The 57,671-nt window shown below is 33.6% G+C and carries 60 protein-coding genes, 3 tRNA genes and 6 pseudogenes (1 of these 69 running past the window's edge); 58 read left to right on the forward strand and 11 right to left on the reverse strand.

Annotated features, from left to right (window positions below; translation table 11 throughout):
• Positions 1–1,499, forward strand: a pseudogene (locus K8P03_RS00005) (DUF4368 domain-containing protein); the annotation flags it as partial.
• A gap of 48 nt (positions 1,500–1,547) precedes the next feature.
• Here K8P03_RS00005 and K8P03_RS00010 read toward each other — a convergent pair.
• Both K8P03_RS00010 and K8P03_RS00015 read right to left on the reverse strand, forming a co-directional pair.
• Positions 1,548–1,835 (reverse strand): helix-turn-helix transcriptional regulator, encoded by a 288-nt coding sequence (locus tag K8P03_RS00010; protein ID WP_223417455.1) that lies wholly within the window; start codon positions 1,833–1,835, stop codon positions 1,548–1,550.
• A 37-nt stretch (positions 1,836–1,872) separates the two neighbouring features.
• The gene (locus tag K8P03_RS00015; RefSeq protein WP_223417456.1) at positions 1,873–2,520 is read right to left on the reverse strand and encodes a hypothetical protein; all 648 of its coding nucleotides are present in this window, start codon (positions 2,518–2,520) and stop codon (positions 1,873–1,875) included.
• Between the two features lie 216 nt (positions 2,521–2,736).
• Between K8P03_RS00015 and K8P03_RS00020 the strand changes: the two genes are divergently transcribed.
• The 23 genes and pseudogenes from K8P03_RS00020 to K8P03_RS00125 all read left to right on the forward strand — a co-directional run bounded on the left by K8P03_RS00020 (position 2,737) and on the right by K8P03_RS00125 (position 19,270).
• Complete coding sequence (locus tag K8P03_RS00020) at positions 2,737–4,503, forward strand: ABC transporter ATP-binding protein (protein ID WP_002841661.1); 1,767 nt, start codon at positions 2,737–2,739, stop codon at positions 4,501–4,503.
• A complete protein-coding gene (locus tag K8P03_RS00025) occupies positions 4,496–6,244 on the forward strand; it encodes an ABC transporter ATP-binding protein (RefSeq protein WP_002416392.1) in 1,749 nt (582 codons plus the stop codon). Before K8P03_RS00020 ends, K8P03_RS00025 begins: the two co-directional genes overlap by 8 nt.
• Positions 6,231–6,455 (forward strand): FeoA family protein, encoded by a 225-nt coding sequence (locus K8P03_RS00030; RefSeq protein WP_002416391.1) that lies wholly within the window; start codon positions 6,231–6,233, stop codon positions 6,453–6,455. Before K8P03_RS00025 ends, K8P03_RS00030 begins: the two co-directional genes overlap by 14 nt.
• Before the next feature lie 3 nt (positions 6,456–6,458).
• Positions 6,459–8,480: a ferrous iron transport protein B gene (gene feoB / locus K8P03_RS00035; RefSeq protein WP_019117881.1), complete on the forward strand. Its 2,022-nt coding sequence runs from the start codon at positions 6,459–6,461 to the stop codon at positions 8,478–8,480.
• A 12-nt stretch (positions 8,481–8,492) separates the two neighbouring features.
• Positions 8,493–8,726, forward strand: a complete 234-nt coding sequence (locus K8P03_RS00040) for a hypothetical protein (protein ID WP_002416388.1) — start codon at positions 8,493–8,495, stop codon at positions 8,724–8,726.
• A gap of 286 nt (positions 8,727–9,012) precedes the next feature.
• Positions 9,013–9,429: a sigma-70 RNA polymerase sigma factor region 4 domain-containing protein gene (locus K8P03_RS00045; RefSeq protein WP_002416386.1), complete on the forward strand. Its 417-nt coding sequence runs from the start codon at positions 9,013–9,015 to the stop codon at positions 9,427–9,429.
• 86 nt (positions 9,430–9,515) lie between these two features.
• Entirely contained in the window at positions 9,516–9,890 is a 375-nt protein-coding gene (locus K8P03_RS00050) for a hypothetical protein (protein WP_002416385.1), read from the forward strand.
• 314 nt (positions 9,891–10,204) lie between these two features.
• On the forward strand, positions 10,205–11,845 hold the full coding sequence (gene mobQ, locus K8P03_RS00055; RefSeq protein ID WP_223417457.1) for a MobQ family relaxase: 1,641 nt from the start codon (positions 10,205–10,207) through the stop codon (positions 11,843–11,845).
• Between the two features lie 73 nt (positions 11,846–11,918).
• Positions 11,919–12,092 carry a hypothetical protein gene (locus K8P03_RS00060; RefSeq protein WP_002416383.1) on the forward strand — a complete coding sequence of 58 codons (174 nt, stop codon included), beginning with the start codon at positions 11,919–11,921 and terminating at the stop codon, positions 12,090–12,092.
• A 182-nt stretch (positions 12,093–12,274) separates the two neighbouring features.
• A complete protein-coding gene (locus K8P03_RS00065) occupies positions 12,275–12,802 on the forward strand; it encodes a PcfB family protein (protein WP_223417459.1) in 528 nt (175 codons plus the stop codon).
• A gap of 102 nt (positions 12,803–12,904) precedes the next feature.
• On the forward strand, positions 12,905–13,633 hold the full coding sequence (locus tag K8P03_RS00070) for a phage replisome organizer N-terminal domain-containing protein (protein WP_223417461.1): 729 nt from the start codon (positions 12,905–12,907) through the stop codon (positions 13,631–13,633).
• A gap of 158 nt (positions 13,634–13,791) precedes the next feature.
• Positions 13,792–13,977 carry a transposon-encoded TnpW family protein gene (locus tag K8P03_RS00075; RefSeq protein ID WP_002416380.1) on the forward strand — a complete coding sequence of 62 codons (186 nt, stop codon included), beginning with the start codon at positions 13,792–13,794 and terminating at the stop codon, positions 13,975–13,977.
• 11 nt (positions 13,978–13,988) lie between these two features.
• Positions 13,989–14,804: pseudogene (locus tag K8P03_RS00080) on the forward strand (VirD4-like conjugal transfer protein, CD1115 family); the annotation flags it as partial.
• Positions 14,805–14,822: 18 nt separating this feature from the next.
• Entirely contained in the window at positions 14,823–15,098 is a 276-nt protein-coding gene (locus tag K8P03_RS00085) for a hypothetical protein (protein ID WP_223417463.1), read from the forward strand.
• A 110-nt stretch (positions 15,099–15,208) separates the two neighbouring features.
• Entirely contained in the window at positions 15,209–15,826 is a 618-nt protein-coding gene (locus K8P03_RS00090; RefSeq protein ID WP_071152514.1) for an SAP domain-containing protein, read from the forward strand.
• A gap of 100 nt (positions 15,827–15,926) precedes the next feature.
• Positions 15,927–16,247: pseudogene (locus K8P03_RS00095) on the forward strand (VirD4-like conjugal transfer protein, CD1115 family); the annotation flags it as partial.
• A 142-nt stretch (positions 16,248–16,389) separates the two neighbouring features.
• The gene (locus K8P03_RS00100; protein ID WP_036739488.1) at positions 16,390–16,710 is read left to right on the forward strand and encodes a hypothetical protein; all 321 of its coding nucleotides are present in this window, start codon (positions 16,390–16,392) and stop codon (positions 16,708–16,710) included.
• A gap of 236 nt (positions 16,711–16,946) precedes the next feature.
• Positions 16,947–17,258: a hypothetical protein gene (locus K8P03_RS00105; RefSeq protein WP_004827261.1), complete on the forward strand. Its 312-nt coding sequence runs from the start codon at positions 16,947–16,949 to the stop codon at positions 17,256–17,258.
• A gap of 1 nt (position 17,259) precedes the next feature.
• Positions 17,260–17,418 carry a Maff2 family mobile element protein gene (locus tag K8P03_RS00110; RefSeq protein ID WP_004825242.1) on the forward strand — a complete coding sequence of 53 codons (159 nt, stop codon included), beginning with the start codon at positions 17,260–17,262 and terminating at the stop codon, positions 17,416–17,418.
• Between the two features lie 741 nt (positions 17,419–18,159).
• Positions 18,160–18,308, forward strand: a pseudogene (locus tag K8P03_RS11320) (DUF3847 domain-containing protein); the annotation flags it as partial.
• Positions 18,292–18,485 (forward strand): annotated as a pseudogene (locus K8P03_RS00115) (lysine--tRNA ligase); the annotation flags it as partial. The pseudogenes K8P03_RS11320 and K8P03_RS00115, both read left to right, overlap by 17 nt.
• 293 nt (positions 18,486–18,778) lie before the next feature.
• A complete protein-coding gene (locus K8P03_RS00120) occupies positions 18,779–18,997 on the forward strand; it encodes a helix-turn-helix domain-containing protein (protein ID WP_223417465.1) in 219 nt (72 codons plus the stop codon).
• 3 nt (positions 18,998–19,000) lie between these two features.
• On the forward strand, positions 19,001–19,270 hold the full coding sequence (locus K8P03_RS00125) for a hypothetical protein (RefSeq protein WP_223417466.1): 270 nt from the start codon (positions 19,001–19,003) through the stop codon (positions 19,268–19,270).
• A 274-nt stretch (positions 19,271–19,544) separates the two neighbouring features.
• Here the strand turns inward: K8P03_RS00125 and K8P03_RS00130 are convergent, their stop codons facing one another.
• On the reverse strand, positions 19,545–20,078 hold the full coding sequence (locus K8P03_RS00130; RefSeq protein ID WP_223417467.1) for a hypothetical protein: 534 nt from the start codon (positions 20,076–20,078) through the stop codon (positions 19,545–19,547).
• 293 nt (positions 20,079–20,371) lie between these two features.
• Here K8P03_RS00130 and K8P03_RS00135 point away from each other — a divergent pair, with 293 nt between their 5' ends.
• From K8P03_RS00135 to K8P03_RS00165, 7 genes and pseudogenes are all read left to right on the forward strand, one after another.
• Entirely contained in the window at positions 20,372–20,695 is a 324-nt protein-coding gene (locus K8P03_RS00135; protein ID WP_223417468.1) for a restriction endonuclease, read from the forward strand.
• Between the two features lie 59 nt (positions 20,696–20,754).
• Positions 20,755–21,027: pseudogene (locus K8P03_RS00140) on the forward strand (DUF3847 domain-containing protein).
• Between the two features lie 232 nt (positions 21,028–21,259).
• Positions 21,260–21,376: a hypothetical protein gene (locus tag K8P03_RS00145; protein ID WP_317847210.1), complete on the forward strand. Its 117-nt coding sequence runs from the start codon at positions 21,260–21,262 to the stop codon at positions 21,374–21,376.
• A gap of 42 nt (positions 21,377–21,418) precedes the next feature.
• Complete coding sequence (locus tag K8P03_RS00150) at positions 21,419–21,619, forward strand: hypothetical protein (RefSeq protein WP_223417469.1); 201 nt, start codon at positions 21,419–21,421, stop codon at positions 21,617–21,619.
• A gap of 319 nt (positions 21,620–21,938) precedes the next feature.
• Positions 21,939–23,555 carry an alpha-amylase family glycosyl hydrolase gene (locus K8P03_RS00155; RefSeq protein WP_223417471.1) on the forward strand — a complete coding sequence of 539 codons (1,617 nt, stop codon included), beginning with the start codon at positions 21,939–21,941 and terminating at the stop codon, positions 23,553–23,555.
• Between the two features lie 170 nt (positions 23,556–23,725).
• Positions 23,726–26,905, forward strand: a complete 3,180-nt coding sequence (locus K8P03_RS00160; protein ID WP_223417472.1) for a right-handed parallel beta-helix repeat-containing protein — start codon at positions 23,726–23,728, stop codon at positions 26,903–26,905.
• A 236-nt stretch (positions 26,906–27,141) separates the two neighbouring features.
• Positions 27,142–27,981, forward strand: a complete 840-nt coding sequence (locus K8P03_RS00165; protein WP_223417473.1) for a DegV family protein — start codon at positions 27,142–27,144, stop codon at positions 27,979–27,981.
• A 63-nt stretch (positions 27,982–28,044) separates the two neighbouring features.
• Here the strand turns inward: K8P03_RS00165 and K8P03_RS00170 are convergent, their stop codons facing one another.
• Both K8P03_RS00170 and K8P03_RS00175 read right to left on the reverse strand, forming a co-directional pair.
• A complete protein-coding gene (locus tag K8P03_RS00170) occupies positions 28,045–28,947 on the reverse strand; it encodes a diacylglycerol/lipid kinase family protein (protein ID WP_223417474.1) in 903 nt (300 codons plus the stop codon).
• Between the two features lie 48 nt (positions 28,948–28,995).
• On the reverse strand, positions 28,996–29,415 hold the full coding sequence (locus K8P03_RS00175) for a PaaI family thioesterase (protein ID WP_223417476.1): 420 nt from the start codon (positions 29,413–29,415) through the stop codon (positions 28,996–28,998).
• Positions 29,416–29,530: 115 nt separating this feature from the next.
• On the opposite strand from K8P03_RS00175, the gene K8P03_RS00180 reads away from it, so the two are divergent.
• The 25 genes from K8P03_RS00180 to K8P03_RS00300 all read left to right on the forward strand — a co-directional run bounded on the left by K8P03_RS00180 (position 29,531) and on the right by K8P03_RS00300 (position 52,988).
• The gene (locus tag K8P03_RS00180; RefSeq protein WP_223417478.1) at positions 29,531–30,859 is read left to right on the forward strand and encodes a CapA family protein; all 1,329 of its coding nucleotides are present in this window, start codon (positions 29,531–29,533) and stop codon (positions 30,857–30,859) included.
• Positions 30,859–31,416: a phosphatase PAP2 family protein gene (locus K8P03_RS00185; RefSeq protein WP_223417480.1), complete on the forward strand. Its 558-nt coding sequence runs from the start codon at positions 30,859–30,861 to the stop codon at positions 31,414–31,416. The genes K8P03_RS00180 and K8P03_RS00185 overlap by 1 nt, the downstream gene beginning before the upstream one ends.
• Positions 31,417–31,448: 32 nt before the next feature.
• Positions 31,449–31,535: transfer RNA gene (locus K8P03_RS00190), tRNA-Leu, on the forward strand.
• Between the two features lie 294 nt (positions 31,536–31,829).
• On the forward strand, positions 31,830–32,621 hold the full coding sequence (locus K8P03_RS00195; RefSeq protein ID WP_223417481.1) for a hypothetical protein: 792 nt from the start codon (positions 31,830–31,832) through the stop codon (positions 32,619–32,621).
• Positions 32,605–33,414 carry a hypothetical protein gene (locus K8P03_RS00200; protein ID WP_223417482.1) on the forward strand — a complete coding sequence of 270 codons (810 nt, stop codon included), beginning with the start codon at positions 32,605–32,607 and terminating at the stop codon, positions 33,412–33,414. The genes K8P03_RS00195 and K8P03_RS00200 overlap by 17 nt, the downstream gene beginning before the upstream one ends.
• 12 nt (positions 33,415–33,426) lie before the next feature.
• Positions 33,427–34,095: an ABC transporter ATP-binding protein gene (locus K8P03_RS00205; protein WP_223417483.1), complete on the forward strand. Its 669-nt coding sequence runs from the start codon at positions 33,427–33,429 to the stop codon at positions 34,093–34,095.
• Between the two features lie 688 nt (positions 34,096–34,783).
• On the forward strand, positions 34,784–35,002 hold the full coding sequence (locus K8P03_RS00210) for a hypothetical protein (protein WP_223417484.1): 219 nt from the start codon (positions 34,784–34,786) through the stop codon (positions 35,000–35,002).
• A 120-nt stretch (positions 35,003–35,122) separates the two neighbouring features.
• On the forward strand, positions 35,123–37,756 hold the full coding sequence (gene polA, locus K8P03_RS00215) for a DNA polymerase I (protein WP_223417485.1): 2,634 nt from the start codon (positions 35,123–35,125) through the stop codon (positions 37,754–37,756).
• The gene (gene coaE / locus K8P03_RS00220; RefSeq protein WP_223417487.1) at positions 37,743–38,345 is read left to right on the forward strand and encodes a dephospho-CoA kinase; all 603 of its coding nucleotides are present in this window, start codon (positions 37,743–37,745) and stop codon (positions 38,343–38,345) included. Before polA ends, coaE begins: the two co-directional genes overlap by 14 nt.
• Positions 38,332–38,988 (forward strand): lytic transglycosylase domain-containing protein, encoded by a 657-nt coding sequence (locus K8P03_RS00225; protein WP_223417489.1) that lies wholly within the window; start codon positions 38,332–38,334, stop codon positions 38,986–38,988. The genes coaE and K8P03_RS00225 overlap by 14 nt, the downstream gene beginning before the upstream one ends.
• A gap of 73 nt (positions 38,989–39,061) precedes the next feature.
• On the forward strand, positions 39,062–40,390 hold the full coding sequence (gene rsxC, locus K8P03_RS00230; RefSeq protein WP_223417490.1) for an electron transport complex subunit RsxC: 1,329 nt from the start codon (positions 39,062–39,064) through the stop codon (positions 40,388–40,390).
• A gap of 8 nt (positions 40,391–40,398) precedes the next feature.
• Positions 40,399–41,379, forward strand: coding sequence for an RnfABCDGE type electron transport complex subunit D (locus K8P03_RS00235; RefSeq protein WP_223417491.1), 981 nt, complete (start codon positions 40,399–40,401; stop codon positions 41,377–41,379).
• Entirely contained in the window at positions 41,372–41,914 is a 543-nt protein-coding gene (locus tag K8P03_RS00240; RefSeq protein WP_223417492.1) for an FMN-binding protein, read from the forward strand. Before K8P03_RS00235 ends, K8P03_RS00240 begins: the two co-directional genes overlap by 8 nt.
• Before the next feature lie 8 nt (positions 41,915–41,922).
• On the forward strand, positions 41,923–42,552 hold the full coding sequence (gene rsxE / locus K8P03_RS00245) for an electron transport complex subunit RsxE (protein WP_223417493.1): 630 nt from the start codon (positions 41,923–41,925) through the stop codon (positions 42,550–42,552).
• Between the two features lie 8 nt (positions 42,553–42,560).
• Positions 42,561–43,136 (forward strand): electron transport complex protein RnfA, encoded by a 576-nt coding sequence (locus K8P03_RS00250; protein WP_223417494.1) that lies wholly within the window; start codon positions 42,561–42,563, stop codon positions 43,134–43,136.
• 9 nt (positions 43,137–43,145) lie between these two features.
• Complete coding sequence (locus tag K8P03_RS00255) at positions 43,146–43,946, forward strand: RnfABCDGE type electron transport complex subunit B (RefSeq protein ID WP_223417495.1); 801 nt, start codon at positions 43,146–43,148, stop codon at positions 43,944–43,946.
• Between the two features lie 101 nt (positions 43,947–44,047).
• The gene (locus K8P03_RS00260) at positions 44,048–44,437 is read left to right on the forward strand and encodes a NusG domain II-containing protein (RefSeq protein WP_223417496.1); all 390 of its coding nucleotides are present in this window, start codon (positions 44,048–44,050) and stop codon (positions 44,435–44,437) included.
• The gene (locus tag K8P03_RS00265) at positions 44,437–44,955 is read left to right on the forward strand and encodes a Gx transporter family protein (protein WP_223417498.1); all 519 of its coding nucleotides are present in this window, start codon (positions 44,437–44,439) and stop codon (positions 44,953–44,955) included. The genes K8P03_RS00260 and K8P03_RS00265 overlap by 1 nt, the downstream gene beginning before the upstream one ends.
• Positions 44,956–45,636 (forward strand): RadC family protein, encoded by a 681-nt coding sequence (gene radC, locus K8P03_RS00270; protein WP_223417500.1) that lies wholly within the window; start codon positions 44,956–44,958, stop codon positions 45,634–45,636.
• Between the two features lie 9 nt (positions 45,637–45,645).
• The gene (gene mreB / locus K8P03_RS00275) at positions 45,646–46,656 is read left to right on the forward strand and encodes a rod shape-determining protein (protein WP_223417502.1); all 1,011 of its coding nucleotides are present in this window, start codon (positions 45,646–45,648) and stop codon (positions 46,654–46,656) included.
• Between the two features lie 6 nt (positions 46,657–46,662).
• Entirely contained in the window at positions 46,663–47,565 is a 903-nt protein-coding gene (mreC, locus tag K8P03_RS00280) for a rod shape-determining protein MreC (protein WP_223417504.1), read from the forward strand.
• On the forward strand, positions 47,558–48,049 hold the full coding sequence (mreD, locus tag K8P03_RS00285) for a rod shape-determining protein MreD (RefSeq protein WP_223417506.1): 492 nt from the start codon (positions 47,558–47,560) through the stop codon (positions 48,047–48,049). Before mreC ends, mreD begins: the two co-directional genes overlap by 8 nt.
• 8 nt (positions 48,050–48,057) lie before the next feature.
• On the forward strand, positions 48,058–51,429 hold the full coding sequence (locus tag K8P03_RS00290) for a penicillin-binding transpeptidase domain-containing protein (protein WP_223417508.1): 3,372 nt from the start codon (positions 48,058–48,060) through the stop codon (positions 51,427–51,429).
• A gap of 12 nt (positions 51,430–51,441) precedes the next feature.
• Entirely contained in the window at positions 51,442–52,065 is a 624-nt protein-coding gene (locus K8P03_RS00295; protein WP_223417510.1) for a P-loop NTPase family protein, read from the forward strand.
• On the forward strand, positions 52,062–52,988 hold the full coding sequence (locus K8P03_RS00300; RefSeq protein ID WP_223417512.1) for a ribonuclease E/G: 927 nt from the start codon (positions 52,062–52,064) through the stop codon (positions 52,986–52,988). Before K8P03_RS00295 ends, K8P03_RS00300 begins: the two co-directional genes overlap by 4 nt.
• Here K8P03_RS00300 and K8P03_RS00305 read toward each other — a convergent pair.
• Complete coding sequence (locus K8P03_RS00305) at positions 52,977–53,231, reverse strand: GIY-YIG nuclease family protein (RefSeq protein WP_223417514.1); 255 nt, start codon at positions 53,229–53,231, stop codon at positions 52,977–52,979. The two genes, K8P03_RS00300 and K8P03_RS00305, sit on opposite strands and share 12 nt — an antisense overlap.
• Complete coding sequence (locus tag K8P03_RS00310; RefSeq protein WP_223417516.1) at positions 53,231–53,836, reverse strand: regulatory protein RecX; 606 nt, start codon at positions 53,834–53,836, stop codon at positions 53,231–53,233. The genes K8P03_RS00305 and K8P03_RS00310 overlap by 1 nt, the downstream gene beginning before the upstream one ends.
• 317 nt (positions 53,837–54,153) lie before the next feature.
• Here K8P03_RS00310 and K8P03_RS00315 point away from each other — a divergent pair.
• A tRNA-His gene (locus K8P03_RS00315) sits at positions 54,154–54,230 on the forward strand.
• Position 54,231: 1 nt separating this feature from the next.
• Positions 54,232–54,317, forward strand: a tRNA-Leu gene (locus K8P03_RS00320).
• A gap of 117 nt (positions 54,318–54,434) precedes the next feature.
• On the opposite strand, the gene K8P03_RS00325 is transcribed toward K8P03_RS00320, so the two are convergent.
• From K8P03_RS00325 to K8P03_RS00340, 4 genes are all read right to left on the reverse strand, one after another.
• Positions 54,435–55,559, reverse strand: a complete 1,125-nt coding sequence (locus K8P03_RS00325) for a tyrosine-type recombinase/integrase (RefSeq protein ID WP_223417518.1) — start codon at positions 55,557–55,559, stop codon at positions 54,435–54,437.
• Positions 55,560–55,754: 195 nt separating this feature from the next.
• Positions 55,755–56,453: a hypothetical protein gene (locus K8P03_RS00330; protein ID WP_223417520.1), complete on the reverse strand. Its 699-nt coding sequence runs from the start codon at positions 56,451–56,453 to the stop codon at positions 55,755–55,757.
• Between the two features lie 39 nt (positions 56,454–56,492).
• On the reverse strand, positions 56,493–57,161 hold the full coding sequence (locus K8P03_RS00335; protein ID WP_223417521.1) for a hypothetical protein: 669 nt from the start codon (positions 57,159–57,161) through the stop codon (positions 56,493–56,495).
• An 18-nt stretch (positions 57,162–57,179) separates the two neighbouring features.
• Positions 57,180–57,671, reverse strand: the 3' portion of a protein-coding gene (locus K8P03_RS00340) for a LexA family protein (protein WP_223417522.1). It continues 156 nt past the right edge of the window; only the last 492 of its 648 coding nucleotides appear in the window; its start codon lies off the right edge, out of view; it ends in the stop codon at positions 57,180–57,182.

Genomic DNA, 57,671 nt, shown 5'->3' on the forward strand with positions numbered 1-57,671 from the left:
GAAGATGATTTTACCCCTTTTAGAAATATTATGAATGAATGGTATGCAAGAGATACTTCAAGAAAAATACAATCTACATTTAGATCAAAAGGAGAAAGCGGAAAGCATACGGCAAGCACTCCACCTTATGGCTACATCAAAGATGAAAAAGACAAAGATAAGTGGGTTGTAGATGAAAAAGCAGCCGAGATAGTAAGACGAATATTTAATCTTACAATGGACGGAGCAGGACCATACAAAATAGCAAAGATACTGGAAGCGGATAAGATAGATATACCCGCTTATCATCAGAAAAAATTGGGATATGGATTACATCAAAGCAAAAACTTTGAATATCCTTATCGTTGGTGTAGCTCCACAATTGCAAGTAATCTTAAAGAAAAAAGAATACTTAGGGCATACAGTTAACTTTAAAACAAGAAAGCATTTCAAGGATAAGAAAAGTAAATATGTATCCGAAGATAATTGGCTCATCTTTGAAAATACTCACGAAGCCATCATAGACCAAGAAACCTTTGATAATGTGCAAAGGATAAGAGGAAAATGTAAAAAGGTATCCTGATGGTTGGGGCGAATATCACCCACTAACAGGACTGATGTATTGTGCAGATTGTGGAAGCAAGATGTATGTTCATAGGACAAATAACTATAAGAATATTCCTTATTATGTTTGCAGTAATTATAAGAAAGTACCTTGCGGAAACGCTATGTCCATCAGCTCATAGGATAAAAGCAGAAGTAGTCTTAAACCTTATCCAAGAAACATTAAAAGATATAAAAAATTATCTTGATGAAGATAATGAAGCATTTATTCATTCCATTCAAAATGAAATGGAAGAAAAGGAAAAGGCACATATAGAAAAGAAAAAGATAAGATTAACAGAAAGCCAAAACAGGCTTCAAGAGCTGGAACGATTGATGTGCAGAATTTATGAAGATATGATTTTAAATAAGATACCGAATAATCGCTATGAAATTTTAAATAACCAATATGAAACTGAGCAACTCACGTTAAGTAAAGAGATTAAAGACTTAGAGCTTGTAATATCAAGATATGAAAAGGAAACAGATAAGGCAAGAAAATTCATATCCCTTATTAGTCGTTATGAAAACTTTGATAATCTCACAAACACAATGATAAATGAGTTTGTAAAGAAGATAATCATTCATGAAAGAGATAGGAAAGGCAGTCAAACATCAAAGCAAAAGATAGAAATATATTTTAACTTCATAGGAAATTATGAAGTGCCAAAAGAAGAGTTAAGCGAAGAAGAACGATCAAAACTTGAGGAAGAAGAACGAAAAATTAATGAGAGAAGAGACAGACTTCATCAAAATTATCTAAAGCGTAAAGCAAATGGAAAACAACAGGAGTATGAGGAAAGGTATAAGGAAAGGAGAGAACAGAAAAAAACAGGAGAAGTTAAAGGTTTTGAAAAGGGCAGGTATACTGATGAAGGATTATAAAAACAAGGGAATCATTTAAAGAGAGCGTGTAAAAATTACACGCTCTAAATTTATGTTTTATAATATTGGGATAAATTTCTTTAGTTAAGCATACTTCTATATTTACTTGGTGTGATACCATAAGTTGATTTGAATATTTTAGCAAAATGTCCTGTGTGTGTATAGCCAACTTTTTCTGCTATCGTAGATATTTTATACTCGGGATTTTTCAGCAATAATAATGCCCTATTAAGCCTTAGTTCTTTTAAGTACTCGTAGGGAGGAACACCGTAGTATTTGCGAAAAGCTAATTGAAATCGTGCAGGACTCATTAAAGCAATTTTAGAGAGTTCAAGTCCGTCAATATGAACCGATAAATCTTTTTTCATAGCTGATACAGCCCTTTTCAGATTTTGCTTATCTTTTTTAGTTAAGACAACGGATATATTTTTTTCCTTTTCTTCTAACTCTGTAATTATGATAGATAATAGTTCCATAACTTTGCTTTCCAAATATAAAGGCAAAATCTTTTCCTTCAGCTTGGGATTCTCTTATCTGTTGAAATATAAAATTCAACTGCGGAGAATTTTGAGTTTTTAACAAATAAGAATTAAGAATCTTTGCTTTTTCATATTCAAAATCATCATATTTTAATTTTAAGAAAGTATCAAAGTATTCTTTGGTTAGGATTATTTTCGTAAACTTTACAGGCTTATTTGCCTCACAATAGGTATAAGTTTTCTTTTCTGTATTTAAGTAACAATATATACCTTTTTCTACATTATTTAACTTTCTGCCACCGACTTTAAATGAACTGCTTTCTGTTTCAAATTGGCTAATCTCTAAATACTTTTCAGATACTTCGGTTATTTTCTCCATTGTTTCATTTGGAGTAAAGTTAGCAATTAAAATTAGAATTAAACGGCTGTCAAATTTTAGTATGCGAAAAGTACCTTTGCCAAAATGGGGATCTATTTTAAAGATTTGTTTGTTTTCAGTTGATAAAGTTGGAACAGGAATAAAAGGAGCGTCATGTACTAAGTTTGTTAAATAATCAATAACTGTTCTATCCATCAATTCTACTCACCTCTTTTAATATCACAAATTTATTTTATTATATCACAAATTTATAAAAATGTAAATAGAAATACTGATAAAAAGCTTATAAATAAAGGGATTACAAGGAATATCAAAATTCATAGTTAGATTTTGAGTTATAAAAAATTAGCTTTATAATGAATGTAGTTAGTTAGATACGGCTAACAATTATGAAAGGAGATGGAATAACTAATGGAAAAAAAGAAGACAGGGATATCTTATGTATTCCAATTAGCAAAAGATGAGAGAAAAAAGCTACATTTAGGAATGTTTTTATCTGTCATTTCTGCGGCTTTATCATTAGTTCCTTATTTTGTAGTTTATAAGATATTACTAATGATATTCCAGAAGAATATTTCGTATACAGAAATTTTAATGTGGGCAGGTATAGGAATTATAAGTGCTGTTTTGCAAGCAATACTAATGTCCTTTGCGGGCATTTTATCTCATACAGCAGCTTTTAACACAATACACAGAATTAAGCTGAAAGTTGTAAATCATATTTCAAAATTTAATTTGGGATTCTTTCAAGAGCATGCCCCCGGAGAAATTAAAACATTGTTGTTTGATGATGTAGATAGAGTTGAAAATTTTTTGGCTCATAGCACTTTGGAATTAGCTCAGGCAGCAGTTGTTCCGGTTATTATGTTCATTTTCATGTTGAAATTAAATTGGATGATGGCACTTGTTATGCTTATTCCTATGATTTTGGGATTAGGAATTCCTATGATGCTAATGAAAAATTATCCGGATATGTCAACGGAGCTATCCGAAGATATTGCTGATTTAAATGCTTCGGCAAACGAATTTATAAAGGCTATGCCTGTAATAAAAATGTATCATTTAACAGCAGAAAAATTTGAACAATATAGAAGCTCATTGAATGCGTATATTACTTGTTGGAAAAAGATGTGTATGAGCTCTTGCTATCCTTTATCAATAACCTTAGTGGTTTTGGATTCAGCAATCTTATTTACATTGCCGTTCGGAGGATATTTCTTTTTGAGAAATTCTTTATCAGCAACATCCTATTTGCTATTTATTATGCTTACAATGTGCTTTTTTGTTTCGTTCTTAAATATGGTAACAATCTTTATGCAATCTATGGAGCTTGGAAGCGGATTGGATAACATAAAAAAAATAATGGATATGGATGAATTGAAAGACGGAACAAAAATCATAAACAAGAATGAGTGTATGAAAATAGATTTTAAAGACGTTACTTTCAGCTATGACGATGAAGAAACAAAAAATAAAGCATTACAACATATAAATTTATCCTTAAAACCGAATACAATAAATGCTTTTGTGGGACCTTCCGGTGCAGGCAAGACAACTGCTGCACAATTGATTGGGAGGTACTGGGATGTAACAAGTGGAGCAATTAAAATTAACGACATACCGATCAATGAATTAAAAATAGATAATTTGATGGACATTACATCATTTGTTTTTCAAGATGTATTTCTTTTGGAGGACACTCTCTATGAGAATATTCGTATGGGAACAGATACAGATGAAAATAAGATTATTGAGGCTGCAAAAGCAGCACAAATTCATGACTTTATTATGAGTTTACCGAATGGATATCAGACAAGAATCGGGGATCAAGGGGTGAAATTGTCAGGTGGACAGCAACAAAGAATCTCAATCGCTAGAGCAATACTCAAAGATTCTCCAATTATTATTTTTGATGAAGCAACTTCCTATTCAGATATAGAAAATGAGTACCAGATACAGTTAGCACTTCAAAACTTGTTGAAAAATAAAACAATCATTATGATTGCTCATCGTTTGCATACTATTAAGAATGCAGATCAAATTGTTGTATTTGATGAAGGGGAAGTCGTAGAGGTTGGAACACATAAAACTCTTTTAGAAAGAAAAGGGGTCTATGAAAGTATGTGGAACACATACACAAAAGATTACTTTGGAGAGGGGGTAAGTGCAAATGCTTAAGATTATTAGAACACTTCTGAAAGATAAAAAAGAAAAATTGTATTTACCGATTTTTCTAATGGTTATTGATTCGATAGGAAGCATTGTTTTGTATTTAATGCTCTATTTTACCGTTGTTAATATATTGCAAAATACATTAACTAAAACCTTAATCATAGAATATACGGTAATATGTTTCATCAGTATGATTGCAAGGATACTGATTTATAGGCATGCATACTATTTGAGCTTTTCAAGAGGAGCTGAAATGTGTGGAGATATGCGTTTGGATTTAGCAAATCATTATAGGAGTTTGAGCCTTGGTCATTTCCAAAAAAATAGTAGTGGTTATCTATTATCAACTCTTACAAAGGATTTGAGTAGTTTTGAACTGATCATAACGCACACTTTACCATCGGTTATTAAAACGGCAGTTACAGCAATATTGATTTTATTAGGCACATTTTTTATCGATTGGAAGCTCGCATTATTAGAGTGTTTAGTATTGCTTATCGCATATCCTATGTTGATATGGGGCAACAAATTGATAGAAAAATACGGGGCAAGAAAAAGAAATTTAAATTCTAAGATGATTTCTATTATTTTAGAGTACATTCAAGGTATGAAAGCGTTTAAGTCAGCTAATATGACAAGTGAACATTTTGAAAGAATGATAAATACACTTGAAAATGTTAGAAAGACAAGCGTAAACGCAGAAAAGAAAATGGCGTTACCTACAAGTATGTACTTTATCACAGTTAACTTTTTGCTTCCGATAGTTCTTCTTATAGGAGGATATTTGCTTATAAATGGTAGTGTTAGAACTGAACAGTTTGTGGCTTTTATGCTTATGAGTTTAGCATTATCTGCACTTCTTATTGCCTTTCAACATTCCTATGGACTATTGAAAGATTTGAAATTAGCTGCAAGTAATCTTGAGAAAGCTTATGAAACGAAGCCATTGCCTTATTCTGAAAATGAAGTTGAATTAGAAAATTTTGATATTCAATTTAAGAATGTAAATTTTTCTTATGATAGAAATAAAACGATTCTGAACAATATTTCTTTTGAAGCAAAAGAAGGAACTTCTACAGCTTTAATTGGTCCTTCCGGTGGAGGAAAAACTACAATCGCTAATTTGATTGCAAGATTTTGGGATGTAAATAGTGGAGAAATTATAATTGGTGGAAAAAATATAAAATCCATAAAACCTGATGTGTTGCTTAAATATGTTAGTCAGGTTTTTCAAGATAATGTACTGTTAACCGATACTGTTTATAACAATATCAGGGTTGGAAAACCTAATGCAACAAAGGAAGAAGTTTATCAAGCTGCAAAATTAGCTTGTTGCCATGAATTTATTTTGAAAATGAAGGATGGATATGAAACGGAAATAAAAGATGGAGGAAGTACATTATCCGGCGGTGAACGACAAAGGATTGCTATTGCAAGAGCGATTCTGAAGGATGCACCAATTCTTTTGTTGGATGAATCTACAGCTTCTCTTGATCCTGATAATGAAGCTAAAATCAATAATGCTTTGGAGCATTTAATGCAAGGAAAGACAGTTTTTGTTATTGCTCACAGATTGAATACCATTAAAAACGCTAATCAAATTATTTTGATAAATAACGGAAGAATTGAAGAACAAGGAAATCATAATGAACTTTATGGAAAAAAAGGACATTACTATGAAATGGTAAATACACAGGAAAGAGCGAAAAAGTGGATGATAAAGGAGAATAGTTATGGAGAGGCTTAGTACTTTGAAAGAAAAGACAAAAGGTAAAGTTGTTGAAATTATTGGTGATACACATTTTCAAAGCAGAATAATATCTATCGGAATAACTGTCGGAAGCGATGTTGAAGTTATCCAGAATTATAAAAAGCAACCTATTCTCATTTATTGTAGAGATACGATGATAGCTGTCAATAAGATAGAGGCAGAGAAAATAATGATGGAGGTACTTTGAGATATGAAGAAAATAACGATTGCTTTGCTGGGGCAGCCTAATTCTGGAAAATCGACTTTGTTTAATGGGTTGACAGGCTCAAATCAACATGTTGGAAATTGGCCGGGTAAAACCGTTGAGAAAAAAGAAGGCGAATTTTCGTATAAAGATACCAATTATACGATTGTGGATTTACCAGGAACTTACGGATTATCAGCAAATTCAGAGGAAGAAGTTATAACAAGAGAATATATAGAAACCGGGAACGCAGACCTAATTGCTATTATGGCAGATGCTTCACAATTAAATCGAAGTCTATTTATGCTCTCTGACTACATTGGAATAAATATTCCGGTTGTCTTAATCATGAACATGATGGATGTTGCTACAAGTCAAGGGAAAAATATAAATATAAAGGGGTTACAAAAATCCTTGAATATACCTGTCATTCCTATCGTTGCGGCAGATAAAAAGGAATACAAAGAGTTTTATGCTTTTCTGGAGCATTCAGATAGAGGAAAAATTTTATCTGACGAAAATTTAGAAAGGGCATATGAAAATATTGTTGGAGATAACTATAAGCTATTAAAAAAACATATCCCTGATAAAGGTATAGGTGTATTTTCAAAGTCGTGGATTATCGGAAAATTATTAGATCAGGATGCAAAAGTAATTGCGTTAGTAAAAGATAATGTTGAAAAAGTCGAATTTGAAGAAATAGAGAACGTATTAAAAAGCATAAAAAATGGCAATTTAATAACCGGTAATTGTAAATTTGAATGGATAGATAAACTTATCAATGCAAATGTTATTCAGAAAAAGAGAGTATTTAAGAGAAGCAAATTTGATCGTATAGCCACAAGTAAAGCTTTCGGAAAACCTATGGCTATCGGAGTTATCATTTTAGGATTAGTTGCTTCTATGCTCATCGGATTTCCGCTAATGGGGTTATTTGGGTTTGTTATACCTAAAATATCAACATTGTTGGCAAAGGGGCTTGTCGCCATTGGAGTATCAAATTGGCTGATTTCACTTTTGTGTGGAGCCGTAATGACTGCAATTACTTTTGCATTGCAAATGGCAAGTTATGTATTGGGAATTAGCTTAGTATTTGGATTCTTGGAAGATGTAGGATATATGGCAAGAGTTTCCTATGTCTTTGACAACACTATGTCGAAATTAGGATTGCAAGGAAAAGCAATTATGCCGTTCTTGTTAAGTTTCGGCTGTAATATAGGTGGAATCACAGGAACGAGAGTAATTGATTCATGGGGACAGAGGGTTATGACGATTGCATTATCTTGGGTAGTCCCTTGCGGGTCAACATGGGGAGTAGTCGGGCTTGTTACAGGAACATTCTTCGGAAAACAGGCAGTATTTGTGATATTAAGCCTATTTGCAGTTGCTTTTCTACATTTACTAATCACATATAGGATTTTCAGAAAATCGCTTTATGAGGGAAGTGAACATTTTGGAATGATTATGGAACTTCCACCATATCACAAGCCACATTGGAAAAATTTACTTTCTTCTGTAATGAATAGGATGGGAAATGTACTGAAAAGGGCATTGAGTATCATTATCCTTATTTCTGTTATATTTTGGATTCTTGCCTATACGCCTGATGGAAATATAGCTAACAGCCTTATTTATAAAGTAGGAACATTTATAGAGCCTGTAACAAAATTGTTTGGGTTACCATGGCAATTATTTATGGCTTTTGTTGCTTCTGCAATGGGAAAAGAATCGGCATTAGGAGTAATGGCATCATTATTTACTTCTTCAGGAATATGGCATGCAGTTGAGGTTAAAGGGACAGTAGATACCGCTATTCTAAGCAATAATATGTTGACAATGATTTCAAAGCCGGAAGCCTTAGCATTTACTTTTGCCTTTTTCTTCAATATGCCTTGTTTGATGGCTCTTGCAGCTACCGCACAAGAAACACATTCAAAAAAATGGACGATAAAAATAGCACTGTATTATATATTATCGGCTCTAATTATATCTTGTGTTGCATATCATATTGGACTACTGATTTTTTAAGGTGTGATAAGTATGCTTATACAACTATTAGAAGTATTGAAAAAGAAAAAGACTTGCACTTTGCAAGAACTTGCTGAACTGACAGGTGAGGATTTAGATAGTGTAAAAATGAAAATTGAATATCTCGAAAATAATGGATATTTGGTAAAAACTAAAAGGTCTGCAACAAGTAAATGCCAAAGTCAATGTTCGGGATGCTCGAATTGTGTTGTTAATCAAGATGATATTTGGATTGTAAAAGAGTAGTTTGGTTAAGTACAGAATCAAAGAATGGAGGTTAAAATGTAGCTAAGCAATGGAGGGATAAATAATGAAAACACTAAATTTTGTTATTCACATAAGATATATTTATCATTTTTTATGCTTGGAATTGCTTACACGTAGCAATAACACTTTACCAGAAACAACAAAATAGAAAATCATATAAAATATTAGTTTTTAAGCCGAGAGGACTTTTTACGTCAAAGTGTAGAAGTCCTCCTTTTTTATTCTCAAAAAGCAAAACAGAGAACTTAAAAAGGAGGATAACACAATGCCTAATAAGGAATATTACCTTTATGTCAAAGGGGAAGCTATACCCATAAGTGAAGAAGTCTACAAAGCCTATTGGAAGATAACAGAGCATGAAAAATATCTTCAGAAAAAGGATTGCAAGTATGGAGTTATTCCATTTTCATCATTAGATCATGATGGACACTTTGTAGATAACATCATAGATGAAAAAATAGACTTAGAAAAAATTGTAGAAGTCAAAATGCAAATTGAAGAACTGCATAAGGCATTAGCTACACTGACAAAAGAAGAAAGAGAGTTAATGGAAGCCATCTTCTACAGAGAAGAAAGTCTTAGGTCAATCAGCAGAAAAGAGAAAGTTACACATCAGGCAATCGGACAAAGGAGGGATCAAATTTTAGAAAAACTAAGAAAGATTTTAGAAGATAAAATCTAAAAAATGATGAAAGGTTAAGTATCAAAGAAAGGTGCTTAGCCTTTCTTTGTTTGGAACACAACAATATTGAAATGGAGGAATGAAAAATGAAAGAGTTAGAAAATGTAATGAGCCAGTTGGAAAAAGAAACTAAGAAAAAAGAACAGGTAGAAAACAAAATTAAGCAACTAAGACAAAAGAAATCACAGCTAAAAAGAAAGGCGGACACGAAACGAAAAGTAGAAAAAGGAGGCGTGTTTGAGAAATTTGAAAAACAGATAACCGGAGCAGAAGAAAGTACCGACAATGATTTAATCTATGCCTTTTTAGATTATGTACTTTCCGATAATCGAAATAGAGAAAAGCTAAAAGAACTTACAGAAATTCATTTAAAAGAAAAAGAAATCTCTTTAGAAGAAAATCCAAATCTTAAAGAGGAAAATGCAAATGATGATTTTGAAGAACTGACAGAGGAAGAATAAGGAAAACAGAAAATGTATTAGAAACTGAGATGGAGCAAAGTGAGAACATTTTAACACTTTGCTTTTTTGTGGATTTGAAAAATCTACAAAAAACAAAGTTCACAGGGGTCTAAGGGGGAGTAGCCCCCTTGAACAAATAAAAATGCTTTAGCGTTTTCGTTTCCTTAGCGGAGCTATAAGCTTTCCGCAGGAACGCAAAGCACCGTAGTCAAACGGTGTATCTTTGCGCCCTTTGAAAAAGGGAGCGAAGATACGACCTGAACATTAGGATAGTAAAATCCCAAAATTGAAAACAGATAAAGGAGGAAAAGACAATGGAAATCAAAAGTTTGCATACCCATGTAGATATTGTGGCAAGGTCAAAAGGGCATAGCGTGATTGCAAAAGCTGCATACAATGCAAGAGATAAATTACAAGATGAATACTATGGAAAAACACATGACTATTCTAAAAAAGAAGACCTTGTATTCTCAAAAATATTTCTGCCGGAACATATCCCGAAAGAGTTTTCAAACAGAGAATACCTATGGAATGAAGTTGAGAAAATCGAAAAAAGTAAAAATTCACAACTTGCAAGAAATCTGCTCTTTACACTTCCAAGAGAATTAAATGAACAGGACAGAATAAAGTTAATCAGCGAATTTATAGAAGAAAACTTTACTTCTAAAGGTATGATAGCAGACTGTAATATTCATAATCCTATGGCAAGCGATCATGAAGAACAACCACACGCCCATATCCTACTTACCCTTAGAGAAATAGACAAAAAAGGGAATTGGAAACCGAAATGCAGAAAAGAATATATCCTTGATGAAAACGGAGAAAAGATAAAACTGAAAAGTGGAAACTATAAATCAAGAAAAGTAAATTTGAACGATTGGAATGAACCTGACAAAGCAAAAGAGTGGAGAGAAAACTTTTCAAAGAAAGCAAACGAATACTTGGCAAGAAACAACATAAATAAAAGGATAGATCCACGCACCTTTAAAGAACAAGGCAGAGAAGAACTCCCGCAAATTCATTTAGGCACAAGCAGTTATCAGATGGAGAAAAAAGGCATACAGACAGAGAGAGGAAACCAAAACAGAAAAATCATCGCCTTGAATTTAGAATTTAGAAAATTAAAAGAGGAGCTATCCAAACTTACGTCTTGGATAGGCTCGTTACTTGGAAGTCTGCAAGTAAAATATGATGAATACAAACAGGAGAAAAAAGAAGAATATGAGAACAAGGCGGAACTCTTTAATCTCTATGAGTACATCAGTATTTATTATGACTTACAGGGAGAAAAAGCAAGAAAGTTAAATCCCTATGCAAGCAACAAAAAGATAGGTGCAGACCTAAGACGATTTTCCAAAGCAAGAATATATCTGAAAGGCAACAATCTTAAAACCATAGCCGACCTACAAGAAAAGATAAGCACATTACAATCCCAAAATAAGAAAATTAGTCAAGACATTAAGGCGAAAACCACAAGAATAGAAAACTTAAATAAATGCTTTGCCTATGCGGACATCATCAAGGATAACAAAAAAGTCTTTGAGGAATGGAACAGTAAATCCCTATTCAAAGACAGCTTTTACAATTCCCATAAAGATGAGATAGATAAATATAAAAGAGCAAGGGCAATTCTTGAAAAGATAACAGGCTCATCGGCGATTAAGTCTAAAGACTGGAAAAAAGAAATCCAAACCCTTGAAGATGAAATATCGAGACTCAACAGACAATCACAATCAATCAAAGAAGAGTACGAAAGTATCAACCATATCAAGTATGCAGTCAAGACAGTCAATGACGATTATGGCATAGACCTAAGTATTGAAATTGACAAGGCAATCAAGAGAGGAGAAAAAGAAAGTATCATAGAAAAGATAAAAGAGTATAAGCAAGATAGTGATAGTTTTAATAAAAAAAGACAAATGACTAAAGACTATTACAAAAATCAAGAAAGATAAGACCTGGTAAAAATATCTTATCCAAGCTATAATATGACCAAGAAAATAAAGGCAGATCGAGGAGGTAATAGAGATGAATAAAAGGCAAGAGATAATAAATGAACTCATAAAAGCAGATCAAGATGGAACATATAAAACCTACAAAAGCACAGAAGAAATAAAATCAATGAACAATGAGGAAATACAGATTATATATTCCAACATGAAAAACTATCTATCAGACAAAAGAACACACACAAACTACTAAAGGTGGAAAAGCAAAATAAGAGCAGAAAAACAATAAAAGGTACAAAGACCTAAGAAAGATATAAAAACATCAAAATAAAGCATTCCACCACCAAGAACAATAAAATAAAAACAAGCAAAGGGAAGTATAGAAAAATTAAAGCCTATACTTCTCTATTTTATTTCAAACAAAGGAGAGAAAACATGATAAACGAAGAAATAAGCAAAGAAGCAGGTCAAGCAGCACAAACCATAATAACATACACAATAAAGGCAGCAAAAGAATCAATCAATCTTGAAAAAGAAATAAGAAAAAAGATGAATGATACCTTAGAAAAAGCAAATGGAAACTTAAAAAGTCTTATGGGAGATAAAATGAAAATAAAAGACTTATATAAAAAAGGACAACTAGAAAATATAAGCATAGATCAAAGCGACCTCAAAGACTTAAAAAAAGAACTAAACAAACTTGGAGTAAGTTTTTCAGTAATGAAAAACAAAGAAACTAAAAACTATGAAGTATTTTTCCAAGCCAAAGACATAAAAGTAATGGAATATGCCTTTAAGCAAGTCATAGCAAAAGAAAATAAAAAAGAAAAAGAAAGTATCCTAAAACAAATAAAGAAATACAAAGACCTATCCAAGAACAAGGATAAGACAAAAGAGAAAGTCAAAAGAAAAGTAAAAGAAAAAGTAAAACCAAACAAAAAAGATATGACCAGAGAAATCTAAGGGAGTAACGAAAAGTTACACCCTTAAATAACTATAATAACAAGACTTCCGAAAATCGGAAATCAAGAATTTTGATTATCGAAAATCAAGAAAGGAGCAGATATGGCAACAAACAAAAGATATTATTGGATAAAATTAAAAGAAGAATTTTTCACAGACAAAAGGATAAAAAGATTAAGGAAAATATCTGGAGGAGATACCTACACGATAATCTACCTTAAACTTCTACTACTAAGCCTAAAAGATGAGGGCAAACTCTATTATGACGGAGTAGAAAGTGATTTTATAAAAGAGTTAGCACTAACCATAGATGAAACAGGCGATGATGTAATGGTTACAGTAAATTATTTAATCAATCAAGGCTTATTAGAAGTTGTAACAGAAAATGATGAATACTACCTAACTGAAATACCAAACTTAATCGGATCAGAAACAGCATGGGCAGAGAAAAAAAGAAGATACAGACAAAATAAACAGAGGACATTGTCCTTAATGAGTCCAACCCATGTCCGACAAGAGATAGAGATAGAGAAAGATATAGAGATAGATAAAGAGAGAGAGGGAGAGATAGATAAAAAGTCCACCCCCATCTTTTATGGAGAATACAAAAATGTAAGGCTAAGCAAAGAAGAATATAAAAATCTAAAAGAAAAATTAAACTCACACACAGAAATAATGATAAATAAACTATCCAGATACATGGAAAGCAGTGGTAAGACCTATCAAAACCACTATGCGACAATCTTAAAATGGTATGAAGAAGACAAAGAAAAACTAAGACATCAAGGAGGAAATAAAAAAATGAACTATGACGTAGGCGAATCTTTATAGATAAAAAGAGGTGGAAAGCCACTATTAAAGACTTTAAGTCTAAAAAGGTATCAAAGTATGCCAGATATAATAAAAATATAAATATGACACTTTAAAGGCGATTAGAAAATTAAAAATCTAATCGTCTTTTTTATCGAAACAAACAGGAGGAAAAATATATGCACGAAAATAAAAATGAACAGAATACGGGAACAAAAACCATAAAGAAAATTGGTAAAGCAACCTATGAGGTTGTTGTTCACTTTAATGAAAATGCAACGGAAACAATGCAAGACAAATTAAAACGCATAATGATTAGAGAAATGGAGAGAGAAAAACATCAAAAAGTCGATAAAAATGATTAGAAAGTCCTTGACAAGTTGTTACAGGAAAAACTGCTAAGTCAATTCTAATATCTTGTGGAGCAAGACTTGCACCTTTTGATATAAGAGAGCTTAGAGAACTAATGAGCGAAGATGAACTAGAACTCGATAAAATTGGAGATAGAAAAACTGCCTTGTTTGTAATAATATCAGATACAGATGATACATTTAATTTTGTAGTTTCAATAATGTATTCTCAATTATTTAATCTACTATGTGATAAGGCAGATGATGTGTATGGTGGAAGACTTCCAGTTCATGTTAGGTGTCTACTTGATGAGTTTGCAAATATTGGTTTGATTCCTAAATTTGAAAAACTGATTGCGACAATTCGTTCAAGAGAAATATCAGCAAGCATAATACTGCAAGCACAATCTCAATTAAAAGCAATTTATAAAGACCATGCAGATACAATAGTTGGTAACTGTGACTCAACACTCTTTCTAGGAGGAAAAGAAAAAACAACAGTAAAAGAGTTATCTGAAACCTTAGGAAAAGAAACCATAGACCTATATAACACATCAGAAACAAGATCAAATCAAAAATCTTTTGGTCTAAATTACCAAAAAACTGGCAAGGAACTTATGAGCCAAGATGAAATAACTGTAATGGATGGTGGAAAGTGCATATACCAGCTAAGAGGAGTAAGACCTTTCTTGTCTGATAAATTTGATATTACAAAGCATAAGAATTACAAGTTGTTGGAAGATTATGATAAGAAAAACTTGTTTGATGTTGAAGAGTATCTAACAAATAGAGATAAGGTAAAGTTAAAATCTAGTTATAAAATAAATAGGTTAAACATTTGAGTATATGGAGAAAGCAAAATGTGTGAAAATAGAAAATCATCTTTAATTATATTAAATATAAATAGTGAGCAGTTTATTTTGGAAAGTGATACAGAACTCACTATGGATAAGAAAAATTATATTGAAGCAATATGTGAGACAATGTACGATGAAAGCAATGAATGGTATGAAGATATATATGATATGTCTCCATATGATATAGCTGAGCTATTTGAAAAAACAGTAAAGGACGAAGTAGGAATAACTGTTACATTTAAAGCGATAGACCTTGAAGTATCGATTTTAGAAGACTAGAAATATTGAAATGGATGAATATTGGTCTGATGATGGATTAGCACCAGAATGGCGTAAGAAAATGAAAATTGGGAAAAGAATTAGGTAAATTAGTTTAAGGAGATAAAATATTGATAGAAAGTAGACCTGAGTTTGATAAAATCACATCGTTTGATGAGTTTAATAAATACTATTGGTATCGTGAAGAACTTTCACAGATATGCAAGTCATTAGGATTAGAATACAGAGGTACAAAACAGGAACTCAATTATATTATTGAACAGTACTTTAAGGGTGATTTGATTAAAAAGTCATCAATAAAAAATGAAAAGAAACAAGTAGAAACTATTACCTTAGATACTCCATTACTTGAATGCGGGTTCTCCTTTAACACACATTTCAGAGAGTATTTCTCAATTTTAACAGATGTTTCGCCATTTAAATTTACTGCTGATATGGCTACTGCTTGGAGAAAAGTAAAAAGAGAAAATGATTTGAGTTTTACAATTCAAGATATGCTCAAAGTTTATTATGGAAAATCAGATTATGCTAAGTATGATAATTCGGTTTGTCAATGGAATCAATTTTTAAAGGATTTCTGTGCAGATGAAAATAGTTACAACTACTCGAATAAATTAAAAGTAGCCTCCATTCTTTGGAAAGAAGTTAGAGATTCAAAAAACAAAAAAGTTTATTCACGAGAACTTATAAAAAAATATGAGGATAAAATAGAAGACTATCACAAGTAAACAGAAACTATTTTTTTGAATGAAAAAAATTAATACAGATAGATGTTAGGCGATAGAAATTAAAAATTCTCAAGGTAAATATCAGTAAGCACAATCTTAATTAAAAGCAATCTATAAAGACCATGTAGATACAATAGTTGGTAACTGTGATTCCACACTCTTTTTAAGGGGAAAAGAAACTATAGACCTATATAACACATCGGAAACAAGATCAAATCAAAAATCTTTTGGTATAAATTACCAAAAAACTGGTAAGGAACTTATGAGTCAAGATGAAATAATTGTAATGGATGGTGGTAAGTGTATATACCAGCTAAGAGGAGTAAGACCTTTCTTGTCTGATAAATTTGATATTACAAAGCATAAGAATTACAAGTTGTTGGAAGATTATGATAAGAGAAACTTATTTGATGTGGAAGAGTAATTTAAAGCAAAAAGCTAGGACTGAATTAAATGGAAATACAGTGATTACAAGATTGTAATATTTACTGTTATAACTACACGGCCGAGGGTTTATTTAATATAATAGAGCTATATAAGTTAGAATTTATGAGGGTGTTTTTATGGAAAAATTTAGAAAAATGTTAATATATTTGATTATAATCATTCTTGCATTTTATCTAGCGCCATTTCTTATTATAGATACTGGAAGTGGTATGTTCATTTTATTAATTGCAATTCCAATTATATGCTTAATTGTTTCATTGATTTATGGAATGAAAAATTCGTTTAATTGGTTATTTTCTTTGTTTGTTATGTTGTTATTTATACCGACTATATTTATCTTTTACAACGATAGTGCAGCTATTTATATATTGGCATATGGGATAATTTCAGTAATTGGTAACTTTATAGGAAGCTTGCTTTTTGAGAAAAATCAATAGATTAAAAATTTCCAGCTTGCAGAGTCAAACAATTAAATAAACGTTCAATAAACACAATAGATGATAGAAAAGCGTAAAGTTATTCTATCGTCTTTTTTTATACTCAAAATTAGGAGGTTTAAATGGTAAGGATAAGAAGTCCCACAAAACAATTTAATATATTAGACATTTAGCGATTGAAATATAAGTTCAGTCGCTTTTTTAATTGAAATTTTTAGATTAAGGAGAAGAAATCAATGGATAGAGAAATGATAAATATTAATGCAAATTTAGTTAAGGAAGCTGAATTTTCAGAATTTGAAAAGGATGGAGAAAATGTTCAAGTAGCAAATTTTGCTCTTGTTAAAAATTATGGAAAGGGCAAAGAATATACAAATTGCTCAGTATATGGAGAAAAGGTAGAAATTGTAAAAGAATTTGAAAAAGGAGATCTAATCCATGTCTTTGGATATTTCAAAGAAAATAAAAAAGGAGATAAGGTCTACAAGAATTTTATAGTTAAATCACTAAACAAAATAGAAAATAAGAAAGAAAACGAGGAGGAATAATATGGAATTTTTTACAGCTGGAGTTGGAGTTTTAAAGACACTTGTAACTGCAATTGGTGCAGGTTTAGGAGCATGGGGAGTTATTAACTTGATGGAAGGTTATGGTAATGATAACCCTGGTGCTAAATCTCAAGGTATTAAGCAATTTATGGCAAAATAAGGACGGAATAACACAACAAATTTTCTAAAACAAATCACTAAATTAATGTAAAATTGAATGAAATCAATATCTATGCTATAATTAAATAAATCTAATAAAGAGAAGATGAAGCTGCTACCGCGGCAGGTACAGCCATTGTTGAAGTTACTGCATTGACCTTGCAATAGATAATTGTCAGAGTGTTTGGAGGCTTTATGATGCGTAAAAGTAGATTAGAAAAGTTCAGAAATATGCTATTGATAATAGCTAGATTTTCGGCGTTTTTGTCCTCATTGTACTTCTTTTTTAGAATAAGAAATTATACGATAGCAATTATTTTTTTTATTGTGTTTCTTCTTTTGATGATGTTAAGGCAGTCTAATGGGTAAAATAGTGTCTCTAATAATTCAAATTATAGTCATTACATGTATTTTTGCGATTGTTATAACTGCCAGTTATTTTGGACTTCCAAAGCCAATTGGAGAAATAATAGGAGTTATACTATATATAGTTTATGATTTTTTATTTATGACTTTAATGGATAAATTCAAAAAAAGAAGACGCAAATAAGGCGAATTATTTGTATAAAAGTGCTTGAATTATTTACCTTTTATATGGCATTGTACAAGAATACTGGAAAATAAATTATCAGCATGTAAAAAACAGTAAATCAAATCGGTTTACTGTTATTTTATTGCTCAAATTTTAAAAGAAAGAGAGGAATACGACCAATGAAAATATAGAAGAAAAAATCTTAATGAACAAGAAAGAAAAGCAAGAACTTATAGTCTCATAACAATAAGACCAATTTTAGAAAGCCTTATAGAAAATTCAGAAAAACTAACAGATGAAGAAATAAAAATCCTACTAAAAAACCAACAAAGACAAAAGAATTTAAAGAAACACTATGACGCAGAAGACCTAGTAGGGAAAACCCTCCTTGCTATTATAAACCTCCAACAAGGAAAATGATGGGAATCTACTCAGAAGGTATGATTATATCTGCAATTTGCGAGTACGACGGAGAAGATAAACTTAACTTAATAATGTTGGATAATAATATTCCAGCAGGATCAAAACTATATTAAAGAACACGCTAATTATAAAACTGGGGTTTGTAATGAATGCCAGTTTAATTTTTATGATTGGATTAATAGAAATATTAAACTATACAATAAAACCAATTTAAAGAAAAATAAATATTAGATAATCTCAGACGATAGAAATTAATACCTATATCGTCATTTTTTTACACTAAAAATAAGGACGGAATAAAGCAACAAATTCTCTAAAATAAAACACTAAACCAATGTAAGATAGAATGAAATCAATATTTATGCTTTAATTAAATAAATCTAATAAAGAGAAAAAGAGGGATATTATGGCACTTAGCTATAAACCATTATGGATACAGTTAGCAAAAAAAGGATTAAACAAAACAGATGTAATAGCTATGGCAGGACTAACAACAAATGTTATGGCACAAATGGGTAAGGATAAACCAATTACATTTAAGAATTTAGAAAAAATATGTAATGCATTAGATTGCACTCCTAATGATATCATTAGTTTTGAAGATAATTTTAGTGACGAGGAATAGAAAATGAGTTTAAGGACAGAAGATCAAGTTAGGGATTATTCGAAATTAGTATTAGGCTTTGATGAAACTGAAGAAAATGTTGTTCAAGGGACTGGTCAAATAACAACTTTTAATCAATTAAGCTTCAAGGGATATTCAGATAAGCCAGATGGTTGGTGTTTACCTAAAAATATGAATGATGTAGCAATAATCAGGGGCTTGAATATTAGAAATCTCTTGGAAAATACACCAACTAAAACAACAGCTCCTACATACATAAAGAAAAAGCAGTAAATTCCTTATTTACTACTTTAATTATAGTTTCTAATTTCATTATTTGAAGCTATTTACTATCATTAGTTGTACTTGTCCTAATGGAATATTAAATATTATTCCATAAATAGACATTCCAAGTAATAATATTGCAATAAGAACTCCAATTCCGTAAAGGTAGCCGTTGCTAACCTTAGCTTTTTTAACTTTAATATTTATAAAACTATATATTAGGAATACTGTAAATATAAAAGCCAAAATATAATTTGGTAACATATTGACAATAAATTACCTTTTATTTACAAAATCTATTCCAAAAATCCACCCAGCTGCCATGTACTTCTCTTTGGTCAATGTAGGTAAAAGTATCTTCATCATACCAATCATGGTTAACTAAATCATCAATAGTCTCAGGAACAAAAAAGTTGAAAAACTCTTTCTTGAATGAACTACCATACTGTAAATAATATGCACCTACCATCTTTGTAAAATTGGTTTTCTTTACGTCATGTGGTTTATAGATAAGTGTTTCTCCAACCTGATTTAAATCAGGGCTTACTTCAAGAAAAACTAAACTTAGATTATCTTCCTTATAGCCAAGTATAAAACTTCTATATTTATAGGAAACAGTACGAAGCACTACGAAATTCGCACCACCAATATCTTCCGAATAAGCATAAACTATTTTATATTCCGAACCATTATCTACTTGTCTATCAAAGATTTCTCTCATGCGATTTTTGTTTTCATCGCTTTTTACTTTATCTAACTCAACTGTTTTTTTGCCACCAAATAGATTAAACAAGCCCATTTTATTATCTCCTATCATAATTTTAAATTCTTTATATTGATTATAGTTTTTTTGTACAATTTTTACAAACACAAAATATTGACTAAAAATTTCTTAAAATTTTTTTAACTCAGATACTTTAAAAATGCAAAATTAAATAAGGTTAATACTTCAAAACGGAGAGAGTTTATATTTGGTGATTTATTTGAAAATATTAAAAAGCCTGACGTGCTTCATGCAAGAGAAGTCGTTGAAGATGAGAACGGTATTCCTTATGTAGTAAGAACAAAATTTAATAATGGTATAAAATATAGAGTTACTGAAACTAAAAAATGATTCCTAGCCTTAAGGGAGTTATATTATTTGGTGCAGAGAATGCATCATTCTTTTATCAAAAAGAAAACTTTGTATCTGGAAGAGATATTTATTATATTGATACAAGACATTTGAGTGAGAAAGCATGTCTATTTTTAGTATCGTGTTTAGACACATTGACTGATAAATATTCTTATAGTTATGGACTATTTCCCGATTTGTTAAAGAAAGAAAAGATAAAACTATCAGTAGATGTTCATGGTAATCCCGATTGGGATTATATGGAAAAATATATTGAAAAAATAAAAGAAAATTGCAATAGAGAAATTCATTGTGTTTGAATTAAAAACGATTAGAAATAAAAATCTAGTCGTTTTTTTATTTTAAGAAAGGATACATTATGACAAGTAAAAGATTAAGTATTGAAGAACAGATCGAAAAGAAGGAAGAAAGCATTAAGCAATTACAGAATCAAAAAAGACAGTTGAAGAAAAAATCTTAATGAACAAGAAAGAAAAGCAAGAACTCATAGGCTAATAACAAGAAGACCAATCTTAGAAAGCTTTATAGAAAAAGCAGAAGAACTAACAGATGAAGAAATAAAAATCCTACTAGAAAACCAATAAAGATAAAAGAATTTAAAGGAGCACTTAGAGTAATAATGAAAATGTAAAATATTAGCATAGATATTATATAATGATAAATTAGGAAAAGGTAATCAAAAAAATTAAAAAGTATTGATATTCAAACGAAATTATGTTAAACTTTAGTTAACCAAAGAAAGGTGATATAATGGAAAATAGAATCGATAAATACCGTAAACCTTTAGGGTTATCGCAACATAGACTTGGGAAAAAGTAGGTATATAAAGGACGAGTATAAAAAAAATAGAAACTGGGAAAACTATTCCGAGTCTTAAAACTGCTAACGATATAGCAAATGCTTTAGGGATTTGTATGTATCAGATTTTTGATTTGGACGGAGAAGAAACATATAAATGTCATAATCGTAATTGTTGTTAGGAATTATATGGCTATATTTAGTAAAATGGAGGAGGATGCTATATGAACTTAAAAGTTGTAGCAAAAGTTTTCGGTTGTTTAATTCCTGCTATTATCGGGACATATTTGTTAGTTAAAGATTATATGGCAGCAGCAAATCATCCTGAATGGAGTGTTTCGCCAGTGGTAATGTGGATGAAATTTGGCGTAGGTTTGATTGTTAGCATCATCCTGCTTCTTGTCGTTTTTAGACAAAAGAGTTGAAAGGTTTTTGTGATCTTAAAACAATATAAACAGAAAAATTAAAGTTAAAATCAATACTATAGCGTAGCGACTAAAATTTCACTCTTAGTCGCTTTTTATTTGGTATAAAATGAAAGGAAATAAGAAAATGAAAAACATAGAAGAAAAACTAAACCTAGTTATCATTTCAAACAGGATTCATGCTGGGGCAAAAATGTATAAAAATATAAGAGGCTGATTAATCAGCCTCTTTTTTTATGTATTTTAAGCTAATTTGCCATTACTTTCAAAATTTATTATAATAAAGTTATGATTAATATTTTAGTGTAAAGGAGTTTATATGAGAAAAAAGTGTTCGACTTTGTTAAGCTTGTTTTTATCAGTTTTTATAATTCTATCGCCACTATCCTTTGCTGATGAAAGTAAAAATGTATCTTGGGATGAGGAAATTATCTATATGGTGATGACTGACAGGTTTTTTGATGGGGATTCAAATAATAATAATCCAGAAAATATCGATGGATCTTTCGACAAAGACCACCTTGAAGCCTACCACGGTGGGGATATTAAGGGTCTAATCGAAAAGGTTCCATACTTAAAAGACCTTGGTATTACAACACTTTGGATAACACCAATCGTAAAAAATATTGACACAAATATGATGGCTGACAAGGGCGGTAAGCAATATGGTTATCATGGCTATTGGGCAAGTGATTTTACAAAAATCGATCCTCATCTTGGGACAGAGAATGATTTGAAAAACTTAATCGACATCCTTCATGAAAATGGGATTAAGCTAATGGTTGACGTCGTAATCAACCATTCAGGCTACGGTACAAAAAACCTTGGTGACTTTGCTGGAATGCATAGGGAAGAAAGCGGGGCAGGTGATGTTCAATCAGAACTTGCAGGCTTGCCTGATTTTTTAACAGAAGACAAGGACGTTAGGGATAAAATTATAAATTGGCAGGTCGACTGGCTAAGGAAATTAAAGACAGATAAGGGAAATACCATAGATTATTTTAGGGTAGATACGGTTAAACACGTTGATATAGACACAATGAAAGACTTTAAGGCGGCAGCCCTTAAGGAAAAGCCAGACTTTAAGATGATTGGGGAAAATTTTGGTGCTTCTGTTTTTAAAGACGGTGGCTATCTAGATCCAAGTATGATGGACTCGCTTTTGGATTTTGAATTTAAAGAATTAGCCAAAAATTTTGTTTCAGGAAAGATTGCTGAAACAGAAGGCAAATTAGTAAAGAGAAACCAGGCTATAAGTGAAGATAGAGAGATGGGCCAATTCTTATCATCCCACGATGAAAATGGATTTTTGAAGGTACGCCTATCTGATGATATTGGGAAATTTTTGGTCGCTTCATCCTTACAATTAACAGCCAAGGGCCAACCTGTAATCTACTACGGCGAAGAAATCGGCCAATCAGGCAAGAAAGACAACTTCGATAAGGGAATCTTTAGTGAAAATAGGTACGATTTTGATTGGGATAAGATAAATGATAACCAAATCTTAGATCACTATAAAAAGATGATTTCTATTAGAAATGCCTTTCCAGAAATTTTTGCCAAAGGCAGTAGGGAAAATCTTTATATGGACGACGGAGTTTCAGTATTCCAAAGGACTTATGAGGGTGAAAAAGTAATCGTAGGTCTAAATACAAGTGACGAGGCCAAGGAAATAAGCTTTGATTCTAAGATAGAAGGAAAAATTGTAGACCTCTATGGAAATACAAAAATAAACAACAAGGGCGGTAAAATTAGCTTAAAAATCCCTTCAAGAAATGAGGGAGGAACAGTTGTTTTAGTTGAAGAATCAATAATACCAGAAGGATTTAAACGCCAAAATCCAAGCCCAACTAATAAGATCTATTATATTTTAGGATCCTTGCTAGTGTTGGCTTTTATAGCAACTTTATTATTTAAGGGAAAAAATAAGAAATAATAAAAAATATATTAATTTAAATATCAAATTCCATGGTTGAATAGTGTCTACCATGGAATTTTTTATAGATTTATTTTTTTGATACTATATAAGGTAATTTAATAAAATATATAGATAAATATTGAATTAGCAGTATAATGACTTAAAGTGAAAGGAAAGGAGTGTGAAATGTGAAATATTTAAGAAAATTTAGTGCTAGCCTCGTGATCTTGGCGATTTTTTCGATAATTATCTTAAACGAATCGCCCAAGGCTTTTGCTGAAGGAGAAAGTGAATTTGGAACTGACGAGGTTCAAGAAAACCAAAGTTCTGATACAAGCCAGCAAGGTTCAATACCTGAATCAGAAGCAGAAAGCAGCCAAGATTCAGGCGGAACAATTGACGTAGAACAAACAGAAAATAAAGAACCAACCGAAAATCAGCAAAGTAATGTAGAACAAGAAGATAATTCTGAGGTACTTGATTTAGGTGAGGAAAGAGAAGCTGAATCTGTAGGAAATCCGGCTGAAGAAGCAGTAAAAAATTACACCCTAACAAAGACTGTTTCAGGAATTGAAGAAAAAATTGGTGATTATGATACATTTTTTGAAGTGGTTACTGCCATGGATATAAATGATAATACCAGTTTGTATACAGTTTATGTAAATAGGGATGTGACTATTTCAGCAGACGAAGGATTTCATGGTAGAAGCAATAATCAAATTAGGCTTACATCTGGAAAAGGAGGACCTTATAAGCTAACAAGGCAAGGGGAGAAAAACTACATTAATGTCCAAACAGACGCTTCCTTGACTATAGATAACATAACTTTAGATGGTAATAATGATGGCGAGTGTCTTTTTATTTCAAATAATGGGGTTGTTACTATAGGTAAGGGTGCAACTATTCAAAATTTTATTGATACGTCAACATATGATGGGCCTGCGATATATATGACAGGTGGAACACTTAATATCCTAGAGGGAGCTACTATCAAGGATAATAACTCAAATCAACAAGGTGGAGCAATCCAAGCCTATAATGGTACAACTGTCAATATTAGTGGAGGTATTTTTAAGAATAACACCACCTCAAAAGATGGAGGGGTTCTAGCAGCTTATGGCAAGCTAAATATTACTGGAGGAGTATTTGATAGTAATAGTTCTGGAAAAATTGCTGGGGCAATTATTATAGGCTCAAACGCTACAGGGAAGATAGAAGGTGCTACTTTTAGAAATAATAAAGCAAGCACAGCTGGTGCGGTTTACTCATCAAGTCCTTTAACAATAAGGAACTCTACATTTGAAAAAAATGAAGCTAATTGGGGAGGAGCGATTTTCACATCAAAAAAACTCGAATTGGAAAACTGTAATTTCTCAGAAAATATATCACAAAAAGCCGGTGGTTCTGTATATTTATCAGGCGCAGATATAAAAAATACTGAGTTTATTGGTAATAAATCAGGAAGTCAAGGTGGAGGAATTTATCTAAAAAGTGGAGAAGCGAAAATAGAAAATTCGACTTTTTCTGGAAATTTTTCTAGAAGCGGCGGCGGTGGAATTTTTGTAAACCAAGACAATTCCCATCCTGTTAGTATAACAAACTCTACTTTTACTGAAAATACTTCGTATGGTTTTGGTGGCGGAATTTATTTAGGCCTTAATTCCATCTTGGATGTCAAAAATTCTGAATTTTCAAAAAACGCAGCAGCTTATGGTGCAGGAATATCCACTGCAGGTGAAGTTAGAAATTCCAAAACCGCAAGGTTGAGTGTTGATAACACAAGTTTTAGTGAAAATGAATCACTTATGGGAGCAGGGATATATACATCATTCCCAACAACTGTCAATACTTGTACCTTTACTAAAAATATTGCTCAAGTTCATCCTCAAGATGAACAAAGCAATCCACATTTATCTGGAGTTGGTGGAGCAATGGAGATTGCTGATAGCAAAACAGAAATAAAAAATTCTAGATTTGAATCTAACAGTGCTTTTGGTTCTGGAGGAGCAATTGGTATAAATGGAGTTAACAGAGATGAAAACAATAATATTAAAGGAATTAAGCCTAATATAAAATTAGAAATTTCTGAAAATAGTAAATTCATTGGCAATACTTGTGAAGTAGGTCAAGGTGGTGCGATTTATACAAATCCTTATGAATATAAAGACCCTATTGATGATGAAAATGCTTATAAAAATCTTACAATAGATAAGACTACCATATTTAATGACAATATTGCAAAAGCGGGCTTATATGATCCGCCTAGTAATTATGAAAAGTTTACTAATTTACAATTCCACCCTGATTCTGATGTAAAGCATAAATCACTAGAAGTATCTAGTTTGCTAAATAATTATGATATTAATTATAAAAATGGTAAATATCTGATTATCTATGATGCTAATGGAGGACAATTTGCTGATGGTACATCTGTTAAGCAAAAAAGATATAGCAAGGATAAACAAATAAAAATTATGCCTGCCCCAACTAAAGAAGGTTATAAATTCCTATATTGGAAGGGATCTGAGTATCAACCAGGTGATACTTATACAGTCACAGAAAATCATACTTTCACAGCCCAGTGGGAGGAGGACAAACCTAAAAACACTAATCCAGAACTTAAAGTTAAGGATATTGAGATTAAGGTCGGTGATGATTTAGATCTTAAAGATTTGATTGTAAAAGCATCTGATAAGGAAGATGGAGATGACCTTAAGGATAAGGTTGAAATTGATGGAGCTAGTTTTGATAATAATAAAGCCGGCGTTTATTACGTTAAATACACTTTAACTGATAGTAAAGGTTCTAAAGTTACAAAAACAGCGAAAATAACTGTCAAGGAAAAATCTAAACCTGGAAAACCAGATGGCAAACCAATAATTCCAGATTATAAACCTGAAATACCAGATGACAAAAAAGAGCTAGATCCTAAACCAAAAGAAGAAGAGACTCCTATTGAAAAAGAGGAAGAAAAACCTATAGAAAAAGAGCCTGAAAATACTCCTCCAGTTCTTGAAGTGAAGAATGGGGCAATTAAAGTTGGGGAAAAGTTTGACCCAAGAACTTTGATCACTAAGGCTTATGACAAGGAAGATGGACCAAACCTAGTAGATTTGGTTATAATTGACCAAGGAAACTTTGACAATGAGGTAGCTGGAAGATACGAAATCAAATTTACTTTAATTGATATGGCAGGAAGCAAGGTTACTAAGCTTGCTTATGTAGATGTATTGGCCAAGGCAAAGAAAGAAAAATTGAGAAATTCTAGAGAAAATCCAAAAACCGGCATTGAAGTAGGTTTTGGCTTATATTCAACAATTCTCCTTCTTTCATCAAGTGTTTACACTGGCATAAGAAAAAAATATTAATTACAATTACCAACCAAATCCGTAATGGAGGAGGTTGGTTTTTTATTATGAATAATAGCTATGTCTATATGATATTTGTAAAACTATCTAATATTTATATTTCTTGACAATATCAAATTTAAAGATAAAATAAGAGCATCTAGTTATAAAAACTAGATGGATGGTTTTAAAATTATTTTATTGAATAAAGTGATTTATTGGCGAGGGCTAATTATAAAGATAGTAAAGGAATTGATATGGAAAAGATTGCTATTTTAACAGATTCGGCATCTAATATAGAAGAAAATATAAGCGAGGGAATTTTTGTTGTACCCTTGTATGTGAACTTTGATACTGAGTCGAAAAAAGACTTGGTGGAAATAAGTCCTGTGGAACTTTTTGAAAGAATGGATAAAGAGAATGCTTCTACTTCAGCTCCATCTATAGATGATTTTGATGAAAAAATCAAGTTTATTAAAGAACTAGGCTACACAAAGATACTTGCCATAGGTGTTTCCCAGGCCTTGTCTGGGTCTTATAATGCTATGAGGATTGCGCTGGAAGATGGTGACATGGACTATGTCCTTATTGATAGCAAAAATATTACTATGACCGAGGGTCTTTTGGTTATGTATGCCAAAAGCTTAGTCACAAAAGGTCTTGGCATAGATGAAATAAGTAAGAATGTGAAAGGAAAAATCAAAGACCTAAGACTTTTTGCCACTGTTAGTGATTTAAAATACATGATAAGGGGTGGGAGATTAAGTGCTGTTGAAGGTCTTCTCGGCGGGACTTTGAGGATTAACCCAGTTCTTACCATTGAAGAGAAGGGAACTATAGGAAATTACAAATCTGTAATGGGAAGAAAAAGGGCAGTCAATTTTATAGCTAGGGAAACTCACAAGGCCCTAGCTGAAACTGATGGCTATTACCTAGCCCTTGCCTATGGCAAAGATGTCCAGGATATAGCTGAGATTAAGGAAAAATTAGGGGATTTAATTAAGGGAGCTGACCTCTATATTGAATCTTCCGTCACTGCAGTTTTGGGTTGCCACTCAGGTCCTAGCACCTATGTTGTAAGTTTCCTAAAATTATAAGTAAAAAACTGACCCTAAATTTTGTTTAAAATAAGAGGGTCAGCTTTTTTCATCTCTATAATTTTATTCAAAGATCACCCAATTTAGGGCTTGGGGCAAAACTTGGAATTTTATTTCGTCTGTCTCAAAGATTTCTCCATCGGCGTTGGCAATGAATTTGTTTTTAGACTTGATTGTTCCAGATTTTACAAGGATTTCGTTGATATACTTGCTCTCCTTATGGCGACCTTCCTTGTATTTTTTTATAAGTGGGACAAAGCGTATAAAGGGAATCTTATCTGCCAAAAGTAGGTTTAGGACTCCGTCGTCAATTTTTGACTCAGGGGCAGGGTTAAAACCAGACCCATAAAATCCACCATTGCATATGGCAGAGATTAGGTAATCCCCCTTGATTTCAAAATTTGATCCGTCAACTAATTCTAATTTTAATTCCAAATTTTCACAATTAATCTTATTTAAGGACTTGAGGACAGCGAGGCCATAGGCTTTTTTGCCGAGCTTTGGATTTTTATCAAGGTAATCGTAGGCCCTTTTTAAAACCTGGGTGTCAAAGCCAAGGCTTGTCACGTTTATAGAATAAAAGTCGTTGACCTTTATTAGGTCGATTTTTTTTGTCTTAAAATTCAAAAGGGAATTTAGGGTGAAAGACTCATAGTCAAAGTTTTTGGCAAAGTCATTACCTGTTCCTGTTGGTATAAGGCCAAGGGTCATATCTTTGCCATAAGCCACGTTCACCAGCTCATTTAAGGACCCATCTCCACCGCAAATTATAACGATTTTTTCGTCATATTTAAGGGTGTCAAAGGCGTCGATTAGGTACTTGGTGTGGTTTTTATACCTAGTATTGACGACTTCTATTTCAGATAGTCTGCCAGCTTTCCTAAAAGTTTCTTCTATATCTTCTTTTTTTATGTCAAATTCTGTCTTGCCAGCTTTTGAGTTAATAATAAATAAAATCTTTCTCATGATAATCCTATTTATCCTTTATTTGTCCTACAATTATATTTGTTAAAATCAAAATGTTTTGTACTTTCCTTTTGAATAAGCCATGTTGCCAGTTGTTGATTTTTCAAGCTTGTCATTAATAATGGCAAATTCTGTTCTTGTTATGGCGGTTGTTTTTTCATCGTCTCCGTAGACTTCGCAATCAACAGTGATTATCCTTGATCCCCTTTTGATGACCTTGGCCTTGGCGTAAATGTAGTCTGTCGCCATAAGGGGCCTTAGGAAGTGGGTTGTCATGGATAGGGTTGGGGCTGTGTATTTTTTGGCTGAAGCAATGTAGCCTGAAGCATTGTCAGCAAGGGTCATTAAAACTCCGCCATGAACGACATTTAATTCATTTAGGAAATTTTTTTCCATTTTACACCTTAAAATAAGGTTGTCTTCGTCTATTTCTCTTATTTCTATGTCAAATTGATCACTAAAACTCATATAAACTCCTTTAATTATTATAATTATATGATTTTTGGCAAATCTTTCATTCTTTTATAAAGAAAAGATGAATAATTTCCCTAAATAGTATAAAATATATAGGTAAGGAGCATTTATGAAGAAAAAATTTTTTAGAATATTCTTAAGCCTAACTATGGCCCTTAGCCTAGTGGCTTGTTCAAATAATAAAGATATGGAAGAAATCTCTATCAAGTCTGTTACAGATTTAATTACTAGGCTTGATAATTACCAAAAACACAAGGAAGAAGAACAAAGACTGGCCGAAGAAAAGGAAAAAGCGAAAAACCAAGAGGCAAGCAAAAAAGAAGCTAGCAAGGAAGATATAGAGGAAAAGGCAAGAAAGGAAATTGCCGAGGAGAGTAAGAAAAAACCTGAAATTAAAAAGGTAAAGTTAAAGGCTTTTGGCGATATTATGGCCCACATGGCACAAATTCAGTATGCCTATAATAAGGGCGGTGGGGAATATGATTTTTCAGATCAATTCACCTATTTAAAAGATTTTGTAAAAGATTCTGATATTTCCATTGGAAACTACGAGACAACAACCAATCCAGACTTGCCAGTAGCAGGTTTTCCAAGATTTAATGTGCCAGCAGCCTACTTAAAAGACCTTAAGGAAACTGGTTTTGACATAGTTTCCACAGCCAACAACCACTCTATGGACACAGAGCTTGAAGGAGTTTTCTCAACTATGGAAGCTGCCAAGGAAGCAGGCCTTGATTATGTTGGATCATTTAAAGACAAGTCCGATAGGATTTTATTTAAGGAAGTAAAGGGGGTCAAACTTGCATTTTTGGCCTATACTTACGGTTGTAATGGTAGGGAAAATTTGATTGTACCAAGAGAAGAAGTTGAAAATCTCGGCTACCTATCAGACGAAGACCAAATAAAAAAAGATATTGGTAGGGCCAAGGCCCAGGGAGCGGACTTTGTAATTGTCTATCCGCACTGGGGAATTGAGTATCAATCCATGCCAAACGAGGCTCAAATTACCCTGGGAAGAAAAATGATAGATTGGGGAGCAGACCTAGTAATTGGAAACCATCCACACGTGGTTGAACCTGTTGAAATTTACCAAGCAGAAGATGGGAGAAAAGGCCTAATTGCTTATGCTCTTGGTAATTTTATATCTTATCAAAATTATGAAAACAACAAGGACATCAGGGTCGAACACTCTCTAGCCCTTGAAATTGACCTAGAAAAAGATATGACAAGCGGCAACAAAAAAATTGCCGATGTAAAGCTACATCCAATCTGGGTAGGAACTTATTATAATGAATACGGAATTTCAATCAAAAACCACCTAACAGAGGACTTTTTAGAAGGCGGCAAGTATTATGACCTGGTAAATGAAAATCAAAGGAAAAGAATCCAGCAGGCCCACGACATGACCCTTGAAATCGCAAACACAGGAGTTCAATGATGGTGAATTTTGAATTAGATATCCTAAATGCCATTCAAAATATGAGATCAACGCCCCTGGATAAGTTTATGGTGACAATCTCATCTGCTGGCAATTTGTCACTAATTTGGATAGCCTTTATCTTTATATTTTTAGCAGCCAAAGAATTAAAAGACCAGGGGAAAATCATGGTCATAGCCTTTATTCTAAATATTATCTTGGTAAATATTTTGGTAAAAAACCTAGTAGCAAGGCCTAGACCCTATGATGTTGCGAACTTCACTGATCTTTTGGTCCACAAATTATCAGACAATTCCTTCCCATCAGGCCACACTTCATATGCATTCACTTTTGCGACAATTGTGACCCTGCTAAATAAAAACAAGGCTTTAAAAATATTTACAGATATTTTGGCAGTTTTGATGGCATTTTCAAGGTTGTATTTATATGTCCACTTCCCAACAGACATCCTAGCAGGGGCTATTTTTGGGATTTTGATTGGGATTTTGTCGATAAAAATATATAATTCTAAAAAATATAGGGAAATAAAAACAAAATATAATTTACACTGGGCATAAATTGTTGTATAATGTATTGGTAAGCAGTTTACGCCGGTGTGTCGGAACTGGCAGACGAGATAGACTCAAAATCTGTTGTCCTCCGGGGCGTGTGGGTTCGAGTCCCACCACCGGCACCAAATACCTAACAAGCGTTGGAATATCCAGCGCTTTTTTGTTGCCTAATTTCAAGATACAATTTTTTTCATACTAAATCAGCTTTTAAAATTCCCATAATCATCGTAAATTTTATAAAAATTTCAAATGAAGTTTTGTAACATTTTTATTTCTCATTCGTTATTATAATAGAAAGGCTCTTAAAATAAGTAGAGATGTAAAAAGTGTAAGAATACTTTTAAAAAATAAAAATTTATTATTAAAAATGATAGATTTTAAAGAATTTAAAGGTTGCACTTTGATAAATGGAGGAATATATGTCTTATAGGTTAAATGTAATTTCAAAAGTAATGAGAAGTAGAAAGTTTTTCTTATCCATACTCATTATTTTATTATCTATGATTTTTTCCTTAACTGCCTTTGTAGAAGAGGGCATGGAATATTTTTTTAAACACGACTATGTTATGACATTTTTACAAGGATATAATGGGGATAGGTCCTTGCTTGTAATTTTAGGGCCTCTAATCGCTACCCTGCCTTTTTCCGCCCAACATGTCGAAAATAGTAAGAGTGGAACAATGAAATATCTTGTTGCAAGAATGGGTTATAAAAAATATTTCAATTCTAATCTCATAATAAATTTTCTCACATCTTTTATAACCTTCGCTATTGGTATGGTCATATTTTTTATAGGATGCTTTGTGTTTTTTTCCAAAGACCTCAATATAGATGCTTATATGGGAATGACAGGAGTATCCGCATATAAAATGCTTGCAGATAAATCTGCCTTACTTTATATATTGGCAATAATTCTACATTGTGCCTTTGTAGGTGCTTGTTATAGCAGCCTGGGTCTTTCCTTATCTTATTTTATTAAAAATAAGTTTGTCGCATGGATAGGACCTTTTATTATAGCCACAATAGGATCTTTGTTTGCGATGTTTGTTGGACTTACTAAGCTTGAGCCAATGGCAATATTTGATGTGTCAAGAGTACAAGGAATGACGCCTGTATTTGTTATTTCCTATTTGCTTATAAGTCTCTTCCTAGACTATATTTTATCTTTATTGAAATTTAAAAAGGATATAGAAAATGATGAAGAAATATAAAGATTTAAAAAATAAAAGTGAAATCTATATTATCTTTTTATATCTATTAGTGACAGGGTCAATACTTGCAAGTTTTAGCCAGCTTATTAGCTTTAAATATAGGTCTGGGAATTTTAACTTTGGGGAAATAATTCTAATAATGTTTAATGACTCCTATACCGGATATTTTACTTTTCCCTTTTTATTAGGATTTATATTGATGCTTCAAAGCCCAGTTGAACAAAATATATTCTTCACCCTAACAAGGTACACAAATAGGAAAGAATTTTATAAAGTGAAACATACCAAAGTTATTAAAAGCCTTTTAGCTTATGTGGCTTGTATTTGTTTATTTTGCCTAATAGTAGGGATAGGATCTTCAAAGTTTGGATTTAATATTTCTCAAACAACAAAAGAATTTGCAAATATTTATTTGTTGGGGAATTTTGAAACGAATAACTTAATTTTGGAAATATTTAAGCTAGTAAGTTTAGAGGCTTTGCTCCTATATTTCTTTGCCCTAGTCCATGGTTTTTTAATTCAATTTAGGATCCCACAAGCCCTTGTATTTGTCATATACACAAGTCTTCTAATAATTGCGGCAGGAATGAGTTTGGGATTTTTTGGTGATGAGATTAAGGATTTTTCCCTTTTTTCATTAGCAAGTTCAATTAATGGACGTGGGATAAAATTTATTTATAGGTTAGGAGTTTTGACTGGTATAGATTTGATTTTGCTTATATTGAATTTTAAAATATTTGAAAATAAGGACATTAACCTTCCAAAGGGAAGTAAAGAGTATCAAAATGAGTAAGGAGGGGAGAATATGGACCTAATAAAGTTAGAAAATGTATCCAAAGCTTTTGGAAATAAGAAAGTAATAGATAATATTTCCTATAATTTTGAAGCTGGTAAAATATATGGGATTGTCGGAACAAACGGGTGTGGTAAGAGTGTTTTATTTAAGTTAATTTCAGGCTTAATGAAAGCATCTTCTGGTAAAATTATAGTTAATAAAACAGTTGTTGGAAAAAATGGGGCTATGCCAGCTGACTTGGGTTTACTAATTGAACATCCAGGTTTTTTACCAAACCTAACAGGCTTTGAAAACCTAGACCTCTTAGCTGCTATTAAAAACAAAATCACCAAGGCAGATATTGATGAGATTTTAAAAGAGGTATCCTTATATCAAGATAAGGATGTAAAGGTAAAAAATTATTCCCTAGGCATGCTTCAAAGACTAGGTATAGCTCAAGCTCTTATGGAAAAACCAAAACTCTTGCTACTTGATGAGCCCTTTAATAGTATGGATCACGAAGGAGTAGTAGAACTTAGGGGAATAATTAAGTCTTACGTTAGAAATAGCGGAGCAACAATGCTTATCACTTCCCACAATAAGGAAGATATAGATATTTTATCTGACCACGTTCTTGTTTTAAAAAATGGAAAACTAAGCGAATTAAGGGGCTGTTGCAGAATGAATAAATCGTCCTAATATCACCCGAGGAACCTCTTAGAAAATTTTGCCTCCATGAGCCGGCAGGCTATATAAAAATTTTCTAAGAGAACCCTCTGCTGATGGGACGATAGTTATTCACAATTTGCAACAGCTCCTTTTGCTGAAAATTATAAGTGATTTTTTGTGGAATACCTATTCACTTTATATTATTCATATTTATATTATTATCCTTAAAGCCTGCTTTGGTACCCCTCACAAAGCCTGCTTTATGACCCTCTTAAAGCCTGCTTTAATATGTATTAAAGTAGGCTTATATATGGTATGAAGTATTTTAAATTTTGGCAAAGAAAAAGCAAGGCACTCTACCTTGCTTTTTTGCGATTCGTATGAATCTGATTTCCTTTTTTCTTGTCTCTAAACACATTTATACTGATAACAGTTAGGAGGTGAGCTTATGGAGATACTGCATTCCTTTTTACTGTCTGTTGTGGTTGGCGTAACCACTCATTACGTCATCAAGTGGTTAGACAGACATTTCAACAGTGATAACTAACCCAAATAAAAAAGCAAGGATGGTCCCTTGCTTTTTTACGTGAATCTTATGGATTCTACATTCCTTTTACTCAAAATCATTATACTTGCTGACTTATTTTATTCAATCATATTCTCTTATATATTTTGAATTTGAAATTACTTCCAGTATTATTTTCTTAAGGAGGAATTTATGAAAAATTCTAATAAATGTCCAAAGTGTGGTTCAAGTGAAATTATCAAAATACCTGGCCATGCTGGAGCCTATGGTTCTGGTAATAATATTATGGTTGGTATGACTATAAAGTCCGCAGTTCCTGTTGATAGGTATCTTTGTGCGGATTGCGGATATTCTGAAGAATGGGTAGATACTGATTATATTGATAAGATAAAGAAAAAGTTTAAAGATTAATATTTTTTTTAGGGAACATTCGTAGATGTTTCCTTTTTTTCTTTAAAAATTTTCCAATATAAGTTATACTATAAGGTAGGACAGAGTTTTAAAACTATTATTTATAGTTAAGGAGATATAATGAAGAAAACTGTTATGTTAATTGATGGGTCGAGTTTGATCTATAGGGCTTTTTTTGCCCTGCCAAACCTTTCCAACAATGACGGAGTTATGACTAATGGCGTTTATGGTTTTTTGACCATGTATAGGAACGCCTTTGATAAATACAAACCAGATTATGTTCTTGTTGCTTTTGATAGGTCGTCTAAGACCTTTAGGAATGATGAGTACAAGGATTATAAGGCAAATAGGGACAAGACTCCAAACGAGCTTTCCTACCAGTTTGGGATTTTAAAGGACGTTCTTGATTCTATGGGTGTTAAGTATACTGACCTTGATGGTTTTGAGGCCGATGATATAGTTGGCACTTATGCCAGAATGGCCAAGGAAGCTGGAGATAGGGCGGTTCTTATCACAGGTGATAGGGATTATTTGCAGCTTGTGGATGATGATATTTTAGTGTATCTGACTAAAAAAGGTGTGTCAGATACTGTAGAATACACTGTAGAAAAAATCGAGGAAGAATATGGCATTACTCCTAAGCAGCTTATTGATGTAAAGGGTTTGATGGGAGATAAGTCGGATAATATTCCTGGAGTTGATGGGATTGGCGAAAAGCGTGCCCTAGATTTTATCAGAAAATATGGGTCTATAGAAAATCTTTATGACAACCTCGATGATATTTCTGGCAAAAAAACCAAAGAAAATCTCGAAAATAATGAGGCTGTTGCCTATATGTCCAAAAAAATAGGTACAATCGTGACCCACGCACCTGTGGAATTTGAATACGACGACCTAGCCCTTGGAGAACCTGATATAGCAGGACTTAGGGAGAAATTTTCCAAACTTAATTTTAATAAATTTTTGGATGAACTTGATGGAGGTGGTCCGGAGACTGCTAGTAAGGAATTCAAATTTAAGACTAGCAAGGATTTAAAAGACCTAATCGATTCTAGCAAAAAAACTAAGGAAATTTTCTTTAAATCGGTTTATGATGGGGAAAATTATATCCATTCTGAAATCTATAAACTTGCTATAAAGAGTAAGGATACTGACGTTTATATAATCGAGCCTGAAAAAATCAAAGATTTAAAAGAGGTTTTTGAAGATAAATCAATAAACAAAGTTTCCTTTGATATTAAGGAAGAAATGGTACTTTTGGATAAGCTTGGCATTGACCTAATCGGTCCTTATGATGACCTCATGCTCATGCACTATCTAATTGATCCATCCAGGTCTTCTTACGATTTGAAACTTTTAAGCCAGTCTTATTTGACCTATGAGCTTGATAGCGACGAGACTTTAATTGGCAAGGGAGCCAAGATAAAAAAATACGCTGATGTCAACCAAGACGACTTAAGTCTACTTCTAGCAGCCAAGGTTAACGCAATAGAGGACGCAAAGGATAAGGTCTTTAAAAACCTAGCTGAATATGAAATGGTTGACCTTTATGAAAATATAGAGAAAAAACTTGCAAAAGTTCTCGCTTCCATGGAAATAATAGGATTTGGCACTGATAGGAAAATCCTTGAAGAAATCAAGTCCCAACTTGATGGACAAATAGAAGAATTAACCCAGGATATTTATGACCTGGCTGGTAGTGAATTTAATATAAATTCTACCAAGCAATTGGGAGAAGTTTTATTTAAGGACTTGGAACTACCTGTAATAAAGAAAACTAAGACAGGTTTTTCTACAGATGCTAGTGTTCTGGATAAGCTAAGGGATAAGCACCCAATTATAGAAAAAATTGAAAGATATAGGGAAACTTACAAACTTCGTACTACCTATATAGAGGGCTTAGAAAACGCCATCGATGAAGACGGCAGGATTAGGTCTACCTTTAGGCAAAACATTGCTTCAACTGGTAGGTTATCAAGCCAAGAGCCAAACCTTCAAAACCTTCCAATCAAAACTGACGAAGGCAGGGCCATCAGAAAGGCCTTTAAGGCAGGTGAGGGTAAGGTTTTAATCGATGCTGACTATTCACAAATAGAATTAAGAATTTTGGCTAGTTTGTCAGATGATAAAAATATGCAAGATGCCTTTAACCACGGCATAGACATCCACACCCAGACAGCTTCTGAAGTTTTCCATACTCCGCTTGATGAGGTTACAAAACTTCAAAGATCAGAAGCCAAGGCGGTAAATTTCGGTATAATCTATGGTATAAGTGACTATGGCCTATCACAAAACCTAAATATTCCAAGAGCAAGGGCTAAGGATTATATAGATAAGTATAAAAAATCCTACCCACAAATCAAGGAATACATGGATAATGTGGTAAAACTTGCCAAGGACCAAGGCTATATAGAAACTTTATTTAAAAGACGTAGGTATGTACCAGAAATATCTTCGAGAAATTTTAATGTCAGAAGTTTTGGTGAAAGGATTGCCCTAAATACACCAATCCAAGGCACAGCTGCTGATATAATAAAGATTGCCATGATAAAAACCTACGAAAAACTCAAGGAAGAAGGGCTTGATGCCAAAATCATCCTCCAGATCCACGACGAAATAATCATAGAATCTAGCGAGGAAGATAAGGAAAAGGCACATGACATCCTTAAGGAATGTATGGAAAATGCAGCAGATCTCAAGGTAGATTTGCTGGTAGATATTGGTTTTGGAGAAAGTATGTATGAATCCAAATAAAATTGTAATTACAGGCACAATAGGCTCTGGCAAATCAGCTGTAAGCGAGATTGTAAAAGACCTTGGTTTTAAGGTCATAAGTGCCGATGAAGTTAATAAAAAACTTTTAGAAGAAGGTGGAGAAAATTATGAGGCTATTAAGGCCGACCCCTTCTTCAGAAAGGCCTTTGATGGTGGTAAGTTAGATAAAAAACACCTGGCAAAAATGATTTTTTCTGCACCTGATTTGATGAAAAGGCTCAATGCTATAACTCATCCAATTATTGTGAGGGAAATAGAAAGAGAAATTGAAGAGTCAGATGAAAAAAATATCTTTATAGAAATTCCACTTTTCTATCAAATGTCAGTAAGATTTCCAGCTGATTTGGTTTTATTTGTTGAAACTGATAAAAATATCCAGGCCCAAAGACTTGCCAAAAGAGATGATATTGGCGGATTTTATGCAGAGTCAAAAATCAGAAACCAAGAAGCTATGATGGGTCCAAGGGATGGCAGGGAAATTGTAATAAAAAATAACACCAGTCTCGAAGACCTAAGGGAAAATGTAAAAAATATCCTAAGAAGGGAGAAAATTTATGAAAGTAATTAAATGGTTTGGAAAACTTATAGGTTTTATCCTCCTTGCCATCCTAATTTTATTTGTTGTTTGCTATGGAACAATAGCCTACCAAACATCAAGGAGTAGGATAAGCTACCAAGATGAGATTTATAAATCTTCTGAAAAATATAATGTAGACCCACTCTTAACAGCTGCTATAATCAAGGTAGAATCAGATTTTGATAAGGATGCCCATAGTCACCAAGGTGCCCAAGGTCTAATGCAACTCTTAGATGAAACTGCATCCCATGCAGCAGAGTTAACTGGCAAAGAATTTTATCCAGACAAGCTATCTGATGTTGAATACAATCTTGACTTAGGAGTTGCTTATTACGATTACCTTTATAGGTACTACAACAACAGAGACTTGGCCCTTGCAGCTTATAATGGTGGGGTAGGAAATGTTGACAAATGGATAAAGGAAGGAATTATCGATCCTAATAATCCGGATGTTTTGAAGATTCCTTTTGAAGAAACTAGGCAATATGTGACCAAAATCGACGCAAATTATGATGTCTATAAGAAATTTTATAAAAATGGCTTGCCTAGCGAGAAGAGAATGGCTGATTTAAAGCAATTAGCCTTTGACAACTTTATGGTATTTATAGAAGATATTTTTGCAAATCTTAAATAAACCATTGAGAAATTTCCCGATATAATTTATAATAGAAGTATCGGGAAGAAATTTTTTAAAAAAGGAGAAATTTATGGCAGCTAATACTGTGACATTTGCTCATGGTGTTAAGATGGAAGAATACAAAGAACTTTCAGAAAACAGCAGTCTTCATACTGCAACTATTCCAAAGCTTGTAACAATTCCACTAACCCAACACATAGGTGCACCAAGCAAATGCGATGTAAAGAAAAATGACGAAGTTGCTGTAGGAGATCTTTTAGGATCTGCAGTAGGTAACTTCTCAGCAAATATCCACTCCTCAGTAGCAGGAGTTGTAAAAGATGTAATCGATATTCAAAGTGCCTCAGGCAAAAACTGTAAGGCAGTAGTAATCGATACAGAAGGTTTCGACCAAGAAGTTCAATATACTGAGCTTGAAAACGTAAACTTAAGCCCAGAAGAAATTGTAGCCAAGGTAAAAGAAGCAGGAATCGTTGGTATGGGTGGTGCAGCTTTCCCAGCTCACATCAAATATTCACCAAATAAACCAATCGATACTGTAATAGTAAACGGGGCAGAATGTGAACCTTACATAACTTGTGATGACTACATAATGAAAAATTATCCTTTACATATAATAAAAGGACTCATCCAAGTAATGAAGGCTGTAAATGCTAAAGACGGCGTAATCGCTATAGAAAATAATAAGCCAGAGGCTTATAAAACTATGACCCAAGCCCTAGCTGAATTTGCTAATTCAAATAAATTTGACGGCACAATCAAAGTTGTAAGCCTTGAAACCAAATACCCACAAGGTGATGAAAAAAGACTTATAAATGCGATCCTCAAAAGAGAAGTCCCATCAGGTGGTCTTCCAATGGACGTAGGAGCAGTTGTATCTAACGTTTCAACTGTAAATGCTATTTATGAAGCACTTTTCATGGGAAAACCACTTTATGAAAGAATTCTTACAGTAACAGGTAGGACTGTTAAAAATCCACAAAATATGCGTGTAAGAATCGGCACAAGTTTTAACGACCTTATCGAAGAAGCTGGCGGTGCAGAAGAAATCGCAAAGGTTATAAACGGCGGACCTATGTGTGGTATAGCCCAACCTGACCTAAATAAACCAGTAGAAAAAGCTACAAACTGTATCCTAGTATTTGATAGCAAGGATGCCTTCATAGAAGATCCAACACCATGTATCAGATGCGGTAGGTGTGTAAGCGTATGTCCAGTATTCTTACTTCCAAACTACATCCACAAACATGCCCTAGATGGTAGGTTCGAAAAGGCAGACGAAGAAGGCGCACTAGATTGTATAGAGTGTGGTTCTTGCTCATTTGTTTGCCCAGCCAGAAGACCATTAGTTGAGGCTATCAAGTTTGCTAAGAGACAAATAAGACAGGCAGGAAAATAGGGGGAAATATGGAAAATAATAAACAATTATTAGTAACAGCTTCTCCACATATTAGGAGTAAAAGAACAGTCGCAAATGACATGCTCGATGTTATCATTGCACTTTTACCTGCTGGCGCTGTTTCTGTTTACTACTTTGGTTATAGGGCTTTAGTTCTTATCTTAGCATCTGTGATCACTTGTGTATTAGCTGAGACAATCTTTAATAAATGTATCAAAAAAGAAAATACAATCAAGGACCTATCAGCAGTTGTAACAGGTATCTTACTTGCCTACAACGTGCCTTTTACACTTCCAGTATGGCAACTTGTAATAGGAGCAGTATTCGCAATAGTAATTTGTAAGATGCTCTATGGTGGTATAGGTCAAAACATTGTAAACCCAGCACTTGGTGCAAGAGCATTCTTGATGGCATCTTGGTCATCAACCATGACAAACTTTGTTCCAACAGAAAGAGTTGCAACCTTAAAAACAGTTAGCGACGTATCAATGCTAAGTGCGGCAACACCACTATCTGATCCAAAAGCCTACACAATTATGGACTTATTTATTGGTCACATTCCAGGCTGTCTTGGTGAAATAAGTGCCCTAGCCCTTTTACTTGGTGCTTGCTACCTATTAATTAGAAAAGTAATTCACATAAGAATTCCACTAGTATACATACTAACAACTACCATATTCCTTGCAATTTTTGGAGATAAGGTAAATCTAGATTATATACTTAAAAATATCCTATCAGGCGGTCTAATTCTTGGTGCCTTCTTTATGGCAACAGATTATACTACAGCCCCAATCACTCCTAAGGGACAAATCGTATTTGCCTTTGGTTGCGGATTCCTAACAGCGGTAATAAGACTTTGGGGTGGATATCCAGAAGGTGTTTCTTATTCAATCTTACTAATGAACCTCCTAGTACCAATTATAGAAAAACACACTAGAGACAGGATTTTTGGTAAGGCCAAGGCAAAAAAAGGAGCTAAGAATGAATAATAGTTTAAAATTAGGTTTTAAATTACTTTTAATCACATCAGTTACAGCCCTAGCCCTTGCCTTTACAAACAATATGACTAAGCCAATTATAGAAGCTCGTCAACAAGAAGAGCTTAAGGAGAGCTTGGCAGTAGTATATAAGGCAGATAGCTATGAAGAGCTAGATGTTGAAAAACCGGACGTTATAGAAGCAGTTTACAAGGCAAGCGGTGCCGAAGGTGACGGATATGTTTTCCAAATCAATTCACCAGGTGGTTATGGTGGTGACATTGAATTTTTAATCGGTGTTGACAAAGACCACAACATAACAGGTTTTGCTCCTCTAAACCAATCAGAATCAGCAGGTTTTGGTGCTGAAATGGAACAAGATTATTTCAAACAGGGAATGGTTGGAGTAAACATGGACCAAGAAGTTAAGGCAAGTGCAGCAGGTGGAGAAAATGAAATAGTTGGCATCTCAGGTGCTACAATTTCAACATCTACTATCTTAAGAGGTATCAACGCTGCAAGAGAAGTACTTACTAGCTTAGAATAGGAGATATCATGGAAAAACAAAAAGATAAAAAACCAAAGGTAAATTACGGAAAAATATTTACCGACGGTATATTTAAAAACAACCCTGTCCTAGTACAGATGGTTGGTATGTGTTCAGTACTAGCTATATCTTCATCATTAATCAATGCTGTTGGTATGGGTGTATCTGTAACATTCGTACTTGTAATGAGTAACTTAGTTATATCATTACTTCGTAATTTCATCTCAGATGAAATCAGAATCCCATCATTTATCGTAGTAATAGCAGGTTTCGTAACTATAGTTCAAATGCTAATAAAGGCTTATGCCCCAGCTCTCGATAAGAGTCTAGGTATTTTTATTCCACTTATAGTTGTAAACTGTATCATCCTTGCCCGTGCTGAAGGTTTTGCCTCACAAAACGGACCAATCCCATCAATTGTAGATGGTATCAGCCAAGGTCTTGGTTATACAATAGCTATATCAATCCTAGCTTTCTTTAGAGAATTATTAGGATCAGGAACACTTTTCGGCATGCCAGTTATCCCAGAAGAATACACCATAGGCTTCATGCTTCAACCAGCATCATCATTTATAGTCCTAGGTCTTATCTTCGGAGCCTTCCATGCTATAATGAATAGAAAAAAGAAAGTTAATTAGGAGTTATTATGGCAGAATTATTTAAAATTATAATAGCAACTATATTTGTATCAAACTATGTATTAGGACAATTCTTAGGTATCTGTCCAACCCTCGGTGTAACCAGCAAGGTTGAAACCGCAAGAGGTATGGGCTATGCAGTAATCTTCGTTATAGTACTTGCAACAGTTATTACTTGGTTTATCCAACACTACATACTAGAAGTTTTTAATGTTCAATACCTACAGACAGTTGTCTTTATCTTGGTAATAGCAACACTTGTTCAATCAGTAGAAACAGTAATGAAGAAATCTATGCCAGCCCTTTACGGCGCACTTGGTGTATATCTTCCACTTATTACTACAAACTGCGTTGTACTAGGTGTAGCTATAAAAGCAATTGACTTATCATACAACCTTGTTGAATCAACAGTTTATGCCTTTGCAGCATCAATTGGTTTTATGATAGCAATCATGATCTTAGCTTATCTAAGAGAAAAAATCGAATATAACAAAATACCTGAGTCATTTAAGGGAGCTCCAATGTCTCTTATAACCCTAGGTCTAATGGCTATAGCCTTCATGGGCTTTGCAGGTTTAGCATAGGAGGTAAGAATGGAAAATTTATTATTGCCGGTAGCAATACTTGCTATAATGGGCTTTATCTTTGCGATAGCCCTAGGCTTTATTTCACAAAAATTTCACGTAGAAAAATCAGTAAAAGAAGCAGCCGTCAGAGATGCCCTACCAGGCGCTAACTGCGGTGCTTGTGGATATCCTGGTTGCGATGGTCTTGCAGAAGCAATCGCTAAGGGAGAAGCTCCTGTAAATGCTTGTGCCATCGGTGGTGCTAGTGTAACAGCAGCTGTAGCAAAAGCTATGGGTGTTGAAGCGACAGGTGCAGATGACAGAAAAGTAGCCCTCGTGCATTGTAATGGAACTTGTGAAGCAGCCAAGGACCAATATAAATACCAAGGTCTTGAAGACTGTAGGGCACAAATCGCACTCTTTGGTGGTAAAAAAGCCTGCGATTATGGTTGTATCGGTTGTGGTACATGTGAAAAAGCCTGCCCATTTGATGCAATCCATATCATAAACGGTGTTGCCAAGGTTAATAGAGATAAGTGCGTGGCTTGTAAAAAATGTGTGGAAGTATGTCCAAAACACATTATCGACCTTGTACCATTCAAACAAAAACAAGCTGTTCTTTGCTCATCACATGATAAGGGCAAAGACGCAAGGGCAAAATGTTCTAATTCTTGTATAGGTTGTACAATCTGTGCTAAGACTTATCCAGAAGCCTTTGAAATGGACAATTTCTTATCAAAAGCTGTTAATATCGACGAAATCGATCCAGAATTACTAAAGACAGCCGCAGAAAAATGTCCAAACAAATGTATAACAATATTTGAATAAAATTTAAAGAAGACCCCTCGGGGTCTTTTTTTATTGCCCAAAAACCATATAATATAACCATGATTATTTTATAAAATATTAAGATAGATATAGAGGTTATTATGAAGATAAGAAAAGGAGATATAATTGTAATTGTCGGCCTGATTTTTTTAAGTTTCGGCCTGAATTTTGCAATTGATAAGATGACTACGGGCTATGAGGGAGATTTGCTTGTAGTCGAACAAGACGGAAAAGTAATTAAAAAACTCCCTATGGATAAGGATACAGAATACGTGGTTAATTACGGTGGCCACTACAATAAAATTGTTATTAAAAACAAGAAAGCATTTATAAGCGAGGCTGATTGTCAAGATCAGATTTGTGCCCATATGCATCCTATAGAAAGGGAAGGCCAAACAATTATTTGCCTGCCACATAGGTTGTTTTTGGAACTTGAAAGCCATGGAGATAAGAAAAAAGATGACGATGCTATAGATAAGGTGGTGAACTAATGGGTAAAAATATCAAAGATTTAACTAATATGGCCCTCTTGGTGGCCCTTGCCCTAATAATTTCACTTATTGAACTACAAATCCCTGTTCCTGTGCCAATACCAGGTGCAAAACTCGGACTTTCAAATATAATAATACTAGTAAGTCTTTATTTTTATGGATTTAAGGCAAGTCTTACCATAGCGCTTTTAAAAAGCTTTATGCTGGTCTTGATAACAGGGGCTGTGACCTCGTTTTTCTACTCAGCAGCAGGAGCGATTCTTTCATCAATCGCAATGGCAATCGCCTTAAGATACCACGACCGCTTATTTTCTTTTATCGGTGTAAGCGAAATAGGAGCCTTTGCCCACAACCTAGGACAAATCATAGTTTCAGCTATTATAATGGAAAATATCAAGATGTTTACTTATTTTCCAGCCCTAGTTTTGGTTGGCACCTTTAGTGGATTTTTTGTAGGACTTTCTTCAAACTTTATTATAAAGCATATGAAAAAAATAAACATCGGAGAAAATGTTTAAATGAAACAAACTATCAAGGATATGAAGCTAATCGATAGGCCAAGAGAAAAACTTATAAAGTTGGGCCACGACAGCCTGAGTGAAAAAGAGCTTCTTGCCATAATTATATCAACTGGTACAGATAAGAAAAATGCCATTGACCTTGCTGAAGAAATACTTGAAACCTTTAGCGAAGAGGCTCTTCTAGAAATAGAAGTCGAAGAGCTTACCAAAATAAATGGGATCAAAGAGGCTAAGGCTTCAAAGATTATAGCAAGCCTTCAACTAGGCAAGAGGATTAAGGAAAATATTCTAAATAAGGAAAAATATAAGATTAGCTCAAATGAAGATGCCTATGAATATATCAAAGATACAATAAGCCTTAGAGACAGGGAATATTTTTACACAATCCTTCTTAACAACAAAAATGAAGTTATTTCCAAGGAGCTTATTTCAATTGGTGACTTATCTTCATCCATAGTTAATCCTAGGGAAGTTTTTAAGCCAGCCATAAAAAAATCTGCCAAGTCAATGATTTTGGCTCACAACCATCCATCGGGCAATCCTAGCCCTTCAAAGGCAGATTTGTTAATCACCCACAGACTAATAGATGCAGGGGAAATCCTTGATATCAACGTCCTTGACCACTTGATTATTGGCCACGGATCTTATGTAAGTTTAAAAAAAGATAATTATATATAGGAGTTTAGGATGAAATTTAAAATGATTGCTACAGACTTTGCCATAGACCTTGGCACTAGCAATATTTCAGTATATAAAAAAGGCGAAGGCCTTATTATAAATGAGCCTTCAAGCCTGGTTCTTGATGAAAATCACACTAAGGTAGAAGCCATAGGCCAAGAGGCTAAGGATATGCTTGGTAAAACCCACGAGGATATCCAAGTTGTAAAACCAATTAAAAATGGAGTTATAACTGACTTTAACCTCACAGAAGCCATGCTAAATTACTTTTTTGACAAGGTAAATCCGAACTTTAGCCTAATCCAACCAAGAGTTGTGATTGTTGTACCATCAGGTATTACAGATATACAAAAAAGAGCAGTAGAAGATGCAGCCCTCCACGCAGGCAGCAGGGATATTATCTTAGTTGACGAATCACTCGCAGCAGCCTATGGGATGAACCTTTCCCCAGATGAGCCTAGGGGAATTTTAATGATAAATATGGGCGCTGGCACAAGCCAAGTTGCAGTTATTTCCCTAAATGGAATCGTAGTTTCTGCCACAATGAACAAGGGTGGTGACTACCTAGATGAAAAAATTGTTGATTATTTTAGGGAAGAAAAGAATCTTGAAATTGGTAAAAATACTGCAGAAGAAATCAAGATTAAACTCGCTTCTTTAAAAATAAAAGACGGCAATAACCAGATGGAAGTAAACGGCAGAGACCTTCTTGATGCTAGACCAAAGACTGTAAGTGTTAGCTCTAGCGAGTTAGTTTCTTGTATTCTTCCTTTTGCAGACGAAGTTTGTGAAATGGTCCTTGAGGCACTTGAAAAGACACCACCAGAAATTTCTTCTGATATTAGAAGAGATGGCTTTGCCCTTTCTGGATCCTTGTCAAAGTTATCAGGTCTTGCTGAATATATAGAAAAGAAAATCGGATTAAAATCTTACCGCTCAGAAGATCCTGGCACAGATGCAATCCTAGGAGCAGGATTAATTTTAGAAAATCCAGACAAGTATTTAAAATATCGTAAGTAGGTAAATATGGCATATAAGAGAGTAAAAAAAGATAAAAAACCTTTCATATTTACAGTTGTAGGCCTAAGTCTGCTTATACTTATTTCAAGCCAAAGCGAAACTATTTCTCAAACAGGTTCAAATCTTGCAAACACAATTCTAAGACCAATTGAAAAAGTGACTTATTCTATATCATCTGCTATGATTGAGCAACTCGAAAGGACAATTGGATCTAAGGAAACCCGTGAGCAAGTATTGAAACTTGAGGCAGATAATAGGTCTTTGGTAATGGAAAATGCAAGACTTTTAGCAACAATAAATAGGGAAGAGTTTTTAAAAGATGAAGCTATTGCTACTAAGGGCACAGAAAATAAGTACATCAAGGCTAAGCTTATAAACACAGATGTAAACTCAATGACAACTCATTTTACAATTGACAAAGGAGCTGTAGATGGGATTGAAAAAAATGACATCATTCTACAAGCTATTGGCGATAGCAAGTTTTATACAGGTCTTGTCGGCAAGGTCACAGAAGTTTATAAAACTACAGCAAGGGTTGAAACTATAAATTCAAATGAAAATGACGTTTCCTTTGTAAATGCAAACTCTGGTGACTATGGTGTAATTGATATTTTCAATAAAAACACTATACAAGGTTTTATGATAGACCTTGAAAGCAAGATTAATGAAAAGGACATCCTCCTAACAAGTGGTCTAGGCGGAATTTACCCTTACGGCATCTACATAGGTAGGGTTGCCACAGTGACCATGAGTGAGGATTCCCTAAGGAAAAATATTACAATCAAGTCACCAGTCGATTTCACCCACTTGTATAGGGTCCTAGTATTAAAGCATGACGCGACTTATTCAATTGATAAAAAACCTGTAACTAAGGAGAAAAAGCAAAAGGAGGGGGAAATTTATGAATAAATTTAAAAGCTTTTTGATTTTATTAATAAGTTTTATTTTACAAACCTCAATTTTTGCTAAAATAGATATCCTAGGGGCAAATATAAATATCCTAATCCCAGCAACTATAGCCCTTTCCCAAATTCTACCAAATAAAACTGGCAGAATTGGAGGTCTTGTGGTTGGTCTTTTTGAAGATTTTCTATTTTCAAGCCTAGTAGGGGTGAGGGCCTTATCCTATTATATAATAGGCGTTGTTTCCTCAGGAGAATTTATAAAGGTCTCAAAGGACAAGCAGACAGGTCTAATAGTTTGTCTTATAGCTAGTGTTTTTAACTTCTTATTGGTAAATGGTATCTACTATATTTTTGGAAAGAGTTTAAACTCAATTACAGGCTATTTTGGCCTTGAAATCCTAGTAGAAGCTATCTTAAATTCAGCTATCTACTTAGTTTATTACATGCTTATCAAAAAGATAATGTATATACCAACCTATAGAATTTAGGGGATTTTATGAAAAATAAAAAAGAAAATAGGTTTATTTTCATCCAAGTAGTTGTAGTTCTTGCTATAATTGCTATAGTTTTTAGACTTTTTAATGTAATGGTCACCAAGGGTGATTATTACAGGGACTTATCCGATAATAGGAAAGTAAAGGAAGTTGACGAACTTGCAAGTAGGGGCAATATCTACGATAGAAACGGCAAAATCTTGGCTACATCTATACCTTCCTTTGCAGTTAAGCTCTACAAGGATGAGTTGATGAGCCTTGATGAAGATAAAAGAATAGAATTAATCTCAAACCTAGTTGATATTCTTGAAGAAGATGGGGTCAACTATACTGAAGATTTCAATATAAAACTAAATACCTTTAAGTACAAAAAAGATATTGACTATTTCAAGAAAAAAGAAATGCCAATCGAAGATGTGGTCCATAAGTTAATTGAAAATGACCTCATAGAAGAATTTTTGCTTTCCACTTATGACCAAGATGGTATCAAGTATGAAACTTTAAATACAGCTATCCTTGCCCTCAAAAAAAGGGGTATAGATGTGCCAGCTCACATTAGCCAGAAAGATGGCAAACTCAAGGTTGAATATAAGAAAAATTACGAGAAAAAACTTGCCAATATAGGCCACAAGAAAGACGACGATCCAATAGACGTAATCCTAGAATCTGTTGGTGAAGATAGGTCTGTTTTATTATCAATCCTTCAAAATTCACACGCAAGATTACTTGCCTATAGGATTTTAGACAGTCACAAGCTTTTGGGAAGTCTCTCTATGGAACCTTACTCAATTAAGAGTGACCAAGACCTAATTGAAAAAAAGGCGAGACTTCATAAAGTTTTCAAGAAAATCACCCTTGATTCAAAGCCAAGTGACGATTTTTATGAAATAGTAAAAAATTCTACAATTAAAGACGTTTTGTCATCAGCCATGGTAGATGATAAGGGAGCCTATATAATTCCTGCAAATATGCTTATAGAAGAGCTTGAAAACAAGGGGATTTATGCCAACTTTGAGACAGAAGTCATAACAGAAACTAAGGATGATAAGAACCAATATTCTGTAGATGTAAGGTTTAAAAATCCGCAGGCAGGTTCTGCCATAGATGAACTAGCAAGGCTTGCTGAAGAGCATGACCTAATAAAGCCTTTGATTTTGTCAGAATATGTAAAATATATGGCCCAAAATGCCAATACAAGAAATAATATTTATCCAAATATAGATATTACAGAAGATGATCCGGACGACTGGAAATACACCTTTACCATAGATAAGAAAGATTTTTATACCCATTATGCTAACAAAGATAGGGCAAATTCTACAAAGGAAACTGTAGATATCCTAATGAATGAAGATGACGGACAAAAAATCCTAGAATACCTAAAGAAGGTTAGTGGACTTGATGCCTATAATGATGTTGAAGCTGTTGGAATATTAACTATTGACAATACTTTAAACAGACAAGGATCATTTGGTTATAGGCCAATAAATATAGTTTATAACCTTGATGAGTCCACAGTTTTAAAAATTGAGGAAAAGATTGATTCTGGATCGGGAATTGTTGTTGAGACTATCCCAATCAGGTCTTATCCAAATAGAAACTTAGCAAGTCACGTTCTTGGCTATATGGGACCAATTGCCACAAGCCAGGAAGTAGATAAGTATGTTAAGGAAAGAGCCTATCTGAGAGACGAAATCATTGGTAAAACAGGTATAGAAGAATCCTACCAAGATAACCTAAAGGGTAAAAACGGCAGGTCCCTTGTAACAGTTGACTCTTCTGGAAATAGGAGAGAGACCATTTCCCAAACCAAGTCAGAGCCAGGTGATGATGTCTATTTATCAATTGATGCCAAGCTTCAAAAACAGGCAGAAGATTCACTCGAAGGTGTTCTTAGGGCCCTAAGAGAATCAGGCTTTTATGAATCAGAATATGGATCATTTAGACCATTCAAGATGGCACCTCACGCAGAAAGTGGGGCTGTAGTTGTTTCTGATGTTAAGACAGGTGAAGTCTTAGCCCTTGCATCTTATCCAAACTACGATCCAAACTTATTTTCAACTGGTATTTCAACTTCCGACTGGGAAGCCCTCCAGGTAGAAGATAGCGAAGGTCCACTTGCCCCAAGACCAATGTTAAATATAGCAACCCAAACAGCAGTAATGCCGGGTTCAACCTTTAAGTTAGTTACAGCACTTGCTGCCCTAGAAAAAGGCCTAGACCCGCTTGCTATAAATAATTGTCATGGCTTTATGGAAATAGGTAACAGGAGATTTTCTTGTTTGATCTATACTGAAAGTGGAATGACCCATGGTGAGGAAAACCTCTATGGAGCAATCAGAGATTCTTGTAACTATTATTTCTACACCCTAGCCCTTGGAGAAAATCCGGAAGATGGTGACACTCTTACAACCAAGCTTGAACTAAATGATATTAGGCTAGCTTGCGAAATGTTAGGACTTGACCAAGAAACAGGTATAGAAATCAATATACCAAAAGAAGCCAGGGGTAATGTCCCATCAATAGGTAAGAAAGTTGAAGTTACAAAGCTAATGCTCAAAGACTACCTAGAAAAAAACCTAACTCTCTTTATCAAAGAAGGAGTCAAGAAAGCTAGGGATGAATATGAGCAAGATATCACAGATATAGTCAAATTTACAGATAATCCTAGTGAATGGTCAAGAAAAGCCATAGTCGATTTCTTCGATGAAAGAGGCTACGATCCACTAATGGTGCCAGAAGGACAAAGAGACGGACTTGCTGATACAATCAAGTATACCTACCTAAACCAAGCAGTTTGGGATATTACAGATATGCTAAATATCGTAATCGGTCAGGGCCAAAACTCCTACACACCTATCCAGATGAACAGGGCCATAGCTACCCTAACTAATGGTGGTTACCTAAATAAATTCACCCTTATAAATAAGGTTAAAAACCACGATTCTGGTGAAGTTTTATTTGAAAATGTGCCAGAAAACGAGAGAATAGATATTAAGGATAAAAAATATCTTGAAGATATCAAATACGGTACCCTACTCGTTGCTCAAAAAAATGCTGTATTAAGCCAACTTCCAATGGATATTGGTATAAAAACTGGTACAGCAGAGGTAGAAGGTAAAAACCCTGACGGAACAGACTATGATACTTATGCATGGATGGTAGGCTTTGCACCTTATGATAATCCAGAAATAGCAATTTCTATTGTCTTAACCCAAGGTGATACTTCCTACAATGCCTCTCCAATAATGAGAGATATTGTTGCTAGGTACTTTGATTTGAATGTTGAGATGATAAACGCAGAGCCAACCGCCAAAGATATCCAAGACCTTGGCGAATCAGCCAATGGTGGGGACCACAACCACGGACATTAGTAAGAGGAAATTATGCAAATATATCTAATAAATGGGAAAAATAGTATAGGTAAGACCGATTTTGCGGTAAATCTAGCAGAAAGACTTTCTGAAAATAAGATGGTCTTACTTACATCTCTTTTTAGGAGTGACCAATCAAATATTGAAGATTATTACAAGAAGGACGGGATGATAAGCTATGATATATCAGACTATTTTCTAGGTCTTTGTAGCTTGGATAAGGTAATTGTTGAAGAAAATCCAAACTTAAAATTTATTATAGCTCCTCTTGTTGAAGGAAAATACGATATTAGGGTTCAAGACGTTTACAATCTTATAGATGAAGTAGATGCTGATATTATAATTCTAGATAACCTATATCTTCCAATTAAGGATGCAATAAAAATAGAAATTCTTGATAAGGATGAAATAGACAAAGATATTCACGCAGACTATTTCTTCATTAATCGTTGCGATGAAGGCTTTGATCCAAGAACTATCAAAGAAAAACTTCAAGGAAAATCCGCAACCTATCTAGGTTTTGTAAAGGAAAATGAATATTTCAAAGATGTTATAGATAATCTTATGAAAGGCGAAGCAGAGCCAATAGGAGACCTTGGATTTTTTGAAAAAGTAAAGAGGATTTTTAAGAAGTGAAAGTAATCTTTGACGATAAAAAAGAAAAAATCTTAATGAGACAAGTAGATGGGAGAGTCATGGAAGTCATATTCTATGACTCTCTTCTTCATAATATCTATAGGGGCAAGGTCCTTGACAAGATTGATAGCCTGGGAGCATATTTTGTAGAAATATCCGAAAAAGAAACTATATTCTTAAAATCAACTCTCAATTATAAAATAGGGGATAATGTCATAGCCCAATATGTTAGAGAGCCTGCCAATGGTAAGCTAGGCCTAGGAAGCGAAAATTTTTCTATAGAAAATGAGGCCTACACTCTAACTAGATATCCGCTTAGGAAAAGACCAAAGCTTAAAAAAACTATGGAAAAAAATGATGACTTGTATAAGGAAATCTTAGCGGAAAAAGATAGGCTAATTAATGAGGAGAAATTCCTACCAAGTCCAAAACTTTTGAGGGAAAATTCAATAAAGGAAAAATACCTTGGAAATTTTAAGGATTATGAGTTAAAAGACTTTGATATTAATAATTCTTTAGATTTTGCTAAGCTCATTAGAGAGATAAAAAAATCGGAAATTTCCTACAAGGATATGTCGATTATTGTTGATGAACTTAAGACTCTAACTGTGATTGACGTTAATACAGGCAGCAGAAAATCAAAACAGGGGAAAAAAGACTTTCTTTTGAATGTAAATTTAGACCTAGTTGACTTTATTGCTTATAATCTGAAATTAAGGAATATCGGAGGAATGGTTGTTATTGACTTTTTAAGGTCAGACGGGCAAGATTTGATAAAAGACACCTTTAAAAAATCAGCAGAAGCTTACGGTCTAGAGGCAGAAATATTTGGGTTTTCTCCCATGGGACTTTTTGAATTATCAATAAAAAGAAGAGGCGATAGTTTAAAAGCTAACCTTGCGAAAAGATCTTTACTTTTCTAGGTTAAATGCTTTTACTAAAGCCTCTTTTTCTTTTTTTGTAAGTTTTTTTATCCTTGCCTCAAGCTTAAGGCCAATGGATTTGCTGTCGACTCTTTTGTAATAAACTAGACTTACAGGAAGCCTTGACCTGGTGTACTTAGCACCTTTGCCTGAATTGTGGGCCTTAACTCTCTCTGTGACATCATTGGTATAACCAGTATAGAGGGAATTATCCCCACACCTTAAGATATAAACAAAGTGCATCAGGAAAATCTCTCGTTTAGGACTTGGTTAATGATGTCAACGTCAAAACCCTTGCTGGCAAGGTGTCTAAAAACCTTGGCCCTATTTTCATAAGAAAAGTCGTTTTTGATCTTCTTATCAGCAAAAAATCCTGCTTTCTCAGCTTCTCTTTCGTCAGAAATCATATAGATATAATCTTCGATTAAATTATCATCGATGTGTTTTCTTTTTAGCATGAAGCGAATCTTGCCCCTAGACCAGTTTGAAATCTCATCCTTATCCCTTATGTAGGCCTTGACATAGGACTCATCATCGAGAAATCCGTAGGAATCAAGATAGGCAATGATTTTTTCTATTACATCTTCTGAAAACTTTTGTTCTTTTAGTTTTTGCCTTATTTCATAGGTTGATTTTTGCGAATAAGAAATCTTATTTAAGGCGTAATTTTTGGCCCTATTAAACTCATCATTGGCTAAAATCAGCTTGTAGGTAGGAAAGTCAATTTCCTTATCAATTTCAAAGGCATTTTCGTAGTAGAGATCGTAGTCTACATAAAATTTCTCCTTTGAAATAGTAAGCCTAATTAAATTGTATTTGTCTGAATATTCTATATTTTCGATAATCATTTCATAGAAAGAATTGCATTATAAACTAAGGGAGCAACCATGGCTATAGAAATGACAATTGCAAATATTTTTAAAATTAATTTCCTTGTAGTTTTCATAATTCACCTCTGTAGATATTTTACTACAAAGAATAGAAAAAGAAAATTTTTAAAAAATTTGCATTATTTTTAAATCCATGGTATTATATTATTTGTCAGTAGGAAAGACCTGGGCTAATAACTTGGGAAATCCTAAAGAAATAATAAAAAATATTTGACAAAAGTAAATAAAAGTTGTATACTTAAATAGTCAGTATGAATAGTGAAGATACAAACGTGGTGGGTATAGTCCAGTTGGTTACGACACCTGGTTGTGGCCCAGGAGAGCGTGAGTTCGAATCTCACTACTCACCCCATGCGGGATTGGCGGAATTGGCAGACGCGCTAGACTTAGGATCTAGTGAGAATTTCTCGTGAAGGTTCGACTCCTTTATCCCGCACCAATTAATAAGCTTTAATAGCTTGATTTCAACGATTATAATTTTACGGTTACCAGTAAGTTACCAGTAGAATTATAATCGTTGTTTTTTTATGCTTTTTTCTATTTTTGTCCCTGCTTCTTATCCTGCTTTTAGTGCAGTTTTAAAATTATAGGTTTGGAACTGGTTATATAGATATATATCTACTACTTGGATATAAGATTTCTTTGTGGTTTCTATGGATTCGTGTCCCATTAAGTCCATGAGATCTATATCACTTATGCCTGACATATGAGCTATTGTGGCGAAGGTATACCTACATTGTATAGGGGTTGTTTCTTCTAGTCCTGCCTTTTTGAGTGCTCCTTTAAAGATTGTGTTTCTAAAGGTGGTATCACTTGGATGAGATGGCTTTGGGTTTTGTGGGTTTATTCTTGTGTTTTCTACTATATAGCCTGTGGTTGATTCTTGAGCTAATTCTTTTAATATATCGTAGATTCTATCGTGTATAAACATTATCCTTCTTTTGCCTTTATTGGTTTTCATACCAAAATCTCTAATGATTCTTTTTTTGAAGTCAATGTTCATAGTTTTTAATTTCCTATATTCCGATGTCCTCATCCCTGTAAATATCATGCAGAGTATGTGGCGAGCGTCGGGGTTGTATGGGATAGATTTGAAAAGTTTGTCTATATCTTGGGTGTAGAATATAGTTTTTTCTTTGGTGTTTTCTTTACCTTTTACATCCAGTAGTTTTGCTCTATCTTTATCTACTAATTCATGTTTTTCTGCAAATTGGTAGATTTTACTTGCTACGTGTTTTAACCTTGAGATTGAGTCTTTGGAGTAATCTTTTCTTATTTTTTGGCCGTTGATGGTTTCATAGTATCCTTCTTTTACTTTCTGATCTATACATCTTTGCATCTCCATAGTTTTTATTTCCATTATGTTTTTATTCCAGATAGGGTGGAAGGATAGGAAGGCGTCCTCGTATCTGTTTTTTGTTTTATAACTTAGTTTTAAAAAATCATCTGTCTTTTTATATGCTTCGTAAATTTCCCTGAATGTTTTTATGTCGTCTACACATACATAATTGTCTAGGGCGGCTTTTGCTTCTTTCCTTGATTTATAAAATCCAACTGTGGGTCTATATTCTTTACCATTTATGTCATAGGTGGCGGGGAGTCTTGCCCACCATGGTGATTTTCTGCCTTTGACGTAGGTGATTGAGCCTTCACCATTGGCGAATTTTCTATCTCTTTTCATTGTTTTGTCCTTTCTTTTTTATGTTTTACCCGGGTTTTACCGTTGGTTGTGGTATGGTAATTGTGTACGATTCCTGCCCTTTATTGGGCGGGGATTTTTTATTGTCTTTTAGTGTCTGATTGTTTAAATTTGCAGACCTTAAGTGTCCATTACTCGGGCTTTTTTTAGCCCTATGGATTAGCATAGGGCTGGGTACTATTTAAGTTCTTCTGCTGTTACTTGATTGCCTTTATCATTAAAGGTAAATTTGATTTTTATTCCCTCTGCTATGTTTGCAAAGTTTTCATCGCTTGCATCAGCAACGTGCCAAGTAATCTCTTTGACATCTTTTGCGTTCTTTGGATAGTATAAGTTAACGCCTTCTTTTTCCACTTTGCCGAGCATTTCTCCACCGCCTTCTTGGCCAGCAAATAGGTCTGGGTCGATTTGTTCTTTGGTGTCGGTTGTGATAGGGGATTGGCCTACGTAGAATTGTATGTTTTTATCTTCGGTGTTTTCTACAGAGTATCCTATTGTTATAACGTCTACTGGTTGGTCGGTGTCATAGTAGGCTTTTAATTCATCGTTAAACTCTGTCATTCTTCCTGTTAATACGCCATATATTGTAAGATTTACTGGACCTATTTTGTATGTTTGATCAACTCTGCCAGCCTTTATTATTTCGATGGTGTTTCCTTCGTTTTTATATGTTTTTCCAGCATAGGAGTAGATGTCATCTTCATTCTCTTTTTGGACTTCTTCTTTTACTTCCTCAGCTTCTTTGGTTTCTTCCTTTGTTTCTTCTTTTGCGACTTCTTCTTGCTTGACTTCCTCTTTAGATTCTTTTGGTTTTTGATCTCCTCCACAAGCTGTTAGGGTCAAGGCTAGGGCCATTAGTGTGATTATTTTTTTCATAATTTCCTCCTATAATTTTTTATATATTAAGCCTTGCGGCTAAATATTAACATTTAATTTTAGTAAATAAGTGTTCTTATGTTTTTCTCTTGTTATTATTTTGTTGTTAACCATCTCTTTTATAATTGTCCCTATTTCTTGAGGTGTACAATAATTTATTTCGTGTTTTAAGTCTTTTTGTAAATAAGTTTCGTTTATTTTAAGTATTTCAATTATATCTAGGACAGCCTGATTAGCGTCTAGAAAATTTTGCATATATTTTAATATTGTTTCTTTGAATGAAAAACAATCGTTTTTAGAATTATGACAAAATTCCCACATATCCTGGAAATATATTTTCCCACCATCTCCATTGGCGTAACAAAATTTTTTAAATTCATCATAAGCTGCGAGGTTGGATTTTAATTTGTTGTAATCAGCTTTATCTGAAATGTATATTCTATTTTCGTAGTCTTGAATTATTGAATGATTTTTTTTGTGAAATTCACTTTCTAACTTTTTTTCGTGGTCAGTCCTATGAAATTTCGGATTATTGCTATTTTTTCTTTCGTCTATTGCTTTATCGGCTGAGATTTCACAAAAATCTTCCCAGTCCGACCCCTCAAGCCTTTCTCCACTTTTTATCCTTTTTAAATATTCCTGGTATTTTGTTTCTTTATCTATCGGAGTCTTTTCGGCCGATTTAAATAGCTTTTTTATTATTCCCATAATTACCTTCTAATGAATTTATAGCGTTACTGAGTATTGGACTACTTTTCCTATAATCTTTATGTTATCTTTTATATCAAAGATTGTGTCGTAGTAGTTTGGATTGGTTGAGGCTGGTCTGAATATAAGTTTATTGCCATCCCTGTAAAAGTATTTGACAGCATATTCTCCGTCTTGGGTTGCATATACCACTATGTCGCCATTTTTTAGGTCGTAGATGGTATCATAGCCGATTATCCCGATTACTGAGTCATTAGGGATTATCTTATTCATTGATTCACCATTTACCTTTAAAAAGAAAAGATTTTTGCTTCCTGCATAGTTGCCTGTTAGTTCATCTGGAATTTGGATTTTTGGGAGGTTTTCCATACCGCTTATAGTTGTCGGACTGCCTGCTGATACATAATTATCTATGTAGGGGTAGGTGTGGACTGATACGGATCGGGCTATAAATTCTAAATTTTCCCTCGGCTCTCCAGTTAATTCTGAAATTGATATATTGTATATTTC

Origin of the sequence: Anaerococcus murdochii, from assembly GCF_019957155.1 — a bacterium.
In the GTDB taxonomy this organism is placed as follows: domain Bacteria; phylum Bacillota; class Clostridia; order Tissierellales; family Peptoniphilaceae; genus Anaerococcus; species Anaerococcus murdochii.

Excerpts from the sequence above, each read along its gene's own strand:
- K8P03_RS00010 (WP_223417455.1), bottom strand. The coding sequence starts at position 1,835 with ATGAAAAAAGATTTATCGGTTCATATTGACGGACTTGAACTCTCTAAA.
- K8P03_RS00015 (WP_223417456.1), bottom strand. The coding sequence starts at position 2,520 with ATGGATAGAACAGTTATTGATTATTTAACAAACTTAGTACATGACGCT.
- K8P03_RS00020 (WP_002841661.1), top strand. The coding sequence starts at position 2,737 with ATGGAAAAAAAGAAGACAGGGATATCTTATGTATTCCAATTAGCAAAA.
- K8P03_RS00025 (WP_002416392.1), top strand. The coding sequence starts at position 4,496 with ATGCTTAAGATTATTAGAACACTTCTGAAAGATAAAAAAGAAAAATTG.
- K8P03_RS00030 (WP_002416391.1), top strand. The coding sequence starts at position 6,231 with ATGGAGAGGCTTAGTACTTTGAAAGAAAAGACAAAAGGTAAAGTTGTT.
- feoB (WP_019117881.1), top strand. The coding sequence starts at position 6,459 with ATGAAGAAAATAACGATTGCTTTGCTGGGGCAGCCTAATTCTGGAAAA.
- K8P03_RS00040 (WP_002416388.1), top strand. The coding sequence starts at position 8,493 with ATGCTTATACAACTATTAGAAGTATTGAAAAAGAAAAAGACTTGCACT.
- K8P03_RS00045 (WP_002416386.1), top strand. The coding sequence starts at position 9,013 with ATGCCTAATAAGGAATATTACCTTTATGTCAAAGGGGAAGCTATACCC.
- K8P03_RS00050 (WP_002416385.1), top strand. The coding sequence starts at position 9,516 with ATGAAAGAGTTAGAAAATGTAATGAGCCAGTTGGAAAAAGAAACTAAG.
- mobQ (WP_223417457.1), top strand. The coding sequence starts at position 10,205 with ATGGAAATCAAAAGTTTGCATACCCATGTAGATATTGTGGCAAGGTCA.
- K8P03_RS00060 (WP_002416383.1), top strand. The coding sequence starts at position 11,919 with ATGAATAAAAGGCAAGAGATAATAAATGAACTCATAAAAGCAGATCAA.
- K8P03_RS00065 (WP_223417459.1), top strand. The coding sequence starts at position 12,275 with ATGATAAACGAAGAAATAAGCAAAGAAGCAGGTCAAGCAGCACAAACC.
- K8P03_RS00070 (WP_223417461.1), top strand. The coding sequence starts at position 12,905 with ATGGCAACAAACAAAAGATATTATTGGATAAAATTAAAAGAAGAATTT.
- K8P03_RS00075 (WP_002416380.1), top strand. The coding sequence starts at position 13,792 with ATGCACGAAAATAAAAATGAACAGAATACGGGAACAAAAACCATAAAG.
- K8P03_RS00085 (WP_223417463.1), top strand. The coding sequence starts at position 14,823 with ATGTGTGAAAATAGAAAATCATCTTTAATTATATTAAATATAAATAGT.
- K8P03_RS00100 (WP_036739488.1), top strand. The coding sequence starts at position 16,390 with ATGGAAAAATTTAGAAAAATGTTAATATATTTGATTATAATCATTCTT.
- K8P03_RS00105 (WP_004827261.1), top strand. The coding sequence starts at position 16,947 with ATGGATAGAGAAATGATAAATATTAATGCAAATTTAGTTAAGGAAGCT.
- K8P03_RS00110 (WP_004825242.1), top strand. The coding sequence starts at position 17,260 with ATGGAATTTTTTACAGCTGGAGTTGGAGTTTTAAAGACACTTGTAACT.
- K8P03_RS00120 (WP_223417465.1), top strand. The coding sequence starts at position 18,779 with ATGGCACTTAGCTATAAACCATTATGGATACAGTTAGCAAAAAAAGGA.
- K8P03_RS00125 (WP_223417466.1), top strand. The coding sequence starts at position 19,001 with ATGAGTTTAAGGACAGAAGATCAAGTTAGGGATTATTCGAAATTAGTA.
- K8P03_RS00130 (WP_223417467.1), bottom strand. The coding sequence starts at position 20,078 with ATGATAGGAGATAATAAAATGGGCTTGTTTAATCTATTTGGTGGCAAA.
- K8P03_RS00135 (WP_223417468.1), top strand. The coding sequence starts at position 20,372 with ATGATTCCTAGCCTTAAGGGAGTTATATTATTTGGTGCAGAGAATGCA.
- K8P03_RS00150 (WP_223417469.1), top strand. The coding sequence starts at position 21,419 with ATGAACTTAAAAGTTGTAGCAAAAGTTTTCGGTTGTTTAATTCCTGCT.
- K8P03_RS00155 (WP_223417471.1), top strand. The coding sequence starts at position 21,939 with ATGAGAAAAAAGTGTTCGACTTTGTTAAGCTTGTTTTTATCAGTTTTT.
- K8P03_RS00165 (WP_223417473.1), top strand. The coding sequence starts at position 27,142 with ATGGAAAAGATTGCTATTTTAACAGATTCGGCATCTAATATAGAAGAA.
- K8P03_RS00170 (WP_223417474.1), bottom strand. The coding sequence starts at position 28,947 with ATGAGAAAGATTTTATTTATTATTAACTCAAAAGCTGGCAAGACAGAA.
- K8P03_RS00175 (WP_223417476.1), bottom strand. The coding sequence starts at position 29,415 with ATGAGTTTTAGTGATCAATTTGACATAGAAATAAGAGAAATAGACGAA.
- K8P03_RS00180 (WP_223417478.1), top strand. The coding sequence starts at position 29,531 with ATGAAGAAAAAATTTTTTAGAATATTCTTAAGCCTAACTATGGCCCTT.
- K8P03_RS00185 (WP_223417480.1), top strand. The coding sequence starts at position 30,859 with ATGGTGAATTTTGAATTAGATATCCTAAATGCCATTCAAAATATGAGA.
- K8P03_RS00195 (WP_223417481.1), top strand. The coding sequence starts at position 31,830 with ATGTCTTATAGGTTAAATGTAATTTCAAAAGTAATGAGAAGTAGAAAG.
- K8P03_RS00200 (WP_223417482.1), top strand. The coding sequence starts at position 32,605 with ATGATGAAGAAATATAAAGATTTAAAAAATAAAAGTGAAATCTATATT.
- K8P03_RS00205 (WP_223417483.1), top strand. The coding sequence starts at position 33,427 with ATGGACCTAATAAAGTTAGAAAATGTATCCAAAGCTTTTGGAAATAAG.
- K8P03_RS00210 (WP_223417484.1), top strand. The coding sequence starts at position 34,784 with ATGAAAAATTCTAATAAATGTCCAAAGTGTGGTTCAAGTGAAATTATC.
- polA (WP_223417485.1), top strand. The coding sequence starts at position 35,123 with ATGAAGAAAACTGTTATGTTAATTGATGGGTCGAGTTTGATCTATAGG.
- coaE (WP_223417487.1), top strand. The coding sequence starts at position 37,743 with ATGAATCCAAATAAAATTGTAATTACAGGCACAATAGGCTCTGGCAAA.
- K8P03_RS00225 (WP_223417489.1), top strand. The coding sequence starts at position 38,332 with ATGAAAGTAATTAAATGGTTTGGAAAACTTATAGGTTTTATCCTCCTT.
- rsxC (WP_223417490.1), top strand. The coding sequence starts at position 39,062 with ATGGCAGCTAATACTGTGACATTTGCTCATGGTGTTAAGATGGAAGAA.
- K8P03_RS00235 (WP_223417491.1), top strand. The coding sequence starts at position 40,399 with ATGGAAAATAATAAACAATTATTAGTAACAGCTTCTCCACATATTAGG.
- K8P03_RS00240 (WP_223417492.1), top strand. The coding sequence starts at position 41,372 with ATGAATAATAGTTTAAAATTAGGTTTTAAATTACTTTTAATCACATCA.
- rsxE (WP_223417493.1), top strand. The coding sequence starts at position 41,923 with ATGGAAAAACAAAAAGATAAAAAACCAAAGGTAAATTACGGAAAAATA.
- K8P03_RS00250 (WP_223417494.1), top strand. The coding sequence starts at position 42,561 with ATGGCAGAATTATTTAAAATTATAATAGCAACTATATTTGTATCAAAC.
- K8P03_RS00255 (WP_223417495.1), top strand. The coding sequence starts at position 43,146 with ATGGAAAATTTATTATTGCCGGTAGCAATACTTGCTATAATGGGCTTT.
- K8P03_RS00260 (WP_223417496.1), top strand. The coding sequence starts at position 44,048 with ATGAAGATAAGAAAAGGAGATATAATTGTAATTGTCGGCCTGATTTTT.
- K8P03_RS00265 (WP_223417498.1), top strand. The coding sequence starts at position 44,437 with ATGGGTAAAAATATCAAAGATTTAACTAATATGGCCCTCTTGGTGGCC.
- radC (WP_223417500.1), top strand. The coding sequence starts at position 44,956 with ATGAAACAAACTATCAAGGATATGAAGCTAATCGATAGGCCAAGAGAA.
- mreB (WP_223417502.1), top strand. The coding sequence starts at position 45,646 with ATGAAATTTAAAATGATTGCTACAGACTTTGCCATAGACCTTGGCACT.
- mreC (WP_223417504.1), top strand. The coding sequence starts at position 46,663 with ATGGCATATAAGAGAGTAAAAAAAGATAAAAAACCTTTCATATTTACA.
- mreD (WP_223417506.1), top strand. The coding sequence starts at position 47,558 with ATGAATAAATTTAAAAGCTTTTTGATTTTATTAATAAGTTTTATTTTA.
- K8P03_RS00290 (WP_223417508.1), top strand. The coding sequence starts at position 48,058 with ATGAAAAATAAAAAAGAAAATAGGTTTATTTTCATCCAAGTAGTTGTA.
- K8P03_RS00295 (WP_223417510.1), top strand. The coding sequence starts at position 51,442 with ATGCAAATATATCTAATAAATGGGAAAAATAGTATAGGTAAGACCGAT.
- K8P03_RS00305 (WP_223417514.1), bottom strand. The coding sequence starts at position 53,231 with ATGCACTTTGTTTATATCTTAAGGTGTGGGGATAATTCCCTCTATACT.
- K8P03_RS00310 (WP_223417516.1), bottom strand. The coding sequence starts at position 53,836 with ATGATTATCGAAAATATAGAATATTCAGACAAATACAATTTAATTAGG.
- K8P03_RS00325 (WP_223417518.1), bottom strand. The coding sequence starts at position 55,559 with ATGAAAAGAGATAGAAAATTCGCCAATGGTGAAGGCTCAATCACCTAC.
- K8P03_RS00330 (WP_223417520.1), bottom strand. The coding sequence starts at position 56,453 with ATGAAAAAAATAATCACACTAATGGCCCTAGCCTTGACCCTAACAGCT.
- K8P03_RS00335 (WP_223417521.1), bottom strand. The coding sequence starts at position 57,161 with ATGGGAATAATAAAAAAGCTATTTAAATCGGCCGAAAAGACTCCGATA.